47 protein-coding genes, 2 tRNA genes, 1 other RNA gene and 1 pseudogene (2 of these 51 only partly in view) are annotated in these 57,671 nt (G+C 63.4%); 24 read left to right on the top strand and 27 right to left on the bottom strand.

Translation table 11 applies throughout. The annotated features are described in order from the left end of the window. A protein-coding gene (locus C793_RS0107070) for a hypothetical protein (protein ID WP_245550201.1) crosses the window boundary here: on the top strand, nt 1-581 show its 3' portion. It extends 16 nt beyond the left edge of the window; only the last 581 of its 597 coding nucleotides appear in the window; its start codon lies beyond the left edge, outside the window; it ends in the stop codon at nt 579-581. Nucleotides 582-626: 45 nt separating this feature from the next. Here the strand turns inward: C793_RS0107070 and C793_RS0107065 are convergent, their stop codons facing one another. Both C793_RS0107065 and C793_RS0107060 read right to left on the bottom strand, forming a co-directional pair. Then, complete coding sequence (locus C793_RS0107065; protein ID WP_017430241.1) at nt 627-1,601, bottom strand: serine/threonine protein kinase; 975 nt, start codon at nt 1,599-1,601, stop codon at nt 627-629. Nucleotides 1,602-1,635: 34 nt separating this feature from the next. Continuing rightward, nucleotides 1,636-2,346, bottom strand: a complete 711-nt coding sequence (locus tag C793_RS0107060) for a ComF family protein (protein WP_017430240.1) — start codon at nt 2,344-2,346, stop codon at nt 1,636-1,638. Between the two features lie 95 nt (nt 2,347-2,441). On the opposite strand from C793_RS0107060, the gene C793_RS0107055 reads away from it, so the two are divergent. The 6 genes from C793_RS0107055 (at nt 2,442) to C793_RS0107030 (ending at nt 7,587) form a co-directional block, all read left to right on the top strand. Beyond that, nucleotides 2,442-2,526, top strand: a tRNA-Leu gene (locus C793_RS0107055). A 216-nt stretch (nt 2,527-2,742) separates the two neighbouring features. Beyond that, the gene (locus tag C793_RS0107050; RefSeq protein ID WP_245550200.1) at nt 2,743-3,783 is read left to right on the top strand and encodes a hypothetical protein; all 1,041 of its coding nucleotides are present in this window, start codon (nt 2,743-2,745) and stop codon (nt 3,781-3,783) included. A gap of 153 nt (nt 3,784-3,936) precedes the next feature. Then, complete coding sequence (locus tag C793_RS0107045; RefSeq protein ID WP_017430238.1) at nt 3,937-4,467, top strand: FxsA family protein; 531 nt, start codon at nt 3,937-3,939, stop codon at nt 4,465-4,467. A 229-nt stretch (nt 4,468-4,696) separates the two neighbouring features. Continuing rightward, nucleotides 4,697-4,990, top strand: a complete 294-nt coding sequence (locus tag C793_RS0107040; protein WP_017430237.1) for a co-chaperone GroES — start codon at nt 4,697-4,699, stop codon at nt 4,988-4,990. A 57-nt stretch (nt 4,991-5,047) separates the two neighbouring features. Next, a complete protein-coding gene (groL, locus tag C793_RS0107035) occupies nt 5,048-6,694 on the top strand; it encodes a chaperonin GroEL (RefSeq protein ID WP_017430236.1) in 1,647 nt (548 codons plus the stop codon). 131 nt (nt 6,695-6,825) lie between these two features. Continuing rightward, on the top strand, nt 6,826-7,587 hold the full coding sequence (locus C793_RS0107030) for an RNA methyltransferase (RefSeq protein WP_017430235.1): 762 nt from the start codon (nt 6,826-6,828) through the stop codon (nt 7,585-7,587). Between the two features lie 5 nt (nt 7,588-7,592). On the opposite strand, the gene C793_RS0107025 is transcribed toward C793_RS0107030, so the two are convergent. Further along, nucleotides 7,593-8,939 carry a Na+/H+ antiporter family protein gene (locus tag C793_RS0107025; RefSeq protein WP_017430234.1) on the bottom strand — a complete coding sequence of 449 codons (1,347 nt, stop codon included), beginning with the start codon at nt 8,937-8,939 and terminating at the stop codon, nt 7,593-7,595. Between the two features lie 233 nt (nt 8,940-9,172). Between C793_RS0107025 and C793_RS0107020 the strand changes: the two genes are divergently transcribed. After that, complete coding sequence (locus C793_RS0107020) at nt 9,173-10,717, top strand: cation:proton antiporter domain-containing protein (protein ID WP_017430233.1); 1,545 nt, start codon at nt 9,173-9,175, stop codon at nt 10,715-10,717. Nucleotides 10,718-10,845: 128 nt separating this feature from the next. On the opposite strand, the gene C793_RS0107015 is transcribed toward C793_RS0107020, so the two are convergent. The 8 genes and pseudogenes from C793_RS0107015 to C793_RS13630 form a co-directional block, all read right to left on the bottom strand. Further along, the gene (locus C793_RS0107015) at nt 10,846-11,664 is read right to left on the bottom strand and encodes a peptidylprolyl isomerase (protein WP_026106165.1); all 819 of its coding nucleotides are present in this window, start codon (nt 11,662-11,664) and stop codon (nt 10,846-10,848) included. 38 nt (nt 11,665-11,702) lie between these two features. Then, complete coding sequence (narI, locus tag C793_RS0107010; RefSeq protein ID WP_017430231.1) at nt 11,703-12,386, bottom strand: respiratory nitrate reductase subunit gamma; 684 nt, start codon at nt 12,384-12,386, stop codon at nt 11,703-11,705. Between the two features lie 12 nt (nt 12,387-12,398). Further along, nucleotides 12,399-13,190, bottom strand: a complete 792-nt coding sequence (gene narJ / locus C793_RS0107005) for a nitrate reductase molybdenum cofactor assembly chaperone (protein WP_017430230.1) — start codon at nt 13,188-13,190, stop codon at nt 12,399-12,401. Beyond that, complete coding sequence (narH, locus tag C793_RS0107000; RefSeq protein WP_017430229.1) at nt 13,183-14,760, bottom strand: nitrate reductase subunit beta; 1,578 nt, start codon at nt 14,758-14,760, stop codon at nt 13,183-13,185. The genes narJ and narH overlap by 8 nt, the downstream gene beginning before the upstream one ends. Further along, nucleotides 14,757-18,533, bottom strand: coding sequence for a nitrate reductase subunit alpha (locus tag C793_RS0106995; RefSeq protein ID WP_017430228.1), 3,777 nt, complete (start codon nt 18,531-18,533; stop codon nt 14,757-14,759). Before C793_RS0106995 ends, narH begins: the two co-directional genes overlap by 4 nt. A gap of 191 nt (nt 18,534-18,724) precedes the next feature. Next, the gene (locus C793_RS0106990) at nt 18,725-19,138 is read right to left on the bottom strand and encodes a ferredoxin reductase domain-containing protein (RefSeq protein WP_083871905.1); all 414 of its coding nucleotides are present in this window, start codon (nt 19,136-19,138) and stop codon (nt 18,725-18,727) included. Beyond that, nucleotides 19,139-20,492, bottom strand: a protein-coding gene (locus tag C793_RS14305; RefSeq protein ID WP_156804829.1) for an IS3 family transposase whose coding sequence is annotated in 2 segments (ribosomal slippage) — nt 19,139-20,039 and nt 20,038-20,492 — 1,356 coding nt in all. Because the reading frame shifts where the segments join, the coding sequence is not laid out codon by codon here. A gap of 96 nt (nt 20,493-20,588) precedes the next feature. Beyond that, nucleotides 20,589-21,332: pseudogene (locus C793_RS13630) on the bottom strand (globin domain-containing protein); the annotation flags it as partial. Nucleotides 21,333-21,521: 189 nt separating this feature from the next. Between C793_RS13630 and C793_RS0106970 the strand changes: the two are divergent. From C793_RS0106970 to C793_RS0106940, 6 genes are all read left to right on the top strand, one after another. Beyond that, nucleotides 21,522-21,968 carry an RrF2 family transcriptional regulator gene (locus C793_RS0106970; RefSeq protein ID WP_017430225.1) on the top strand — a complete coding sequence of 149 codons (447 nt, stop codon included), beginning with the start codon at nt 21,522-21,524 and terminating at the stop codon, nt 21,966-21,968. 394 nt (nt 21,969-22,362) lie between these two features. Further along, nucleotides 22,363-24,210 (top strand): histidine kinase, encoded by a 1,848-nt coding sequence (locus C793_RS0106960; protein ID WP_017430223.1) that lies wholly within the window; start codon nt 22,363-22,365, stop codon nt 24,208-24,210. Next, nucleotides 24,207-24,884, top strand: a complete 678-nt coding sequence (gene narL, locus C793_RS0106955; protein WP_017430222.1) for a two-component system response regulator NarL — start codon at nt 24,207-24,209, stop codon at nt 24,882-24,884. The genes C793_RS0106960 and narL overlap by 4 nt, the downstream gene beginning before the upstream one ends. A gap of 239 nt (nt 24,885-25,123) precedes the next feature. Continuing rightward, nucleotides 25,124-26,716, top strand: coding sequence for an MFS transporter (locus C793_RS0106950; protein ID WP_017430221.1), 1,593 nt, complete (start codon nt 25,124-25,126; stop codon nt 26,714-26,716). Nucleotides 26,717-26,796: 80 nt separating this feature from the next. Beyond that, nucleotides 26,797-28,122, top strand: coding sequence for an MFS transporter (locus tag C793_RS0106945; protein WP_017430220.1), 1,326 nt, complete (start codon nt 26,797-26,799; stop codon nt 28,120-28,122). Between the two features lie 61 nt (nt 28,123-28,183). Continuing rightward, the gene (locus C793_RS0106940) at nt 28,184-28,450 is read left to right on the top strand and encodes a DksA/TraR family C4-type zinc finger protein (protein ID WP_017430219.1); all 267 of its coding nucleotides are present in this window, start codon (nt 28,184-28,186) and stop codon (nt 28,448-28,450) included. Here C793_RS0106940 and C793_RS0106935 read toward each other — a convergent pair. After that, a complete protein-coding gene (locus tag C793_RS0106935) occupies nt 28,447-28,896 on the bottom strand; it encodes an NUDIX hydrolase (RefSeq protein WP_017430218.1) in 450 nt (149 codons plus the stop codon). The genes C793_RS0106940 and C793_RS0106935 overlap by 4 nt on opposite strands. 24 nt (nt 28,897-28,920) lie before the next feature. Beyond that, a complete protein-coding gene (locus tag C793_RS0106930) occupies nt 28,921-29,805 on the bottom strand; it encodes a LysR substrate-binding domain-containing protein (RefSeq protein ID WP_026106163.1) in 885 nt (294 codons plus the stop codon). A gap of 113 nt (nt 29,806-29,918) precedes the next feature. Between C793_RS0106930 and C793_RS0106925 the strand changes: the two genes are divergently transcribed. Both C793_RS0106925 and C793_RS0106920 read left to right on the top strand, forming a co-directional pair. Then, entirely contained in the window at nt 29,919-31,085 is a 1,167-nt protein-coding gene (locus tag C793_RS0106925) for a TauD/TfdA family dioxygenase (RefSeq protein WP_017430216.1), read from the top strand. A gap of 158 nt (nt 31,086-31,243) precedes the next feature. Beyond that, on the top strand, nt 31,244-32,122 hold the full coding sequence (locus C793_RS0106920) for an ABC transporter substrate-binding protein (protein WP_017430215.1): 879 nt from the start codon (nt 31,244-31,246) through the stop codon (nt 32,120-32,122). A 132-nt stretch (nt 32,123-32,254) separates the two neighbouring features. Here the strand turns inward: C793_RS0106920 and C793_RS0106915 are convergent, their stop codons facing one another. Next, on the bottom strand, nt 32,255-33,121 hold the full coding sequence (locus C793_RS0106915) for a fructosamine kinase family protein (RefSeq protein ID WP_017430214.1): 867 nt from the start codon (nt 33,119-33,121) through the stop codon (nt 32,255-32,257). Nucleotides 33,122-33,318: 197 nt separating this feature from the next. On the opposite strand from C793_RS0106915, the gene C793_RS0106910 reads away from it, so the two are divergent. Genes C793_RS0106910 through C793_RS0106900 form a run of 3 tightly spaced genes read left to right on the top strand, consistent with a single transcriptional unit; the run spans nt 33,319 to nt 37,516 of the window. Further along, the gene (locus C793_RS0106910; RefSeq protein ID WP_017430213.1) at nt 33,319-34,311 is read left to right on the top strand and encodes an ABC transporter substrate-binding protein; all 993 of its coding nucleotides are present in this window, start codon (nt 33,319-33,321) and stop codon (nt 34,309-34,311) included. A 19-nt stretch (nt 34,312-34,330) separates the two neighbouring features. Next, nucleotides 34,331-35,491 (top strand): MFS transporter, encoded by a 1,161-nt coding sequence (locus tag C793_RS0106905; protein ID WP_017430212.1) that lies wholly within the window; start codon nt 34,331-34,333, stop codon nt 35,489-35,491. A gap of 51 nt (nt 35,492-35,542) precedes the next feature. Beyond that, nucleotides 35,543-37,516 carry an acetoacetate--CoA ligase gene (locus C793_RS0106900; RefSeq protein WP_017430211.1) on the top strand — a complete coding sequence of 658 codons (1,974 nt, stop codon included), beginning with the start codon at nt 35,543-35,545 and terminating at the stop codon, nt 37,514-37,516. Nucleotides 37,517-37,936: 420 nt separating this feature from the next. On the opposite strand, the gene ffs is transcribed toward C793_RS0106900, so the two are convergent. The 3 genes from ffs to C793_RS0106890 all read right to left on the bottom strand — a co-directional run bounded on the left by ffs (nt 37,937) and on the right by C793_RS0106890 (nt 39,193). Further along, an RNA gene (gene ffs, locus C793_RS14300) (signal recognition particle sRNA small type) lies at nt 37,937-38,033 on the bottom strand. Nucleotides 38,034-38,075: 42 nt separating this feature from the next. Next, nucleotides 38,076-38,152 (bottom strand) — tRNA-Met (locus C793_RS0106895). A gap of 96 nt (nt 38,153-38,248) precedes the next feature. Continuing rightward, entirely contained in the window at nt 38,249-39,193 is a 945-nt protein-coding gene (locus C793_RS0106890; RefSeq protein WP_017430210.1) for a choline ABC transporter substrate-binding protein, read from the bottom strand. Nucleotides 39,194-39,508: 315 nt separating this feature from the next. Between C793_RS0106890 and betI the strand changes: the two genes are divergently transcribed. From betI to C793_RS0106870, 4 genes are all read left to right on the top strand, one after another. After that, nucleotides 39,509-40,147, top strand: coding sequence for a transcriptional regulator BetI (gene betI / locus C793_RS0106885; protein ID WP_176563058.1), 639 nt, complete (start codon nt 39,509-39,511; stop codon nt 40,145-40,147). Further along, nucleotides 40,137-41,606: a betaine-aldehyde dehydrogenase gene (gene betB / locus C793_RS0106880; protein ID WP_017430208.1), complete on the top strand. Its 1,470-nt coding sequence runs from the start codon at nt 40,137-40,139 to the stop codon at nt 41,604-41,606. The genes betI and betB overlap by 11 nt, the downstream gene beginning before the upstream one ends. Before the next feature lie 97 nt (nt 41,607-41,703). Then, nucleotides 41,704-43,362 carry a choline dehydrogenase gene (gene betA, locus C793_RS0106875; protein ID WP_017430207.1) on the top strand — a complete coding sequence of 553 codons (1,659 nt, stop codon included), beginning with the start codon at nt 41,704-41,706 and terminating at the stop codon, nt 43,360-43,362. Nucleotides 43,363-43,582: 220 nt separating this feature from the next. Continuing rightward, nucleotides 43,583-46,042 carry an acyl-CoA dehydrogenase gene (locus C793_RS0106870; protein ID WP_017430206.1) on the top strand — a complete coding sequence of 820 codons (2,460 nt, stop codon included), beginning with the start codon at nt 43,583-43,585 and terminating at the stop codon, nt 46,040-46,042. A 168-nt stretch (nt 46,043-46,210) separates the two neighbouring features. On the opposite strand, the gene C793_RS13625 is transcribed toward C793_RS0106870, so the two are convergent. Both C793_RS13625 and cobA read right to left on the bottom strand, forming a co-directional pair. Next, on the bottom strand, nt 46,211-47,674 hold the full coding sequence (locus C793_RS13625) for a coiled-coil domain-containing protein (protein WP_017430205.1): 1,464 nt from the start codon (nt 47,672-47,674) through the stop codon (nt 46,211-46,213). A 145-nt stretch (nt 47,675-47,819) separates the two neighbouring features. After that, nucleotides 47,820-48,653 carry a uroporphyrinogen-III C-methyltransferase gene (cobA, locus tag C793_RS13620; protein ID WP_017430204.1) on the bottom strand — a complete coding sequence of 278 codons (834 nt, stop codon included), beginning with the start codon at nt 48,651-48,653 and terminating at the stop codon, nt 47,820-47,822. Between the two features lie 306 nt (nt 48,654-48,959). On the opposite strand from cobA, the gene C793_RS0106850 reads away from it, so the two are divergent. Then, a complete protein-coding gene (locus tag C793_RS0106850) occupies nt 48,960-50,165 on the top strand; it encodes an amino acid aminotransferase (protein WP_017430202.1) in 1,206 nt (401 codons plus the stop codon). Nucleotides 50,166-50,322: 157 nt separating this feature from the next. Here C793_RS0106850 and C793_RS0106845 read toward each other — a convergent pair whose 3' ends face one another. The 8 genes from C793_RS0106845 to folC all read right to left on the bottom strand — a co-directional run. Next, nucleotides 50,323-51,684 carry an MATE family efflux transporter gene (locus C793_RS0106845; protein WP_017430201.1) on the bottom strand — a complete coding sequence of 454 codons (1,362 nt, stop codon included), beginning with the start codon at nt 51,682-51,684 and terminating at the stop codon, nt 50,323-50,325. An 87-nt stretch (nt 51,685-51,771) separates the two neighbouring features. Next, a complete protein-coding gene (locus C793_RS0106840; protein ID WP_017430200.1) occupies nt 51,772-52,368 on the bottom strand; it encodes a YceI family protein in 597 nt (198 codons plus the stop codon). A 29-nt stretch (nt 52,369-52,397) separates the two neighbouring features. Beyond that, entirely contained in the window at nt 52,398-52,967 is a 570-nt protein-coding gene (locus C793_RS0106835; protein WP_017430199.1) for a cytochrome b, read from the bottom strand. A 96-nt stretch (nt 52,968-53,063) separates the two neighbouring features. Then, complete coding sequence (locus tag C793_RS0106830; protein ID WP_017430198.1) at nt 53,064-54,269, bottom strand: O-succinylhomoserine sulfhydrylase; 1,206 nt, start codon at nt 54,267-54,269, stop codon at nt 53,064-53,066. Between the two features lie 23 nt (nt 54,270-54,292). After that, nucleotides 54,293-55,816, bottom strand: coding sequence for an amidophosphoribosyltransferase (gene purF / locus C793_RS0106825; protein ID WP_026106160.1), 1,524 nt, complete (start codon nt 55,814-55,816; stop codon nt 54,293-54,295). 165 nt (nt 55,817-55,981) lie between these two features. Further along, nucleotides 55,982-56,530 carry a CvpA family protein gene (locus tag C793_RS0106820; protein WP_017430196.1) on the bottom strand — a complete coding sequence of 183 codons (549 nt, stop codon included), beginning with the start codon at nt 56,528-56,530 and terminating at the stop codon, nt 55,982-55,984. A gap of 69 nt (nt 56,531-56,599) precedes the next feature. Continuing rightward, nucleotides 56,600-57,376, bottom strand: a complete 777-nt coding sequence (locus tag C793_RS0106815; RefSeq protein WP_017430195.1) for an SPOR domain-containing protein — start codon at nt 57,374-57,376, stop codon at nt 56,600-56,602. A gap of 62 nt (nt 57,377-57,438) precedes the next feature. Then, nucleotides 57,439-57,671: the 3' portion of a bifunctional tetrahydrofolate synthase/dihydrofolate synthase gene (gene folC / locus C793_RS0106810; protein WP_017430194.1), read on the bottom strand. Its footprint extends 1,072 nt past the window's final position; 233 of the gene's 1,305 nt are visible here — the last part of the coding sequence; the start codon falls outside the window, past its right edge; its stop codon occupies nt 57,439-57,441.

The following is a 57,671-nucleotide window of genomic DNA, read 5'->3' as shown; positions in this document are numbered from 1 at the left end:
CGCCCACGACACCGACCTCTTTGCTCACCGGCGCAACGGGCCGAACGGCCGCACTGGCCGCGGCGCTGCTGATGGCACCGCTGGCGCAAGCCGCTGATACGCTATCGCTGCCGGCCGATACGTCCGTCGGCGTCGAGCTGGTCGATACCCTGAGCCTGGCCGGCGATGATGCCCGCCAGGAAGGGATTCTCCTGCGACCCGCGGATCTCAACCAGGCGTCGCATACCCTGCCCGAATACTGCGTGATCGTCGGCGACGCCCAGCGCCATGATGCACGTATCCGGATTCAGCCCCACGACGTCACCTGCATCGAAACCGATGCGGCCGACAGCTCGATCTTTTCCGGCGAGCTTGACGCCTCGGTATACGGGGATGACGGCAATTACGGCATCGGCTGCGACACCGGCGCCTGCAAGCTGGATTCAGGCCATACCTTTACGCTGACTCTGGAATCGCCGCTGGATATTACCGAGCAGCGCAACCCCTCGGCGGAAATCAACAAGGAGCGCCGGCAGGCCAACGGCGACGGCGTGGCCAACCCGATCCCCGAGGAGCGCCCCGATCCCGAAGCCGGCAACTGAAGCTGTCGGCCCGCCGCCCTTCAGCCCCTGACCTGTCAGCCCCGGTCAGCCAAGCCAGCGCGACGAATCCAGCCACATTCGCTGCTGCTCCAGCTCGCGGATGTGGCTGTCCACGTAGCCGCTTTCGGCCAGCCACGGAAAGGCCGCCGGGAAGGCGGGGTCCTGCCAGCGGGCAACCAGCCAGGCGCTGTAGCGCATCAGGCGATAGCTGCGCAGCGGCTCGATCAGCGAAAGCTCGTCGCCGGGGAACTCGCGGTGCTCTTCGTATCCCTCGCGAATTTCGCTCAGACGGGCCTGCCAGGATGCCGGGTCGTTAATCGACAGCAGCATCCAGATATCCTGCATCGCCGGCGCCATCAGGCAGTCGTCGAAATCCACCAGGGTAAACACCTCGTCGCGCCCCAGGATATTGCCCAAATGGCAGTCGCCGTGGCAGCGGATCATGTCAGCCGGCGGCGTAGCGTAACCTTCCAGCTTTTCGACCAGATGCCCCGCCACGCGCTCATAGGCTCGCCGCTGATCGGCGTTCAACCAGCCGCTCGCGAGCACCTCATCGCTGGCCCGGGCCGCCCCCGAGGCCAGCTCAAGCGTCGGGCGATGAACAAAGGCCCGGCGGTCGGCTACTCCGTGCAAATGCCCCAGCACCTCGCCCAGGGCAAACAGATGGGCAGGCTCCTCGAGCTCGGGGGCCTGCCCCGGCTGCTGGGAAAACAGCGCAAAATCAAAGCCGCCGAAATGATGCAGCGTTTGCCCGCCTGCCAGGCGCAGCGGCGCGGCCACGCCAACGCCCGCCGCCGCCAGTTCCAGCAAGTAGTCATGTTCTTCCTGAATGACCGCCGTCGACCAGCGTTCGGGCCGGTAAAACTTGGCCACCCAGCCGCAGCGATCATCATCGCGGAACAGCAGCACGCGGTTTTCGTAGCTGTTCAAGGCAAAGGGTTCGCCCGCCGGCGCCATCCCGACGGATTCCAGCGCCGCCACAATCGTCGTCGGCGATAGCGCGGCAAATACATGAGTCATGGGCGCCTCGGCAATGGATAAAAGGCCCAGTTTATCAAGACAAGGCCAGCGATGTACGCGCCAGGGCATAAATTGTCACACGGCGAGCCCCGGCCCGGCGTGCGGCCCGCGCCAGGGCGTTGACCGTCGCCCCGGTGGTCACCACGTCATCCACGATGGCGACCCGGGCGGGAAGCGCCCCAAGCAGCGTAAAGGCCTCGTCCATGTTGGCAAACCGCGCCGGGCGTGACAGCGCACGCTGGCTGGGCGTATCCACCCGGCGCAGCGCCTGCGCGACCGGCAGTTGCAAACGCGACCCCAGCCGCTCGGCCAGCCACTGCGACTGGTTGAAGCCGCGCTCACGCGCTCGGTCGGGATGCAGCGGCACCGGCAACAGCGCCTGGGCGTCGCAAGGCCCCAGCGCTGAAACAAACAGCTCGCACAGCAGGATACCGGCTCGGGGTGAGGCCTGAAACTTGAAGTCCTGTACCAGACGGGTCACGGCACCGCGATACAGCAGCGGCGCCTGAACACGGTCAAACGCCGGCGGGTGCTCGCGGCAATGCCGGCATATTGCCGTCCGGCCGCCCAGGGGCTCAGCGCAGACGCGACAGCCACCCAAATGCCAGGCAAGCTCCCGGTAGCAGGGCAGACACCAGCTTTTCCCCGGCGCCGTTTTACCCAGGCAAAACGCGCAGTAGCCGGGCATGGCGCGATGCAGCGCCCGCTCCAGTGCTGCCAGCGGTCCGGCTACGTTAAACTGCATTTGCCTTCCTCCCTGTGAAGCGACTGCCAACGGCCTTCCATGCCCGACGTCACATTGACTTTAGCCGAATAACGCGTACGATGTGCAGCCATTCTGCGGATGTGGTGGAATTGGTAGACACGCTAGATTTAGGTTCTAGTGCCGCTAGGCGTGGGAGTTCAAGTCTCCCCATCCGCACCATATTTTCATGCTTTTCAGCATATTACGTCTTCGCAAAGCCGCTTTTGATTCGGCTTTTTTCGTAGATTTTCCTGTCATACGGACGTCCGAAGACAGCCCCTCGAAGCAGACCCACGCAAACGCCAGCCTCCCGACGGCTGTTGATTGATGACTCGCTCGCCTCCGACGCAGCGACCGCGCCGGCACCGTACCGCTCCAATGGCCGATAACTACCGCATGAGATTACGCGCTGCTGCATTACGCCTCGACACCTGGCTTACAGGCGCCCTACTGCTGGGCAGCCTGGCGCTGACCTCGCCCGGCTATGCCGACGATGCAGCCGGCACGGACGCCGACGCGCCGGATACCGACCTGCCCCAATGGGCCGGAGAAAACATCGACCCTGCCCGTCAGCGAGTCGGCAACTGGGTCGATAACACCTCGCGGAGTATCGACAACTTTTTCAGCACGCAAGGCAGCCACGAGGTCGATAACGAGTCCTACATTCGGGTGGGTCAGGAACTCGACTGGATGGAAGGCGAGGGCTTCAACAACGACTTCAACCTGCGCTATCGGATCGACCTGCCGACGGCAGAAGAGCGCTTGCGCCTGATCATTGAAAGCGATCCCGAGGAATCACAGGGCACGCTTGCCGAGCAGGGCTCGGGCCGGCTGGCCAACGACCAGCGCGACCGCCGCACTTCTACCCTGGGTCTTGGCTGGCTGGAAAAACACGACAAGCGCAAGCGCTGGAACCATCACCTTGGCGCGGGTGTGCGTCTGCATCTGCCGCTGGACCCCTACGTGCGCCTCACCAGCAAGCGCCTGTGGCGGCTGAACGACGGCCCCTGGCAGCTGGAATCCAACAACCGTGTTTCCTGGTTCAACAACGATGGCTATTCCGCCCGCACGCGCTGGGATGTCGGACGCTCGTTGAGCAAACGGCGCCACCTGCGATTCGTCACCAACGTGCAGTGGCGTGAAACGGAAGACACCCTGGAGTACAGCGAAACCGCCGAGCTTAATCACCGGCTCAACGATCGCAGTGCGCTGCGCTATTCCGCCCTGGCCATCGGCGAAAGCGCCTCGAACCCGCGCATGACCGACTACTATCTGCAAACCCGCTACCGGCGCGACCTGCACAAGGGCGTTCTCTTTGCCGACGTGATTCCCGAGCTGCACTTCCAGCGCGACACCCACTATCACCCGCGCTGGGCCATGACGCTGCGCATCGAGATGTACTTCCAGAAAAAGCGCGCCGAGGATTATTTCGACTGAGCCCGGCTCCCTGGCCATATAACGGCGAGAATCCCGGTCTACTCACGGGATGTAATGGCCGGAATAACGAAAATCCCCCCCCCGGACGCTTGTGTTCGCCGTGTCGCGTCACCATGTACCCCGCAGGCTTTTACAGCGAGTCGGAGCAAGCCCATGCCAATTCTGGTGTTCATTTCCCTGTTTACCCTGCTGGACTTTGTCGTGCTGTTCAGCGTCGGCGGCCAGATCGGGCTGCTGGCAACCCTGCTGCTGGTCATGGTGACCGGTATCGGCGGGCTGCACCTGATACGCCGCGAAGGCGCCTATACCTTTGCCCGGGCGCGGGAACGCTTCAACGCCGGCGAAGTGCCCTCTACCGAGCTGCTGACCGGCGCCGCGCTGATTTTTGGCGGCGCGCTTCTCATGGCGCCGGGCTTTTTGTCCGATGCCATCGGCCTCGCCTGCCTGATCCCCGACGCCCGGCGCCTGCTGCTCAAACTGCTGGTCTGGCTGGGCTTCCGGGCGCGCTTCAGCGCCACAGACGCGTCAGGCAGCTATACCTCCGGCGGCCGCACATCGCAGGGAGCCCACGAGTGGAACGCCGCGTCAGGGCGCCGCGCCCGCAACCCGGGACAGCGTCAATCCGCCGACGAACCCCTGGAAGGCGACTTTATTGCCCGGGACGAAGCGTTTCGTCGGCGCTGACCGGAGAGACGGCCAACGGGATGAAAAAAGCCGATTTTTTTTTGCTGTCTCCCCCTTGAAAGGATAGTGCCAGCCCCCATTTTTTGAAGCAGCGCGAAAAGGCGGCCAAGGCCCGAAGACAGCGGTCTTCCAGGGCCTCCGAGTCAACCTGCTATATTCAACAAAACTGAATCGCCAACAAACCTGAATCACCAACGAACATGTATCGCCAACAATCAGGAGAACGTGAATGAATATCCGTCCCTTGCACGATCGCGTCGTGATCCGTCGCGTTGAAGAAGAGCAGACCACCGCCGGCGGCATCGTTCTTCCGGGCAGCGCCCAGGAAAAGCCCACACGCGGCGAAGTGCTGGCCGTGGGCAACGGCCGTATCCTGGATAACGGCGACGTTCGCGGGCTGGACGTCAAGGTCGGCGATACCGTTATTTTCAAGGATGGCTTCGGCGTCGAGAAAGAGGAAATCAACGGCGAAGAAGTCCTGATCATGAGCGAAGCTGACGTTCTGGCCGTTGTCGAAGGTTGAATCCGCGACAGCTGACGTTTCACGTTGACCCCTTTAACCCTTCAGGAATAAATCAACATGGCAGCCAAACAAGTTAAGTTTTCCGATGATGCCCGCAAGCGCATGACCCACGGCGTTGACGTTCTCGCCAATGCCGTCAAGGCCACCCTGGGCCCGAAAGGCCGCAACGTGGTACTCGACAAGTCCTTCGGCGCTCCCACCGTGACCAAGGACGGCGTTTCCGTGGCCAAGGAAATCGAGCTCAAGGACAAGTTCGAAAACATGGGCGCGCAGATGGTCAAGGAAGTGGCCTCGCAAACGTCCGACGCCGCCGGCGACGGCACCACTACCGCCACCGTACTGGCCCAGGCGATCGTTGCCGAAGGCCTTAAGGGCGTCACCGCGGGCATGAACCCCATGGACCTCAAGCGCGGCATTGATCACGCCGTGACCGCCGCGGTCAAGGAAATCCATGCGCTGTCGGTTCCCTGCACCGAAACCAGCTCGGTCGCCCAGGTCGGCACCATTTCCGCCAACGGCGACAAGGACATCGGCGCCATCATTGCCGATGCCATGCAGAAAGTCGGTCAGGAAGGCGTGATCACCGTCGACGAAGGTCGCGGCTTCGACAACGAGCTGGAAGTGGTCGAGGGCATGCAGTTCGATCGCGGCTACCTCTCGCCCTACTTTGTCACCAACCAGGAAGCCATGACGGTCGAGCTGGAAGACCCCTACATCCTGCTGGTGGACAAGAAAGTCTCCAACATCCGCGAGCTGCTGCCGACGCTGGAAGCCGTGGCCAAATCCGGCAAGCCGCTGGCGATTATCGCCGAGGACATCGAAGGCGAAGCGCTGGCCACGCTGGTGGTCAACAACATGCGCGGTATCGTCAAGGTCGCCGCGGCCAAGGCGCCCGGCTTCGGCGATCGCCGCAAGTCCATGCTGCAGGATATCGCCATCCTCACCGACGGCACGGTGATTTCCGAGGAAGTTGGCCTGTCGCTGGAGCAGGTGACTCTGGACCACCTGGGCACCGCCAAGCGCATGACCATGTCCAAGGAAAACACCACCATCATCGACGGTAACGGCAACGATGGAGACATCGAAGCCCGCGTTACCCAGATCCGCGCGCAGATCGAGGAAACTTCCTCCGATTACGACAAGGAAAAGCTCCAGGAACGCGTGGCCAAGCTGGCCGGCGGCGTGGCTGTCATCCGTGTCGGCGCCGGTTCTGAAGTCGAAATGAAGGAAAAGAAAGCCCGCGTGGAAGATGCCCTGCACTCTACCCGTGCAGCGGTCGAGGAAGGCGTGGTACCCGGCGGCGGCACCGCGCTGGTCCGTGCGCTGAACAAGGTAGACGGCCTGACCGGCGACAACGAAGACCAGAACCACGGCATCAGCATGGCCCTGCGCGCCATGGAATCGCCGCTGCGTCAGATTGTGACCAACGCCGGCGAAGAGCCCGCGGTCATCATCAACCGCATCAAGGACGGCGAAGGCAACTTCGGCTACAACGCCCAGACCAGCGAGTTCGGTGACCTCTTCGACATGGGCGTGATCGACCCGGCCAAGGTAACTCGCAGCGCGCTGCAGTCCGCCGGCTCGGTTGCCGGCCTGATGATCACCACCGAATGCATGATCGCCGACGATCCCGACGAGCAGGAAGCTGCCGCGCCGGACATGGGCGGCATGGGTGGAATGGGCGGTATGGGCGGCATGATGTAAGACAGCATCGGCCTTGCGCCTGCCCCGGGAGCCGGATTCACGGCTCCCGACCCGACAAACCCCGCTGCGGCGGGGTTTTCTGTTGTCATGCGCCGCGTTTCGTTTCCATCCCGTGCCCAGGAGCCGCCATCGTGCTATCCCGACTTCGCATCGTGCTGGTGCAGACCTTTCATCCCGGCAACATCGGCGCCGCCGCGCGCGCCATGAAAACCATGGGCCTCACCGAGCTGGTGCTGGTCAACCCCCGAGCCTTTCCCGATGACGAGGCCACCCGGCTCGCAGCGGGCGCCGCCGACGTGGTGGAAAATGCCCGCGTGGTCGGCTCGCTCACCGAAGCCGTGAACGACTGCGTACAGGTTGTGGGCGCCAGCGCCCGGCTACGCAGCCTGCCGCTGCCCCACTTCGAAGAACCCGATGCCATGGCAGAGAGCGCGCTGGACTGTCTACAAAGTGCGTCAAACAACGGCCAGGACGCGCCGGTAGCGCTGGTTTTCGGCCGCGAGCGCTCGGGGCTGACCACCGACGAGATCCGCTGCTGCACCCACCAGGTCAGCATTCCCGCCAACCCCGACTACGGCATCCTGAATCTTTCGCAGGCGGTGCAGATACTCGCCTACGAGCTGCACCGGGCCTGGCGCAGCCGCGAAGACAGCGGCTTTGTCTACCCCACGCCCGGAGAAACCACGCCGCCCACCCGGGAGCAGTTCGGCCACTTTCAGCGCCACCTCCACGAGGTCATGGCAAAAAGCGGCTTTCTGACTCAGCCCCACGCCCGCACCGAAGAGCAGCTGCAGGCGCTGTTTTCCCGAGCCGAGCCCAGCCGCAAGGAGCTTTCGCTACTGCGCGGGCTGCTGAGCGCGCTGGAGCCCGATACGCCGCCACGGGATCGCTGAACGCCTTAAAGCAGCATCGACGCGGTCCAGCCGAAGGCGATCATCGGCAGGTTATAGTGCAAAAACGTCGGCACCACGCTGCCCATGATGTGGTCGTGCTGGCCGTCGATATTGAGCCCCGAGGTCGGCCCCAGCGTCGAATCCGAGGCCGGCGAGCCGGCATCGCCCAGCGCCGCCGCTGTGCCCACCAGCACCGTGGTGGCCAGCGGCGAAAAGCCGAACTGCACCGCCAGCGGCACGAATATCGCCGCAATAATGGGAATCGTGGAAAACGACGAGCCGATACCCAGAGTAATGAACAGCCCCACCAGCAGCATGGCAATCGCCGCCAGGCCGCGGTTGTCGCCAAACAGCGCAAAGGCGCCCTGAACCAGGGCGTCGATCTCGCCGGTGGTTTTCATCACCTCGGCAAAGCCGGCGGCGGAAATCATGATAAAGCCGATCAGTGCCATCATCCGCATGCCGCTGGTAAAGAGGTCGTCGGCCTCACGCCACTTGAAAATGCCGCCCAGCGAGAGCAGCGCAATGCCGACCAGCCCGCCGAGAATCATCGAGCCACTATAAAGCTGCAGCCCCAGCGCCGCCAGAATCGACAGCCCGGACATGATCAGCCCCAGCGCATGGGGCGCCGGCGGGGTATGGCCCTCACCGGCGGTGGCACCGGCCACGGCGCGGGTTTCATAGTCCCGCGGGCGACGATAGCTGATAAACACGGCCACCAGCATGCCCACGGCCATGCCGCCCACCGGCACCGCCATGGCCAGCGGCAGCATCCCCCGGGTAATCTCCAGCCCCAGCGGCTCGCCGGCGCTGTTGATGTTGGCGAGCAGAATATCGTTGAGAAAAATCGCGCCAAACCCGACCGGCAACATCATGTACGGCGCGGTCAACCCGAACGTCAGCACGCAGGCAATCGCCCGGCGGTCGAGCCGCAGCTGATTCATCACCTTGAGCAGCGGCGGAATCAGGATGGGAATAAAGGCGATATGCACGGGAATCAGATTCTGGGAAGAAATCGACACCAGCAGGACGGCCACCAGCAGCAGATATTTGACGCGCGCCTGACGCGCCGCGTCGGTTTCCTGGCCGAGCATGTTGATCAGCCGGCGGGCGAGCATGTCCGGCAGGCCCGAGCGTGAAATCGCCACCGCAAAGGCCCCGAGAGTCGCGTACGCCAGCGCGACCTGGGCACCGCCGCCCACGCCTTCGTTGAAGGCATCCAGCGTTTGCTCCAGGCTCAGCCCGCCGGCGAGGCCACCCACCAGCGCCCCCAGCACCAGGGCAAAAACCACGGAGACCCGCGCCAGCGCGAGGGCGACCATCACCAGCACGGCAAGAATGACTGCGTTCATCGGCACTATCCAGATACGTCGGAGAAGAAGATCAAGCGAAGGATTCTAGCAGATAAAAGCGGCCAGGCCGCTGGCGTTAACGTCAGGAGAGGGTAAAATGCCGGCAAAAATCATTGCTCTGCCATGCCCCTCGGTGTGGCTCGCTTCCAGGGAGATAGCTGTCACCATGCGCCACGCCACCCCGCCCACCGTCGTTCGACGCTGCCTGATCACCGGCGCGGCACCCCGCCTCCATGCTTGAAGTCGTTACGCTGTCATTTGCCTTCATCTTCGGCATTCTGGTGCGTCAGATCGGGCTGCCGCCGCTGGTGGGTTTTCTCGCCGCCGGGTTCGCGCTCAACGCCTATGGCCCCGCCGTCGGCCTGCCCACCGATGCCGGTCCGATTCTTGAACATACCGCGCACATGGGCGTGCTGCTGCTGCTGTTTACCATCGGGCTAAAGCTCAATATCAAAAACCTGATCGAGCCGGTGGTGCTGGGCAGCGCCTTTGTCCATTTGTTGATCAGCGGCTCGGTGTTCACCGTCGGCTTTATCTGGCTGGCCGGTCTGCCGTTGGAAACCGCCATTCTGCTCTCCATTGCGCTGTCGTTTTCCAGCACGGTGCTCGCCGCCAAGGTGCTGGAAAGCAAGGGTGAGCTGCGCGCCTTTCACGGCCGCATTGCCATCGGCATCCTGGTTATGCAGGACCTGGTGGCGCTTGCCGTGCTGAGCGTTTACAGCGGCCAGACGCCGTCCATCTGGGCGCTGTGGGTGCTCGTGCTGCCGCTGTTGCGGCCGCTGCTCTACTGGCTGATGCGCGTCGCCGCCCACGACGAGCTGCTGGTGCTCATGGGCGTGGTGCTGGCCGTCGCCGCCGGGGGCATGGGCTTTCAGGCGGTGGGCCTGAGCTCCGAGGTCGGGGCGCTGGCCATGGGGCTGATTCTATCCCAGCATCCCCGCGCCCAGGAGCTTTCCCACGCGCTCTGGGGCATCAAGGAAATCCTGCTGATCAGCTTTTTCCTGCAAATCGGCATGTCCGGCCTGCCCGATGCCAATGCGCTGATGTTTGCCGCGGTGTTTGCCCTGCTGCTGCCGCTGAAGGGCCTGCTGTTTTCCGCCTTGCTGATTGTTTTCCGGGTGCGCGCGCGCAACGCCTTTCTCGGCGGCCTCAGCCTGTCGGCCTATAGCGAGTTCGGCCTGATTGTCGCCGCCAGCGTTCTGCCCGGCTGGCTGGTGCCGCTGGCGGTGACCGTGGCGCTATCCTTTGTCATCAGCGCGCCGCTGAACCGCTTTGCGCATCCGCTGTTTGACCGCCTGGAAACGTATCTTGTCCGCTTTGAAGCCGACACTCAGCACCCCGATGAACAGCCCGCTGACCTGGGCGACGCCCACGTCATGGTGCTGGGCATGGGGCGTACGGGCAGCGCCGCCTACGACTTTTTTGTCGAGCAGGGAGTCAGCGTCATCGGCCTGGACTCGGACCCCAACAAGGGCCGGCAAAAGGCACGCCATGTCCTCTACGCCGACGTGGAAGACGTGGGATTCTGGGAACACCTGGACATGACCCGGCTACAGGCCGTCACGCTGGCCATGCCCCATATTGAAAGCAAACTGATGGCGGCCCGCCAGCTGAGAAAGGGCGACTTTCGCGGTCGCATTATCGCCGGGCTGCATTTTCAGGACGAAGAGCAGGCCCTCAAGGCCGCCGGCGTCGACCATACCTACCTGCTGATGTCCGGCGCGGGCATCGGCATCGCCGAGAAAACCTGCGAATGCCTCCAGGAAGCCTCCGCGTAGTCGTCCTGGCGTCCAACCGGCCAACGCTCGCCTCACAGCCAACCACGCCGCCACCCAGCCAGCAAAAGCCCCGGCGCGCCGTTGGCGGGCCGGGGCTGTCCTGCGTTATACCTACGCACCGCTGACGCCTAGCGCATCAGGCTACCGCCGCTATCGTCGTCAAGCGCCACGCCGGCCACGCCGATATCGCTTTCCAGCGCCAGCAGGTAGTGGCGCAGGCCGCGCCGGGTGGCCTGCTCGTGGAGGCTCAACCGCACCTGCTCGGTTACCGCCTCGTAGGGCAGCCGGCGACTTTCTTCCCGATGATCGACCATGAGCAGGTGCCAGCCGTAGCGCGACGCCAGCGGCCGGTCGTGCAGGCCTTCCGGCAGGTGCTTGAGCGCGCGGTCCAGCTCGGCCACGGTTTGCCCGGGGCCGAGGCGACCGAGCTCGCCCCCGTCATCCCGGGACGGGCAGTCGGAATAGCGCTGGGCCAGCTCGGCCATGCGCTCGGGCGATTCGGCCAGCTTGTCGAGCAGCGCCATGCCCTTGTGGTACTGGGCGTCCCGGGCTTCGGCGTCGTCCGGCGGCGCAGCCAGCAGAATATGGCGCACATCCATCTGTACCGGCTGGCTGAAGCGCTCGGGGTGAGCAGCATGAAAGCGCCGACAGTCATCTGCCGACGGCTCGGGCACGGCCAGCTCGGCCTCCAGCAACTCGGCGATGGCGTCATCGACCACGTCGGCTTCGCTATCCGGCGCGGCCAGCCCGAGCGCCTGGGCGCGCTGGTGCAAAAGCTCGCGCACCACCAGCGCCCGGGCGGCTTTCAGCTGGGCGCTACCGGCGCTGTCCGCGGGGTGATACTGCATTTCGGCGGCGATATCGGCCTCGCTGATTTCGCGCCCGCCGACGCTCACCGGCGGGGGCACGGTGGCCCCCGGCAGCTGTTCAACATCAATCATCTGCATCGACATACGTTTTCCCCCTCTGTCTGCACTGGCGACTCCTAGCCGCGTTTACGCACCAGCTGATAGCGCCGCGTGACGTAGCCGAACGGAACGCTCCAGACGTGGACCAGCCGCGTAAACGGAAACAGCAGGATGATTGTCAGGCCGAGGAAAACGTGGAGCTTGTAGATCCAGGCCACGTCGGCCATGTAATCTGCCGCGCCGCCGCTGAAAAACACGATGGACTGCGCCCAGGACGCCAGCGTCAGCATCATGGCGCCGTCCAGATGGCCCAGCGAGAAGAACACGGTGGTAACGCCCAGCGCCCCCTGCACCACCAGAATCGCCAGGATCAGGGTATCCATGACGCTGGAAGATGCCTTGACGCGCGGGTTGGTCAGGCGGCGGTAAAGCAGCATGCCGCCGCCGATCAGCACCATGACCCCGGCAATGCCGCCGATGACAATCGCCACGACCTGCTTGGCGCCGGCGCTGATAAAGGGCGCGTAGGCCCAGTGCGGCGTGAGCATGCCGAACAGGTGACCGAAAAAGATCACCAGAATGCCGATGTGGAAGACGTTGCTCGCCAGGCGCATGTTCTTCGACGAGAGCATCTGGCTGGAGCCGGTCTTCCAGGTGTACTGCCCCTGGTCATAGCGCAGCAGGCTGCCGACCAGAAACACCGTACCCGCCAGATACGGATAGTAGCCATAAATCAGATGTTGCAGGTATTCCATAAACATGGCGAATCTCCTTTAGCCAGCGGACGGGCCTGACGGCATGATGGTCACGGGATCGCTGGGCGTCTCGCGCTTGCGCTCGGCCAGCCGGCGGCCCTCCGCCGACTGCAGCGCGCAATCCTGGTCGGAGTCGGCGGTAAAGCTCACCGCTTCTTCTTCCCAGACCGCATCCAGCGCATCGGGCGTATCGTCGGGTTCCTCGGTGCGCGCCGTATCGCGATGAGCTTCGACGTCCCCCTCGGCGCCGATCAGCGCCAGCAGCCCCAGCGGCACCAGCGCATGGTCGGCTTCGCGCTCTTCCATGCGCGCCGCCAGCAGCGCGAGGATATGGCGGATTTCGCCCAGCCAGCGGCCGATGGCGTCTTCGTCGCGGGTCGAGAGGTACTCCAGAAACAGCGGCAGGTAGTCGGGCAGCTCCCGGGCATCCAGCTCAAAGCCGGCGTTTTCGTACTCGTTCATCAGATCGACCATCGCCTGGCCGCGATCCCGGGATTCGCCGTGAACGTGCTCGAACAGCAGCAGCGACGTCGCCTTGCCCTTGTCGAACAGCTCGACGTATTCGGCCTGCAGCTCCAGCAGCTCGGCATCGGCGATGCGCTGGCACCAGTCCATCAGCGTGCGCCGCCGCGCTACCGGCCAGCGGCGCTCGGCGTGGATGATCTCGATCATCTCGCCGGCAGCTTCCTGCAGTTCGGCGGTGGGATAGTCCAGCAGCCGGGCCAGCACCCGCAGGCTGAGCATATCGGCGCCGGCCCCCGGCCCCGCAGCGCCAGCGGCATCGGGGCTATAGGCAGCGGCATTACTCATGGGGCACCTCCAGCTTGGTTTCCGACGGCGGATTCTCCTGCGGGTCGTAGACATCCACCGGCTTGACCAGCGTTGAGGTGGTCGAGCTGCCGTTGAACAGGCTGGGTTCGCTCTCGCCGTGGCAGCCGTCGCCGAAGCTGAAGCCGCAGCCGCCGCGCTCGGGGAAGGCATCGGTGGCCAGTTCCCGGTGGCTGGTGGGAATCACGAAGCGGTCTTCGTAGTTGGCAATCGCCAGATAGCGGTACATATCCTCGACCTGGGCTTCGGTAAGCCCCACGTCTTTCAGCACCTCGACGTCGGGGTTGCCTTCCACGTGCTTGCCGCGCATATACAGGCGCATCGCCATCAGCCGCTTGAGCGCCAGCACCACGGGGGCTTCTTCGCCCGCCGTGAGCATATTGGCCAGATACTTCACCGGAATACGCAGCGACTCGATCCGCGGCATGATGCCATCAAACGCCACGTCGCCGGCCTCGGCGGCGGACTGAATCGGCGACAGCGGCGGCACGTACCACACCATGGGCAGGGTGCGGTATTCGGGGTGCAGCGGCAGCGCCAGGCCCCAGTCCATCGCCAGCTTGTACACCGGCGACGCCTGGGCGGCGTGGATGACGTTGTCCTTGATGCCGTCCTGCTTCGCCTGGGCGATAACCTCGGGATCGTTCGGATCGAGAAAGATCTCGCGCTGGCGGTGGTAAAGGTCCTGCTCGTCGGGGGTGCTGGCGACCTCTTCGATGCGGTCGGCGTCGTAGAGCAGCACGCCCAGATAGCGGATGCGACCCACGCAGGTTTCCGAGCACACCGTGGGCTGGCCGGCCTCGATGCGCGGGTAGCAGAAGATGCACTTCTCGGACTTGCCCGACTTCCAATTGTAGTAGATTTTCTTGTACGGGCAGCCGGAAATACACATCCGCCAGCCGCGGCATTTGTCCTGGTCGATCAGCACGATGCCATCTTCTTCGCGCTTGTAGATCGCCCCGCTGGGGCAGGAAGCCACGCAGGTGGGGTTCAGGCAGTGCTCGCACAGCCGGGGCAGATACATCATGAAGGTGTTTTCAAACTGGCCGTAGATATCGGCCTGCACCTTCTCGAAGTTCATGTCCTTGCGGCGTTTGGCAAACTCGGTGCCGAGGATTTCCTCCCAGTTGGGGCCCCACTCCACCTTGTTCATGCGCTGGCCGGAAATCAGCGAGCGCGGCCGCGCGGTGGGCTGGTGCTCACCCTGTCTGGCGTTGTGCAGGTGCTGGTAGTCGAAGGTGAACGGCTCGTAGTAGTCGTCGATCTCGGGCAGATCGGGGTTGGCGAAGATATTCGCCAGCACCCGCCATTTGCCGCCGATGCGCGGCTTGATCCTGCCGTCCTGGCCGCGCATCCAGCCGCCCTTCCACTTGGCCTGGTTTTCCCACTCTTTCGGGTAGCCGATGCCGGGCTTGGTTTCGACGTTGTTGAACCAGGCGTATTCCACGCCTTCACGACTGGTCCAGACGTTCTTGCACGTCACCGAGCAGGTATGACAGCCGATGCACTTGTCGAGATTCAAGACCATGCCGACCTGGGAACGAATCTTCATTTCACGGCCTCCTGAACGTAGTCGTTGTTTTCACCGTCGAGCCAGTCGATGCGGTGCATGCGGCGCACCAGCACAAATTCATCGCGGTTGGAGCCCACGGTGCCGTAGTAGTTGAAGCTGTACGACAGCTGGGCGTAGCCGCCGATCATGTGGGTAGGTTTGGGGCACACTCGGGTGACCGAGTTGTGAATACCGCCCCGGGTGCCGGTCACTTCGGAGCCGGGGATGTTCACGATGCGTTCCTGGGCGTGATACATCATCACCATGCCGCTCTTGACCCGCTGGCTGACCACCGCCCGAGCGGCAATCGCGCCGTTGGCGTTGTAGGCCTCGATCCAGTCGTTGTCTTCCACGCCGATGGACTGGGCGTCGTCTTCCGACATCCAGATAATCGGCCCGCCGCGGGACAGCGTCTGCATCAGCAGGTTGTCCGAGTAGGTGGAGTGAATCCCCCATTTCTGGTGCGGCGTCAGGAAGTTGAGCGCGATTTCCGGGTTGCCGTTGCTCTGAGGCTCGGAAACGCTCACCGCCGCCTTGGTGTCGATGGGCGGACGATAGACCAGCAGGCTTTCGCCGAAAGCGCGCATCCACGGATGGTCCTGGTAGAGCTGCTGGCGGCCGCTCAGCGTGCGCCACGGAATCAGCTCGTGGACGTTGGTGTAGCCGGCGTTGTAGGAGACGTGCTCGTCTTCGAGGCCCGACCAGGTGGGGCTGGAAATGATCTTGCGCGGCTGCGCCACCACGTCGCGGAAGCGGATCTTCTCGTCTTCCTTGGGCCTGGCCAGATGGGTATGGTCGCGGCCGGTCATTTTCGACATTTCACCCCAGGCCTTGACCGCTACCTGGCCGTTGGTTTCCGGCGCCAGCGTCAGGATCATCTCGGCGGCGTCGATGGCGCTGTCCAGACGCGGCTGGCCTTTCGCTGGACCGTCGAGCTTGCGGTGGTTCAGCTTGCCCAACAGATCGACTTCGGACTCGGTTTGCCAGTTGATGCCCTTGCCGCCATTGCCCACGTTTTCCAGCAGCGGACCGATCGAGGTGAAACGCTCGTAGGTTTCCGGGTAGTTGCGCTTGACCTCCACCAGCTTGGGCATGGTCTTGCCGGGCATGGGCTCGCACTCGCCCTTCTTCCAGTCGAGCACGGCGGTTTGCGCCAGCTCCCCCGGGGAGTCGTGCTGCATGGGCAGCGTCACCAGGTCGGTTTCTTCGCCCAGATGGCCCACGCAGGCTTTGGAAAACGCCCGGGCGATACCCTTGTAGATTTCCCAGTCGCTGCGCGACTCCCACGCCGGGTCGGTGGCCGCGGTGAGCGGGTGGATGAAGGGGTGCATATCCGAGGTGTTGAGGTCGTTTTTCTCGTACCAGGTCGCCGTGGGCAGCACGATGTCGGAATACAGGCAGGTGGTAGACATGCGGAAGTCCAGCGTCACCAGCAGATCGACCTTGCCTTCCGGCGCTTCATCATGCCACTTGACCTCTTCGGGCTTGTGCGCGCCGGCCTCGCCCAGGTTCTTGCCCTGGATACCGTGGCGGGTGCCCAGCAGATACTTGAGCATGTACTCGTGGCCCTTGCCCGAGCTGCCCAGCAGGTTCGAGCGCCAGACAAAGAGGTTACGCGGGAAGTTCTGCTCGTTGTCCGGGTCTTCCGCGGCAAACTGCAGCGCACCGGTTTTCAACTGGTTGACCACGTAGTCCGACGTGCTCATGCCGGCCTTTTCCGCCTCGCCGGCGAGATGCAGCGGGTTGGTATTGAGCTGGGGCGCGGACGGCAGCCAGCCCATGCGCTCGGCGCGGACGTTGTAGTCGATCAGATTGCCGGCGTAGTCCTCGGCCTTGGCCAGCGGCGAGAGCAGCTCCTTGATTTCCAGCTTTTCGTAACGCCACTGGCTGGAATGGTTGTAGAAAAACGAGGTGCCGTTCATGTGGCGTGGCGGGCGCTGCCAGTCGAGACCGAAGGCCAACGGCAGCCAGCCGGTCTGCGGGCGCAATTTTTCCTGACCCACGTAGTGCGACCAGCCGCCGCCGCTCTGCCCCACGCAGCCGCACATGATCAGCATGTTGATCAGGCCGCGGTAGTTCATGTCCATGTGGTACCAGTGGTTCATGCCGGCCCCGACGATGATCATCGAGCGGCCGCTGGTCTTGTGCGCGTTATCGGCAAACTCCCGGGCAATGCGGATCGCCTGGTCGGCGGCTACGCCGGTGATCTTTTCCTGCCACGCCGGGGTATAGGGGCGAATCTGGGCGTAGTCGGTGGCGCCGTCGTCTTCACCTTCAGGGCCAAAGCCGCGGTCGATGCCGTAGTTGGCGCACATCAGGTCAAAAACGGTGGTGGTCAATACCTCGGTGCCGTCGGCTTTCTTCAGCCGCTTGACCGGCAGGCTGTGGTAGAGAATCTCGTCGTGAGTGCCTTCGTTTCTGACGCTTTCAAAGTGCTTGCGCTCGATGCCGCCGAAGTACGGGAACGCTACCCGGGCCACGTCATCGCGACGCTCGCCCAGGCTCAGCAGCGGCGCCAGCTCAACGCCGTCGGCGTCCAGCGACTCCAGGTTCCACTTGCCGCGCTGCTCTTCGTCCTCGCCCCAGCGGAAGCCGATGGACCCCTGCGGTACCACCAGCTGGTCGCGCTTTTCGTCCCAGACCAGGGTTTTCCACTCGGGATTGTTGTCCTGGCCCAGGCTGTTATCGAAGTCGCTGGCGCGCATCTGCCGACCGGCGGCGTAGCTGCCGTCTTCGCGCGCTTCCAGCTCGACCAGGCAGGGCATATCGGTATAGCGACGCACATAGTCGGTGAAATAGGCGCTGGGGTTATCGAGGTGAAATTCCTTGAGAATCACATGGCCCATGGCCAGCGCCAGCGCGGCGTCGGTGCCCTGCTTGGCCGACATCCACTCGTCGGTGAGCTTGGAGACTTCGGAATAATCCGGGCAGATGGAAACCGTCTTGGTGCCCTTGTAGCGCACCTCGGTAAAAAAGTGGGCATCCGGCGTGCGGGTCTGGGGCACGTTGGAGCCCCAGGCGATGAGGTAGCCGGAGTTGTACCAGTCGGCGGATTCCGGCACGTCGGTCTGCTCGCCCCAGGTTTGCGGGCTGGCGGGCGGCAGGTCGCAGTACCAGTCGTAGAACGACAGGCAGACGCCGCCGATCAGCGATAGATAGCGCGCGCCGGAGGCGTAGGAGATCATCGACATCGCCGGAATCGGCGAAAAGCCGATAATGCGGTCCGGCCCGTACTGCTTGGCGGTGTAGACGTTGGACGCGGCGATGATTTCGTTGAGCTCGTCCCAGTCGGCACGTACAAGGCCACCCATGCCCCGGGCGCGCTTGTATTCCCGCGTGCGCGCCGGGTCTTCGACAATCGCCGCCCAGGCGTCCACCGGGTCCTGCTTCTCGGCCAGCACCTCGCGCCAGAGCTTGAGCAGCGGCTTGCGGATCAGCGGATACTTGAGGCGGTTGGCGCTGTACATGTACCAGGAATAGCTCGCCCCGCGCGGGCAGCCGCGAGGTTCGTGGTTGGGCAGGTCGGGGCGAGTCCGGGGATAGTCGGTCTGCTGGGTTTCCCAGGTCACCAGGCCGTTCTTGACGTAGATCTTCCAGCTGCACGAGCCGGTGCAGTTGACGCCGTGGGTCGAGCGCACGATCTTGTCGTGCTGCCAGCGGCGGCGATAGCCATCTTCCCACTCGCGGGATTCCCGGCGCAGCTCGCCGTGGTCATCGGCAAACGGCTCGCGTGTCTTGCGAAAAAAATTCAGCCGGTCAATGAAATGACTCATGGTCGATCTCCCTGGCTTTTAATGAACAGCTTTCGTCAAAAAGCTGGAGTCAAAGCAATTACCTGGTTGCAGGTACCTTGAGATCGATTTTGCCGGATCAAACGGGTGATTTCTGCCCGGTTACCTCCATATAATCGCCCCCTACCACTTAGGGGATAGGGGCCGGTAAAAAAGCCTGCCAAGAGGCGTTATCAGGCTGCGGTCAGGGTCCTGGCGGGACCAAAGTATTCGTAGTGGCGATGGGTGTCGGGCACGCCCAGCTGTGACAGCTCTCGGTTGACCGTCTCCATGAAACCGTGGGGGCCGACAAAGTAACAGCGCGCGCTGGCGGGCAGGCAGGTTGCCAACAGTGCATGATCGATCCAGCCACGGTGATCGGCGCCATCATCGTTTTCGTACACGGTCAGCGTCCTGAGGGCGTCGGGGTACGTCGCCTCAAGGGTATCCAGCGCATCGGCGAAGGCGTGGTGCTCGGCATCCAGCGCCGCATGCACGTAGGTCACCTGGCGGCCTTCGGCCAGCGCCTGACGCGCCATGGGCAACAGCGGCGTCTGCCCTACTCCGCCGCTGACCATGAACTGACCCCATAAAGTTGGACGGTTCATTTAGCTGGCACCCAAGGCCTGAGTCCTGTACTGCACAGGGCTCAGGCCTTTTAGCGTCAACTTAATGCGTTCGTGATTATAGTAGTGGATGTAGTGGTCGAGTCCTCGCTGCAGTTGCTCAAGCGTCTCGAACCGATTCAGATAAAAGTACTCGGCCTTGAGGGTGCCAAAAAAGCTCTCCATCGCTGCATTGTCCAGGCAGTTGCCTTTACGTGACATGCTTTGAATCAGGGATCGCTCCTTCAGCAAGCGCCGGTAAGCCGGGTGCTGATAATGCCAGCCTTGATCGGAGTGCAGCTGCGGCTTGTCCGCTGGCTCCAACCGAGTCAACGCCTTGTGCATCATATCGATCACCAGGGAGAGCACGGGGCGCTTGCCGGTCTGGTAGGCCACGATTTCGCCGTTATAGAGATCCATGACCGGCGATAGATAGAGCTTCTGGCCGTTGACGCTGAACTCCGTGATATCGGTGACCCACTTCTGGTTCGGACGTTGTGCCTGGAACTGACGATCGAGCAGATTGGGCGCGATTCGTCCTGCGCTTCCTCGATAGGATCGGTATCGTTTTCGGCGTACCAGTGACCTCAGGCCCAGACTCTTCATCAGTCGCTGCACGGTCTTGTGGTTGACTGTCTCGCCCGCCTGTTTCAAGGCCGCGGTGATGCGACGGTAACCGTAACGCCCCCGATGGTGGTCGTAGATTTGGCGTATACGCGTTTTCAGAGCCGCGTATTTGTCACCGGTGTTCTGGGCCTTGCGTTGATAGTAAAACGTGCTGCGCGAGAGACCGGCCGCTCGCAGCAGCAAGGCGAGGGTGTGCTCATGCCTTAATCCCTGGACGACTTGCGCTTTTTGCCTCGCGCCACGTCCTGCTCTGCCTGGATCAAGGCATCGAGCTTTTTAGATAGGCGTTCTCGGCACGCAGGTAGGCGAGTTCTTTCAGCAACGCCTCTTGAGAGCGCTCTTTATCAGGTAGGGGCGGTGAAGGAGGCTTCTTTGACATCGGGCGGCGTCCTTTGCGCTGAGGTTCCAGGGCAGTCAGACCCCCACTATGGTACTGACGCTCCCATCTGCCAATAGCGCTGCGCTCACGGATATCGAACAGGGCCGCAGCCTGGCGTTGTGACAAGCCATCCCGCCACATTCGCTCAAGCACCTCCCGCTTGAAGGCCGCACTGTGGTGACTGTACTTCTTGCGCAGGCCCGACACGCCATGCTGTCGATAGGTTGCCAGCCATTGCCGGATGGTGGACACATCCACGCCATACTGGCGAGCCACTTCCCCCTGGCTGATGTCCTCGCGTAAACACTGCTGAATAACCCGCAGCTTGAAGCTCTCGTCATATTTCGCCATCAAAAACACCCCGAAGGTTGGATGATGTCCAACTTTCGGGGTGCAGTTCACCAGCAGCAGTGGCTCTTCTCCCTGAGCCAGCGTCAGCTCGCCCGCCGGGGGCAGCAGCTCGACCGTATCGCCCACGTCCAGGCGGTCGTGGAAATAACCGCTGGCAACGCCTCCGGGCTCGCGCTTGATCGACACGCGATAGCTGCGCCCGTTGGGCACGTCGGACAGGCTGTAGTGGCGATAGACCGGCTTGCCGTCGATCTCGAGCTTGACGCCAATAAACTGCCCCGGAGCATGCTCGGCGACCGCGCCGCCGTCTTCCGGTTCGAGAATAAACGAACGGATGACACGGCTTTCCTGGCGGGTATCGGCAATGCGAAAGCGACGGGTGCCGCGCCAGCCGCCGTGACGATCGGCAAACGCCTGATAACGCTGCTCTTCCAGCTCGATCAAAAGCCCGGCGAGCTCGTTGTACAGCGCCGTCCAGGCGTCGGCGACATCGGGCGTTACCGCCTCGCCCAGCACCTCGCCGATCGCCGCCATCAGGCACTCGCCGACAATCGGATACTGATCGGGCTGAATATCCAGCGACACATGCTTGTTGACCACGGTTTCCAGCGTTTGCCGGGCCGTTTCCGGCGTCTGACGGAGCTTGACGTAAGCCAGAATGGCTCCGGCCAACGCCCGAGGCTGCCCGCCGTCCTGCTGATGCGCCTGGTTGAACAGCGACGCTACTTCGGGATAGCGTTCGAACATGAGCGGGTAAAAGCGCTGGGTAATAGCGTCAAGATGTTCGGCGACCACCGGTGCGGTGGTTTCGATAATCTGTTCCTGTGCCTGGGTAAGCATGTTGCCTCGTTAATCTGTCTTTTAAGATGCATATAAAATGCACCTTAAAGATACCAGGCCGCGATCCCGCAAGCAAGACTCCGCGACAATTTACCACCACAGATGCCGGCGTGCGTCTCCGGTCGATCGTTAGCAAAATACGCCAAAGGCCGTACAATGGGCGCTGACGATTTTTTCAGGCGATGTGCTATGCATTTGACGCGCTTTACCGACTACTCCGTTCGCGTGCTGCTCTACCTGGCCACCAAAGGGGAAGAGCGCTCGACCATCAGCGAAATCGCCGAGACCTTTCACATATCGCGTAACCACCTGATGAAAATCGTTCAGGACCTGAACCAGAAAGGCTACCTCAAGGCCATGCGCGGCAAAAACGGCGGGCTGCTACTCGACCGGTCGCCGGAAAGCATCAACCTGGGCGAGGTCGTGCGCGCGACCGAACAGGAAATGGCGCTGGTCGAATGCTTCCGCGACGATAATGCCTGCGTCATCACGCCTTTCTGCCGGCTGCAGCCGATACTTGCCGAAGCGCTCGACGCCTTCCTCGGCGTGCTCGATGGCTATACCCTGGCCGACCTCCTCGACGGCCGCAGCGCCGAGCTGGCAAAACTGATGAAAATTCCAGCGGTCAATATCTGATCCCCGGTACCCCAGGGCTATCGCAGATGGCATAAGCGTGTCTGAATATCGTGGTCAAACATTGCTAAGTACTTGATGATTGGTTGACGCAAAAAACTCAGCAAGCCCTGATTTTTTAACTGCGATAGCCCTGCCCGGTACCCCCTTCGGCCTTCAACATCATGATCATGCCGTGAAGCAAAATGGTTATCTCACACAAGTCATCCATCCCGGGCTTCCTGGCCTAAAGCGATAGCCTTGATACTTCTTCTACTTCCTCGGACGTAATACACTACGCCGGTGACCCCGTTAAGGACGGGTTAAAACCGCGCTACACCAACGCGCCATTGGCGGGTCCTGCATATCGGTGGCAGGTCTTTCATATCGACGGGTATTGCATATCGACAGGAGCTTCATGAACGCCTTACGGCATTCGCTGGTTGCACGCATTATCGCTTTTCTGGTGCTGATCAGCAGCCTGGCGCTGGCCAGCATCGGCCTCACGGTGGTCATGGCGCAAAGCACCCAGGGCCACGCCGAAGCCATCAACGATGCCGGTGCGCTGCGGCTGGCGAGTGCCCGCGTCATCACCGCCGTACAAAGCGCCAGGACCGACCCTGTACGCCTGACCCGGGCGCTGGAGGTCAAGCTGGCAAGCGCTACCCTGGAAGCGCAACCCCACTACGGCCTGATCGGCCGTGAGGCTGCCCAGAGCGCCAATGCCGCGCTGGCCAAGCTGCGCGAACGCTTCAGCGAGGAGATCGTGCCCGCCGTCAACGCCGCGCGCGACCATCAACCGCAGCCGGTCGCCCGGGCCAGGGCCAGGCTCAACGCCTTTATCGCGCAGATTGATCACTTTGTCGGCCTGCGCGAACGCGCCACCGAAAAACGCATCAGCCTGATGAGCCGGATTCAGGGACTCTTTCTGGGCCTGATTGCCCTCTTTCTACTGGTGGCGCTGGTGGATATGCGCCGCAATCTGGCCCGGCCACTGCACCGGCTGACGGCTCTCAGCCGAGCCTTCGGCCAGCGCCGCTTTGACCAGCGCAGCCGCTTTACCAGCGCCAACGAGCTGGGTCAGCTGGGGCGCACGCTGGATCACATGGCCGGCGAGCTGGATATCAGCTACCAGGCGCTGGAAGACCGGGTGGCACAAAAAACCGCCGAGCTGGAACGCCACAACCACGCCCTGCAGATTATCCACGACAGCAGCCACGCGCTTTACGGCGGCGGCAACGACCTTTGCGCCAGCGCCGCGCCGCTGCTGCGCCAGCTGGAAGAAGTGCTGGATATCGGCCCCATGGTGCTGTCGCTGCACAATGCCCACGACGGTAGCGACATGGATATCCTGGCGACCCACTCTCCCGAGCGCCCGCTCTACTGCCGCGACCTGGCCTGCTTTGCCTGCCTGACGCCGGACGGCCGGGAGCCCGATGCCGCAACGGACGACGCCCGGGCGCTGGTGCTCCCGGTAAAAGCCGGCCGCCTGAATCTGGGCTATCTGACCGTCCGCTATACCCGCGAGCCGGCGCCGTCCACCCGCCAGCTGCTTAAAACGCTGGCCGACCAGCTGGCCAACGCCATCTATCTCGAACAGCGCATCGAAGAGCAGCAGCAGCTGTCGCTGATCCGAGAGCGCACCATCATCGCCCGGGAGCTCCACGATTCCCTGGCGCAGTCGCTGTCGTATCTCAAGATGCAGGTGGCGCGGCTGGAACGCATGCAGGCGAAGGACCTGCCCGCCGAACGTCAGGCCGAGGTGATCGGCGATCTGCGCGAAGGCCTCAGCAGCGCCTATCGCCAGCTACGCGAGCTGTTGACCACCTTTCGCCTGTCGCTGGATAAAGCCGGCCTGCAGCCGGCACTGGAGCAGACCGTTGACGAGTTCAGCCAGCGGCTGGGCTTTGCTATCGAGCTCAGGTATCAGGTGCCGCCCTACCTGCTGAGCGCCAACGAGGAAGTCCATCTGCTGCAGATTACCCGGGAAGCGCTGGCCAACACGGTCAAACACGCCCGACCCCACTGGGTTGGCGTCAGCCTGACGTTCCGCCAGGCGCGACTGCATCTCAGCATCGAAGACGACGGTATCGGCCTGCCCGATGACGGCTCTCCACCCATGCACTACGGGTTGATCATCATGCGCGACCGGGCTCGCCACATCGACGCCCGGCTGACCGCACGCAACCGGCCGCAGGGCGGTACCGGTATCTATCTTGACATGACCCCACAGGCCGACCGACTGATCAAGGAAGGAGGCGAATGAATACCCCTGCTGACGTCACCGATTCCCCGGCGACTCTCATGGTCATCGACGACCATCCCCTGCTGCGGCGTGGCGTACGCCAGCTGCTGGAGGTCGAAGACGACCTGACGCTGGTATCGGATACCGGCTCCCCGCATGAGGGCCTGGCGCAGGCGCTCGAACAGGAACCGGACATGCTGCTGCTGGACCTCAACATGCCCGACCTCGACGGCCTGGCGCTACTCAGCCGACTGCGCGCCGGCGGCTATGCCGGGCGCATCATCATGTACACGGTATCCGACCAGGAAGACAACGTGGTGGATGCCCTGCGCAACGGCGCCGACGGCTACCTGCTCAAGGACATGGAGCCCGAGGACCTGGTGCACCAGCTGCGCCAGGCCGCCCGAGGGCAAATGGCTATCAGCGACGACCTTACCGGCCTGCTGGCGCGCGCGCTGCGTAACCAGCGTCCTGCCGGCGCGCCGGCAGGCCTGGATGCCCTGACCAGGCGTGAACGGGAAATCCTCCGCGAACTCGCCGAGGGCATGTCCAACAAGTTGATCGCCCGAGAGTTGGCAATCACCGAGGGAACGGTCAAGGTCCACGTCAAACACCTGCTGAAAAAACTCGGGCTGCGTTCCCGGGTAGAAGCGGCGGTCTGGGCTGTCCAGCAGGGACTTGCGCCAGATCATTAAATGCCCCTGTCAGGCGGGTTACCTCCAAAGAGCCGCAGGGTAGTCCGCCATCGCTGACCGAACGACGACTTTCGTCTATAAGTCAATAAAAACAAAAACCTGGGAAACAATCACAACTACCACCAAAGAGATATCAGGCTGAATAACGGCCTCGATCCCCCCGTTTTTTCCCTCCCCGGCAGTGCGTATCTTGCCTTGTAACGCGGCTTTTCGCGTACTTGTGTCCAGGGAGATACGCCATGACCAGAAAGAACGCCGACATTACCCAGTGGGATATTGAAACGCCCGACTTCTGGGAAAGCGACGGCAAGCGGGTTGCCACCCGCAACCTGTGGATCTCGATTCCCAGCCTGCTGCTGGGCTTTGCCGTCTGGCTGATGTGGGGCATGATCACCACCCAGATGCAAAACCTGGGGTTTGCCTTCACGGTCAACGAGCTTTTTACCCTGACCGCGCTGGCCGGCCTTTCCGGCGCCACCCTGCGCATTCCCGCCTCGTTCATGATTCGCATCGCCGGCGGGCGCAATACCATCTTCCTGACCACGGCGATGCTGATTATTCCGGCGCTGGGCACCGGCATGGCGCTGATGAACCCGGGCACGCCGCTGTGGGTATTCCAGCTGCTGGCGCTGCTATCGGGGATCGGCGGCGGCAACTTTGCCTGCTCCATGAGCAACATCTCCAGCTTTTTCCCCAAAAAGCAGCAGGGTTACGCGCTGGGCATGAACGCCGGGCTGGGTAACTTCGGCGTCACCACCATGCAGATTCTGATTCCGCTGGTGATGACCACGGGGCTATTCGGCGCCGTGGCGGGCGGTCCCATGGCGCTGGAAAGCGCCAGCGGCACGCTGATCGGACGCATTGACGCCGGCACCGACACCTGGATTCAGAACGCCGGACTCGTCTGGCTGGTATTTCTGATCCCGCTGGCCTTTGCCGGCTGGTTCGGCATGAACAACCTGCGCTCGATCACGCCGTCTCCGGGCACGCCGCTGTCCGCCTTCGGCAAGATTTTCGGGCTCTACATGCTCGGCCTCATTGCCTCGGTGGTCGGCATGGTGGCGCTTGACTGGGTCAGCATGTGGGTCGCGCTGCCGGTTACTATCCTGCTCACGCTGGGGCTGATGCTGCTGCTTCCCGGCGGCATCAAGTCGAGCATCAAAACGCAGTACCGCATCTTCCGCGACAAGCACACCTGGGCGATGACGGTCATCTACACCGCCACCTTCGGCTCCTTTATCGGCTTTTCCGCCGCCCTGCCGCTCTCGATTACCGTGATTTTCGGCAACATGATGGAAGTGGCCGCCGACGGCACGGTCACGCGTGTGGCCAACCCGGATGCCCCCAGCGCGCTGACCTGGGCGTGGATGGGGCCGTTCGTCGGCGCGCTGATTCGCCCGGTGGGCGGCTGGATTGCCGACAAGACCGGCGGCGCCCTGGTCACTCAGATCATTTCGGTAATCATGGTCGTGGCATCCGCCGCGGTGGGCTACGTGATGATGCTGGCCTACAACGCGACCAACCCCAACCCCTATTTCTGGATGTTTCTGCTGCTGTTTATCGTGCTGTTTGCCGCCAGCGGCATCGGCAACGGTTCGACGTTCCGCAGCATCGGGGTGATCTTCAACATCCAGCAAAAGGGGCCGGTGCTGGGCTGGACCTCCGCCGTGGCGGCCTACGGTGCCTTCATTGCTCCCCGGGTCATGGGCGAGCAGATCAAGGCGGGCACGCCTGAGCTGGCGATGTACGGTTTTGCGGTCTTTTACGCCGCCTGCCTGGTCATCAACTGGTGGTTCTATCTGCGCCGCGAGGCCTACGTCAAAAACCCCTGATACCACAGCAGCCAACCCGGGGATGCCCAGCCGCAACCGGCACATCCCCTTTTTTTCAGAGATCTTTCGAAGGTGACATCATGGAACATCTCAAGGGCGTGACTCGCTCTCAACAATACCGGGCGCTGTCGTTCAGTACCCTGGCCTTCACGACCTGTTTCGCGGTCTGGACGATCTTTTCCATCATCGGTGTGAAGATCAAGCAGGATCTCGGCCTCAACGAAACCCAGTTCGGCACTCTGGTCGCCACGCCGGTGCTGACCGGCTCCATCAGCCGTATCTTTCTGGGTATCTGGACCGAACAGCTGGGCGGACGGCGCGTTTTCAGCCTGCTGATGCTGGTCACCGCGGCCTGTATTTTTCTGCTGTCCTACGTGGAATCCTATGCGATGTTTCTCATCGCGGCGCTGGGCGTAGGCCTGGCCGGCGGCTCGTTTATCGTCGGCATCGCCTACACCTCCTACTGGTTTGAAAAGGAAAAGCAGGGCACGGCGCTGGGCATCTTCGGTGCCGGCAACGCCGGCGCCGCCGTGACCAACTTCGGCGCGCCCTTCCTGCTGCTGGCGCTGGGCTGGGAGCAAACTGCCGTGGTCTACGCCGTGATACTCACGGTGGTGGCACTGATTTTCTGGTTCGGCACCCAGGAAGATCCGCTGACCCGCGCTCGGCACGGCCAGGGCGGCAAGGCCGTATCGCTCCGCCAACAGCTGGAACCGCTCAAGCAGCTGCGGGTATGGCGCTTTTCGCTGTACTACTTTTTCGTTTTCGGCGCCTTTGTCGCGCTGGCTTCCTACCTGCCGCGCTATTACGTCGGCGCCTACGACATCAGCATCGCGCTGGCCGGCACCCTGACGGCCCTGTATGCCCTGCCCGCCAGCGTTTTTCGCGCCTTTGGCGGCTGGCTATCCGACCGCTATGGCGCCCGCGTTATCATGTACCTGACGTTTTTTGCCTCGCTGGTCTGCCTGTTCCTGCTGGCCTACCCGGAAACCCGCTACGTGGTCCAGGGCAAGGAAGGTGAAATTGCCTTTTCCATGGCCATGCCGCTCTGGGGTGTGGTGATCATCACCATGCTGCTGGGCTTTTTCATGTCGCTGGGCAAGGCGGCGGTCTACAAGCATATTCCGGTCTACTACCCCAACAACGTCGGCTCGGTCGGCGGGCTGGTCGGCATGATCGGCGGGCTCGGTGGCTTTGTCCTGCCCATCCTGTTTGGCGTCATGCTGGACCTTAGCGGCATCTGGACGAGCTCCTACATGGTGCTGTTCGTGCTGGTGGCGATTTCCCTGATCTGGATGCACGCTGCCATTCGTCGCATGGAGCGCCGGCAGCTACCCGAGCTCAACGACGAGCGCTATCGCTACCTGCCCGAAGTGCAGGACACGACACCCACCACGCCACGTTAACGAACACCGTGATCGCGGGTATACTGATAGCCGTGACACTCACGGCTATCAGGAGCGGATCATGGCAGGCGGCTGGGCGCGCGACGGCGCCGTACAGGATCAGATTGACGCCAGCGTGGAAGACGCCGTGGAACGCGCCAGAAGCGACTTGCACGCCGGCGACTCGGCGGAACACTGCGAGGAATGCGACGCGCCGATTCCTCCGGCGCGGCGCAACGCCATCCCCGGCGTGCAGCTGTGCATTGACTGCCAGGCCGAGGCGGAAAAGCATCAGGCTGCCTCAAGCGGCATCAATCGGCGGGCGAGCAAGGACAGCCAGCTGCGCTAACCTGCTACGGCCTGCTCGGCCAGCTCCAGTACCCGCGGGCTAGTGGCAAGAGCGGGGTTGTCGATCTCGTCGAGCCCAAACCAGCGGGCGTCCAGGGCATCGCTGGCGGCGGCAAGGGTGCCGACCGGATCGCGGCAGACCACGGCCACGAGCACGAAATGATGCCTGAGCACTGACTGCGCATCACGGTCGAGCACGTCGATGGCGGTGAGCACGCGTTCGGCGGCAGCGTTTAGTCCGGTTTCTTCTTCCAGCTCGCGCACGGCGGCCTCGTACACCGTCTCTCCCGGCTCGATCCTGACGCCGGGAAATCCCCAGCAGCCGGCGTCCGGCGGCTTGGATCGCTGCACCAGCAGCACATTTTCACCGTTGACCACCACCGCGATGACAGCCGGCACCGGCTGTACGTCATCGCCCTGCCGAGCCTGTTGTGGCCTCTCCGCCATTGTTTTCTCCGGTTTGCCTGGCGTTTATCGATCCGGGCCCGCTGACCCGAGACGGTCCTTCAGCCAGTCCCAGAGCAGTGCTGCCTCCGGCCGTGGCTGTGGCCGCGCCGGACGCACCAGCCAAAAGCCCTCGTGGCTGTCTACTGGCCGATCGAGCGCAATCGTCAGGTCGCGGCGATGCTCTACCAGCCGGCGATGGGTCAAGGCAACGCCTTCGCCCTGGGCCGCAAGCGCTAGCGTCATTGTCTGAGTATCACAAATCAGCGGCGCGCAGCGCGAAACCAGCGCCGGCACGCCGGCGGCATCCAGCCAGGTAGGCCAGCCAACGGCAAACCCCGCCGCGTGCAGCAGGGTATGCGCTGCCAGATCCTGCGGCCGGGCAATCGTTTGCGCCAGCACCGGAGAACACACCGGCAGCATGGTTTCGCCGCCAAGCGACAACGCCTCCATGCCGGGCCAGGTGCCCTCGCCATAGCGTATCTCCAGATCAGCGCCCTCGGGGCCGAAGTCGTTCGGCCAGATAGCGCTGACAAGCCGCAGCGCCACATTGGGATGCTGTCGCCTGAAGGCGGGCAGCCGCGGTGCCAGCCAGTTCTGCTGCACTACCGGGGTAGTACGCAGGGTGATCGGCGCGTCGCTGGCGTCGCCGAACACTTCACGAGTGCCTTCGGTCAACCGATTGAATCCGTCCTGAAGACTCGGCAGCCACGCCTGTCCCGCCGGTGTGAGCGTCAGGCTGCGCGGATGGCGGACAAAAAGCCGCTGCCCCAGGCGATCCTCAAGCAGGCGTATACGCTGACTGATCGCCGCCTGGGTAACGGCCAGCTCCTGGCCGGCGGCGGTAAAGCTCAATGTCCGGGCGGCGGATTCAAAAGCCTGAAGCCAGATCAGCGGCGGCAACGCACTCATGATAAAGCCCGGCATAAGTTATATGGGGTCATAGCGGTCAGATTAATCGTTTGTGGCCAGGCCGGACAACCATCATCCTTGCGTGCCGTTCAAGACGACACCCAGGAGCCAACATGACCGCAACCGCCGAACGGCGCCCCGTCCTGCCCATGAGCGAGCTGAGCGATTACGCCGGAGGGCCCGCTCTGGTGCGCGCCGAGCCCGCCAGCGATCGCCTCATCCTGAGCTGGGAAAGCGGCGAGCAGGCGGCTTTTTCCCTGAACTGGCTGCGCGATCACTGCCCCTGCGACGAGTGCCGACACGTCAGAACCCGCGAGCGCCTGTATATTCCTCTCGAGCCTCCCGAGCATGCGCCGCGGATGCAGCTGATCGAGGGCAATCTGGAGTTGGAATGGGCAGACGGCCACCAGAGCCGCTTCGACGCCGGCTGGCTATACCAGCGCCGCCCCGGCCAGACGTCGAATGGCACTATTCCCGCACGCCGCCCCTGGGTCGAAGGCTTTCGCCCGGTCAGCGTTGACCACGCCGACTTTACCGGCAGCGCCGAAGGCGAACGTGCCTGGCTTGACGCCCTGCTACGCGACGGTCTGGTACTGCTGGACAACGGCCCACTGGCCGACGAAGAGGTTAGCCGTCTGGCCGAACGCATTGGCCCGCTGCGCCCGACCAACTTCGGCGCGCGGTTCGACGTACGCTCCAAACCCAACCCCAACAACGCCGCCTACACGGCGATCGGCCTGGCGCCGCACACCGACCTGCCCAACTGGCGCCAGCCGCCCGACATCCAGCTGCTCTACTGCCTGGAAAACGGCGCCGACGGCGGCGAGTCCACCTTCCGCGACGGCTTTGCCGCCGCACAAATGCTTCGCGAACGCTCGCCGGAAGCATTCCGCCTGCTCAGCGAAACGGCCATCGACTTTCGCTTCCAGGACGAACATCACGACATTGTCTGGCGTGCGCCCATTCTTACCCTGGGCGCCGATGGCGAGCTTGTGGAAGTGCGCTTCAACAACTGGATACGCGACACTCTGCACCTGCCGCCGGAACAGGCCGATGCCTGGTACCGGGCCTATCGCGAATTCTGGCGTCTGGTACACGAACCCCACCAGCAGCTCGAGTTTTCCCTGGCGCCCGGGCAAATGGTCGCCTTCGACAACCGCCGCATGCTCCACGGACGCAAGGCCTTCAACCCCGAAAGCGGCCGGCGGCATCTACAGGGCACCTATCTGGACCTTGACCTGCTGGAGTCGCGTTTACGGGTGCTGGCTCGCCAGGCTTGAGGCCAGAACTCGCCTCGCCAATACATAACAGCCTGTACCGCGGTAATGTTGAATTGCCAATATTGAACCGTTGAAGTTAACCGCCAATACTGAAAAAAGGTATGTGAATGCGTATTCCCCTGACCGCTGCGTTAATAACCCTCCCCCTGACGCTAAGCATGGCAGGCCCGGCTCAAAGCGATGACGACACCGTCAATATCGGCGTGCCCGCTTGGCCCGGCATCACCGTCAAGACGGAGATAGCCAGCCAACTTCTCGCGCCGATGGGCTACACCGTCAACACCCGCGAAGTGGGTATCCAGATTATCTATGAGGGACTCGAAACCGGCGACCTCGACGTATTCCCGGGTGGCTGGCTGCCCGCCCAGGAGCCGCTTTATACGCCGCTCGACGAAAGCGGCGCGATCACTACGGTGGCCAATAACGTCGACGGCGCACAAATGACCCTGGTTGTCCCCGACTACCTCTATGAACAAGGTATTCGGAGCTTTGCCGACCTGGACGATAATCGTGATCTCTTCGACAGCAAAATTTACAGCTTTGGCGCCGGCTCGGCGGCCAGCCAGGTGCTTGACAAGGCCATCGACAATGACGCTTGGGGGCTTGGCAATTGGCAGCTGGCCGACACTAGCGTGGTCGCCATGCTCAGCGCAGCGCGCAACGCCATCGAACGCGAAGAGCCCATTGTCTGGGTCGGCTGGCGCCCCCACTGGATGAACCTTGAGTTTGATATGCGCTACCTCGACGACCCAAAAAACCTGTTCGGCGAGAACAACGGCGAAAGCCAGGTCCTGACGCTGATGGGCACGCCCTACGCCGACAGCCACGCCAACCTCGTCAGCTTCTTTGAAAACTTTACCTTCTCCGCCGAAGAGCAAAGCTGGATGATCAACGAGTTCGGGCAAAAGGAACGCGCCCCGGATATCGTCGCCCGTGAATGGCTGGAGGACCATCCGGAGCGCGTTCAGGCCATGTTGGAAGGCGTGACAACTCGCGGCGGTGATCCGGCCTGGCCAGCGTTCGAAGCCAGCCTGTAAACGCTGGTCTTCCCGCGTCGTTTTAGCTGCTAAGCAACGGTAGTTGGCGATGACTGATCCACCCGAACTGCGCATATCGGGCGATCTGTCACCCCATTACTGAGTGTTCTGGTGGCCGGGATATGACTGTCGCTATCCGTGTTCCAGCCGCTCTACAGTGCGCTCCACGGCGCTGCGGTAACCGCCGCCGAACAGCAGCAGGTGGTTGAGCAGTGGATACAGCTGGAATAGCGTTTCCCGGCGTGGCCAGTCGTTGGGCGCCGCGCCGTTCCAGTAGGCGTCAAAAAAGGCTGCGCCCGGCGCGCCAAACAGCGTGAGCATGGCCAGGTCGACTTCCGGGTAGTGGCGATACACCGCGGGGTCGATAATCCCCGGCCCTTGCGGGGTAAACACCACGTTGCCCGACCAGAGGTCGCCGTGCACCAGGCTCGCCGGTGTGTTCGGCAGCCAGGTCTCCAGGCCGTCGGCGATGTCGTTAATGCGCCGGCGCAGGCTGTCACTCAACAGCCCGTCGGCATGGCAGGCTTCGGCCAGCGGTGCCAGACGGCGTTCACGCTGAAAGGCGCGGCCGTCATCCAGCGGGGCATTGGGCTGCGGGGTATGCCCGCAGGCGTTGTCCCGGGGCCAGCCGTGTGGCGTGGCAGTATCGCCATGCAGCTGGCGCAGCCCTTCTCCCAGCGTTTCCGCCAGGCGCGGCGTGCGGCCCTGTTCCAGAGCTTCCATGATCAGCCAGCCGTTGGCCTCTCCCAGCACCTCGGGCACGACCAGGCAGGTGCCGGCCCGGCGCAACGCGCGCAGGCCATCGGCCTCGCCGGCCAACCGCGCGGGGTCGTCCTGTTTGGCCACCACGTCGCCCTGTTCGGTCGCCAGGCGGTAAACGCCGGCCATATCACCGCCGCTCAGGCCTTGCAGGCGACCCTGTGGCGTCAGCCCCGCCTCGCTCAGCAGCGCTGCCAGCGCGTTGTCGCTGCGGTCTTTTCCCGTGGCTTTCGATGTCATTGCCTTCATCTCCCGGCTGTTTTGCTCCTGTTTTCTCCATTTTGCCTCCCGCTGCTGCTCCGGTTCCGAGTCCTTTTGCAGGCATTACCGATGCACCGGGCAGCGGCGACAGCAGCGTGGGAAGCGTGCTCGATCATGGCATTTTTCGACAATCTGTTGCAGGCTATGAGGTTGTTTTCGCAATGGGAGAATCCGCTATGACACTGTTATCCAGCACGTTATCCAGCACACGGCTATCCACCACATATCGCCCGCTGGTAAGCGCTATCGTGTCAGCGGGGCTGCTGACCCTGACCGGCATCTCCGCGGCGCAGGCGGCATCCGCGCAGGATACGCTGGACGAAGTGCGCTTTGGCGTTCCGCCCTGGCCGGGCATTACCGTCAAGAGTGAAGTGGCCAGCCAGCTGCTGGAAACCCTCGGCTACGAGACCCGCCAGCGCGAGCTGGCCGTCAGCGTCATCCTCAACGGTCTGTCCCAGGGCGACCTCGAAGCCTACCTCGCGGGCTGGTACCCCCAGGAACGCGATATGCTGGCACCGCTGCTGGAAGATGAGTCGGTAGTGGAAATCGTCGACAACATCCCCTCGGCCATTACCGGCATTGCCGTAACCGACAACGCCTGGCAGGCGGGTGTCCGCAGCATTACCGACCTGGACGACCACGCGGAGCGCTTCGGCAACCGCATCTACGGTATTGAAGCCGGCTCGGGCATCAACGATGCCGTTCTCAAGGTCATCGACGAAGAGCGGTTCGGGCTCGGCGACTGGCAGCTGCAGGAATCCAGCGCCTCGGCCATGCTCGCCCAGGTGGGCCAGAAGGTCGAAAAGGACGAATGGGCCGCCTTTATCGGCTGGCAGCCGCACTGGATGAACGTGACCTATGACATGCACTATCTCGAAGACGCCGACAACTCCGGCGCAGCCGAGCTGGAAGGCCACGTTGCCACGGTGGTGCGCTCCGATATTGAAGACAAGGACGCCAACCTGACGCGCTTTTTCGAGCAGTTTGTGGTTGGCAGCAGCGTCCAGAGCGAATGGGTCAACGCCTACTCCCGCGAAGAGCGCGACGCCGATAATGTTGCCCGGGAATGGATCACCAATCATCAGGATACCGTCGCCGAGTGGCTCGACGGTGTTGAAACCCGCGACGGCGAGCCCGCCATGCAGGCAGTACGCGACCAGCTGCAATAAACGCCACCGGAGATAGCGCATGGCATTCACTCCGCCCCGAGCCGCCGAACCCCAGCCCCGACGCCTGGCGGGGATGAGCTGGGCGCACTTTCTTAACGACGGTGCGGCCAACTACCTGCCGGGGGTGCTGCCGGCCATTCTGATCTCGATGAACCTGTCGGTAGCGCTGGCGGGCACCATCATGGCCGCCCTGCTGATGGGGCAGGCGCTACAGCCGCTGGTGGGCCTGCTGGCCGACCGCGTGGGCGGGCGCATCATGGTCGTGCTGGGCCTCACCGGTTCGTCGCTGGGCGGAGCGCTTATCGGCTTCGTCCCGGATTTCTGGTCACTGCTGGCAGTGCTGGCGCTGATCGGTATCGCCAACTCGTTTTTCCACCCCCAGGCGCTGGCCGGCATACGGCAGCTGGGCGGCAACCGGCCGGGCATGGCCATGTCGGTTTTCATGGTCGGCGGCGAAGTCGGCCGCGGGGTGTGGCCGGCCATTGCCAGCTGGGTCGTGGTTCAGTGGGGGCTCGCATACCTGTGGGTGCTCACCCTGCCGGCGCTGTTTACCCTGCCGCTGCTGTTCCGCTTTGCCCCGCGGCTGCCGGCGCGCACGACCAATGCCACGCCCATCGAGTGGCGCCGTCACGCCCGGCCGATTACCCGGCTGATTGCCTTTTCCACGCTGCGGTCGCTGATGATGTTTTCCGTCATCACCTTTGTTCCCGTGGCATGGGCACAGACCGGCGGCTCGCTGACTACCGGCGCCAGCTTTATTACGGTGATGCTGGTCGTGGGCGTGATCGGTAATGTGGGCGGCGGTCATCTGTCCGACAAGGTGGGACGCCGGCCGCTGATGGTCTCGGCCATGATCCTGTCGACCCTGATGCTGGCCGCTTTCATGCTCACCAGCGGTGGCTGGGTATGGTTGGTGCTCGGCGTGCTGGGCATCAGCCTCTTTGCCACGCTGCCGCTGGGCGTGCTGATGGCCCAGGATATTCTCCCCGAAAACCGCTCGCTGGGATCCGGGCTGGCGCTGGGACTATCCAACGGCCTGGCCGCACTGGGTATCATGCTGCTGGGGCCGGTAGCGGCCCATTGGGGGCCCGAAGCGCCGCTATGGGTCGCCCTGGTCGGCGGCGCCGCGACCATCCCCTTGGCGGCCGGCCTGCCGGAGCACGACACCGCGGAAGGCTGAGCGCCGCATCTCTTCCTTGCGCTGAAACCACCATCAATGGGTGACACAACAATGAGCTACGCCAATATTGCCCCGTCGCGTTGCTGGACGCCTACCGACAGCCAGCGTCAGGCCACACAGATGATGCAGTTTGCCCGGCAGGCGGGGCTGGAAAACGCCAGCTATGCCGGCCTGCACCGTTATTCGGTGGCCTGCCTGGAAGATTTCTGGGCCGAGTTCTGGCAGTTTTCCGGGATTAAAGCCAGCGCCTACGACCGGGTATTAACGCCGCAAAACGACAAACGCATGATGGAGGCACGCTTTTTTGACGGGGCCACCATCAACTTTGCCGAAAACATGCTGGCCGGCGACCCGAACAGCATCGCCATCATCGAAACCGGCGAAGGCGGCGTCGGCAGAGAGGTAACGCTTGCCGAGCTGCGCGCCCGTGTGGCCGGCGCTCAACAGGCGCTGCGCCAGCTGGGTGTGGGCGAAAACGACCGCGTTGCGGGGCTGCTGCCCAACACCCTGGATACGCTGGTCATGGTGCTGGCCACGGCCTCGATCGGCGCCATCTGGTCCGTATGCGCACCGGAGTTCGGCGTCTCGGGGGTTCTCGACCGCTTTGGCCAGATCGAGCCGAAAGTGCTGATATCGGTCTCCCGATACCGCTATAACGGCAAAATCCACGAGCTCGACGAGCGCATCGGCGAGATCGCCCGGTCGCTCGACGTGGAACAGGTGCTGATGCTCGACGACACCGAACCCGAGGCCTCGCCGATCGGGGTCAGCCGGTTAAGCGACCTGGCGGCCAACAGCGCTGACGAGCCGGACTACCCGCGCTTTGATTTCAACCATCCGCTCTACATCATCTATACCTCGGGCACCACGGGGCTGCCCAAGTGTATCGTCCACAGCACCGGCGGTACGCTGATCGAGCATCGCAAGGAGCACATGCTGCATTGTGATATCGGCCCGGGGGATCGCGTGCTGTATTACACCACCACCGCCTGGATGATGTACAACTGGATGATCACCACCCTGGCCAGCGGTGCCACCCTAGTGCTCTACGACGGCGCGCCGGTGCCCCGAATCGACGCCGAAGGCAACAAGGATACCGACCTGCTCTGGCGCCTGGCAGCCGAGACCGGCGCCACCCATTTCGGCACCAGCCCGCAGTACCTCAAGCTGATCATGCAGGGCGGCTACCGCCCGGGAGAGACGCTGGACCTGTCCGCGCTGCGTATGATCCTGACCTCCGGCGCACCGCTGACCGCCGACCTCTTTGACTGGGTATACGACGCGGTAGGCAGCGATCTTTGCCTGGCGTCGATTTCCGGCGGTACCGAGATCCTCGGCTGCTTCGTCATGGGCAACCCGGCCGAGCCGGTGCACCGCGGCGAAATCCAGGGGCCGGGGCTGGGCATGGCCGTCGCGGTGCTGGACGACCGCGACATTCCCGTCACCGGCCGCGAAGGCGAGCTGATCTGCACCGAGCCCTTCCCGTCCATGCCGCTGGCTTTCTGGGGCGACGATGGCCGCCAGCGCTATCTGGATACCTACTTCAGCGACCGCGACGATATCTGGACCCACGGCGACATGGCCGAACTGCGGCCGTCCGGCGGCGTGGTGATTACCGGGCGCAGCGACACCATGCTCAAGCCCGGCGGCGTGCGCATGGGACCGTCGGAAATCTACCGCGTGGTCGAGGCGCTGGACGACATCGAGGATTCGGTTGTAGTGGGCTACCCCACCGGCGACGGCAACATGGATCTCTGGCTGTTCGTCGTGACCCGCGACGGCCAGGCATTGGACGACGCCATGCAGGACCGTATACGCAAGCGCCTGCGCGCTGAAGCCTCGCCGCGCCACGTGCCCAAAAGGATTTTCCCGGTCGCGGAAGTGCCCTACACCTTCAACGGCAAGAAGGTGGAAAAAGCCGTGCTGCAGCTGGTAACCGGCAAGCCGGTGAAAAACCGCGGCTCGCTGCTCAATCCCGACTGCCTGGACGAATACGCCCGCATCGCCGACAACACGACGGCGTAACCCCGCCGGCGTCAACACAGGCCAGTATCAACACAAGCCAGTAACCGGGGGCGTTCAGCGCCCCCTTTTTTCAACAGCTTTTCGGCATCTTTCAGTACCCTTCCGGCGCCTTTTCAGCATCGGCTCCCTCCCACCCTTTAAGCACCTTTTCCAAGCGCCAGTCTTTATCAGACCTTTTTATTAGCAATAGTTTATATGTTATGCGTTTATTTGCTGCGATGATATCGCGGCATCGAGCAACTAACGCGGCTCCAGGGGTCGTTCAGGGATCGGAGATTCAAGAGGTAAAAATGCAGGTATAAGGACAGGGATGCGGGGACAGAAGCAGCAGAGAAAAAAGATGCAGCGGCGAGGAGTCGAGAGGCAAGGAGAGAAAAATACAGGGGATGGAAATGCTACAGAGGGCAGAAATGGAGGCGGCCCCAAAAGCCGCATCCCGGCACACGCATCCATCACTACCGTTGCTCCCTTCCGGGCCTGGCGGGGTTCGCGATTTAGCGTTGCGGGAGGACCTGAGGGGCCACCATCGCAGCAGGCCGACGCCCGCGTTTTCTCGCTGTGGTGGCTACGCCCTGATTCGAACAGGGGACCCCATCATTATGAGTGATGTGCTCTAACCAACTGAGCTACGTAGCCTTTTCGCCATCAGCGGGCACGCATTATGCCCGCTGATAACGGCAAAGGCAAGTCATTTTTCCTGCCCTTGCCGCGTATGGCGCGATTCGGATGCAATCAGTTCAGCGCGGAACGCACGGCCGGCGCGCCGGGCTCGCCGTCAGCGGTGGTAACGCCGTCCAGCCAGTCGTCGAGCACTTCGTCGTTGGCCTTGAGGTAGGCGTGAGCGGCATCGCGGGGATTTTCCCCGTCGTCCATGATGTTGCCCATCAGCTGGTTTTCCATTTCCAGCGTGAACGTCAGGTTATTGAGCAGCGTGCCGACGTTGGAGCATTCCTGGGTATAGCCACTGCGGACGTTGGTATACACCGTGGCGCCGCCGAGATTGGGGCCAAAGTAGTCGTCGGCGCCGGACAGATAGGCCATGTCAAAGTTGGTGTTCATCGGGTGCGGCTCCCAGCCCAGAAACACCATCCACTTTTCCTTGGGCGTGCGCGCCTTGAGCTCGGAGAGCATGCCCGCTTCGCTGGAATCCACCAGCTGCCAGTCGTCCAGGCCGTAGGCACCGTTGTCGATCATGTCCTGAATCAGCTGGTTGCCGTCGTTGCCGGCTTCGATGCCGTGAATGCGGGATTCAAACTTTTCCGCATGCTCGGCCAGGTCGGTTACCGAAGTCACGCCGGCGTCGTACACGTACTGGGGCACGGCCAGGGTGTACTTGGCGCCTTCCAGATTGGCTTCCAGGCGCTCGACGCTGCCGCCATCCACATAGCGGTCGCTGATGGTGGCCATGGTCGGCATCCAGTTGCCGAGGAAGACGTCGAAGTCGTTGTTTTTCATGCCCGAGTAGGCAATCGGCACGGAAACGGTATCCACCCGCGTGTTGTACCCCAGTCCTTCCAGCACTTCGGTAGTGAGCGCGGTGGTCGCGGTAATGTCGGTCCAGCCGACCTCGGCAAAACGGACGGTATCGCACTGCTGCGCCAGGGCGGTAGCGGGAACACCGGCGGCGAGGGTCAGGGCAGCAACCCAGCGCAGCGATGACGGAGCGGAAAAGCTCATGTGAAATCCTCCAGTCGTTGATTGATCCAGCGTTGCGCAACGGGCGTTGCGGAAAACGAGCTGTTTGAACCCGTTAACGCCAGGAATCGCTATTGAACAAATCATTGATTGAACGTTCAATAAAAAAATATTACGCTACACAGGTAATCACGCATGCACGCCGGTTTCAAGTGCATAGCGTCATTCGGTTCCGAGGCAGGCGCGGCCAAGGCTGACGCCATCGGCGCCACAACGCCTCCGCCGAGCGGCTTCCGGGCCGCTTCGGCGACTTTTTTCAACGCCGCGTCCAGACGCGCGACACCGGGAGAATACGCCGTGCCCAAGGTGGGAGTAGAGTCCATGCGCCGCCAGCAGCTGATCAATGCCACGATGAACGCCATCGACGACATTGGTCTGGCCGACGCGACCATCGTGCAGATTGCCCGCCGGGCGGGCGTATCGGCGGGTATTATCAGCCATTACTTTGGCGGCAAGGATGGCCTGCTGGAAGCCACCATGCGCCAGATTCTGACCGATCTGGGCAACGCCGTGGGCGAACGCCGACGCGAGCTTGCCGACGACGCTCCCCGGGCGCGCATCGGCGCCGTCATCGAAGGCAACTTTGATCGCACCCAGGTCACCGGCCCCGCCGCCAAGACCTGGCTGGCCTTCTGGACGAGCAGCATGCACCAGCCCGAACTGGCACGGCTGCAAAACGTCAACGACCGCCGGCTGTACGCCAACCTGTGCTTTCATTTTTCCCGGGTGATGCCCCGCATTGAAGCGCGCGACGCGGCTCGGGGGCTGGCGGCGATGATCGACGGCCTCTGGCTGCGCGGCGCGCTTACCCCCGACGGGCTGGATGCCGACGGCGCGCGACGCCTGGCGTTCGACTGCCTCGACCAACTGCTTGCTCACCACTGCGGCACCGCTGACCCCCGGCCAGCCGCCGAAGGAGACTCCCATGACACATGATATTCATCCGCTTTACATCGACGGCCGCGCCGTTGCGGCAACCTCGGGCGAGACCTTTAGCGTCACCAACCCGTTTGATGCCGGCCTGCTCGCCACCGTCGGCCAGGCCAGCAGCGCCGACGTCGACACGGCCGTTGCCAGCGCCGCCCGGGGTCAGCAAGCCTGGGCCGCGATGACCGGCATGCAGCGCGGCGAAGTGCTCAACCGCGCCGCCGCCATGCTGCGCGAGCAGAACGCGACCCTGGCCGAGCTGGAAACCCGCAACACCGGCAAGCCGCTGAGCGAAACCACCGAGGTGGATATTCACACCGGCGCCGATGCCCTGGCGTATTACGCCGGCCAGGCCGCCGCCATTGAGGGGCGCCAGATTCCGCTGCGTCAGGACTCTTTCGTCTATACCCGCCGTGAGCCGCTGGGAGTAGTCGGCGCTATCGGCGCCTGGAACTATCCGCTGCAGATCGCCTGCTGGAAAGCCGCTCCAGCGCTGGCTGCAGGCAACGCCGTGGTGTTCAAGCCCAGCGAGGTAACCCCGCTGACGGCAATGAAACTGGCCGATATCTTCACCGAAGCCGGCCTGCCCGACGGCGTGTTCAACGTGGTGCAGGGCGATGGCCGCGTGGGTGAAATGCTCACCCGGCACCCGGATATCGCCAAGATCACCTTCACCGGCGAAGCCGGCACCGGCCGCCAGGTCATGGCAACCGCCGGCGGCTCGACGCTGAAGGACGTCACCATGGAGCTCGGCGGCAAATCGCCCATGCTGGTGTTTGCCGATGCCGACCTGGACCGCGCGGCCGATGCGGCGATGATGGCCAACTTCTATTCCAGCGGTCAGGTCTGCACCAACGGCACCCGGGTTCTGGTCGAGGAGTCGATCAACGAGGCCTTTGAAGAGAAGCTGTTGGCCCGCGTGGCGCGTATCCGTGCCGGCGACCCCCTCGATCCCGAGGTCAACTTCGGCCCCCTGGTGAGCTTTGAGCATCAGCAAAAGGTACTGGACTATATCGCCCTGGGCAGGGAAGAAGGTGCCCGCGTGCTGACCGGCGACGACGCGGCGTTTACTCATGGCGCCTTCGCGCAGGGTGCCTGGGCGGCGCCGACCATTTTCGCCGACTGCCGCGACGATATGCGCATCGTCCGCGAGGAAATTTTCGGCCCGGTGATGTCGCTGCTGACCTTCAGCGATGAAGACGAAGCCATCCGGCGCGCCAACGCCACCGACTACGGCCTCGCCGCCGGGGTATTCAGCGAAAGCCTGAACCGTGCCCACCGCGTCATCCACCGGCTCGAAGCGGGCATCTGCTGGATCAACACCTGGGGCGACTCCCCGGCCGAGATGCCGGTCGGCGGCTATAAGCAGTCCGGCATCGGGCGGGAAAACGGCCTGGAAGCCCTGGACCACTACACCCGGACCAAATCCGTCCAGGTGGAAATGGGCCCGTTTGAGTCCGCGTTTTAACGCGCCTGTATTGACCCCACACCACATGACCTGCATCAACATGACCTGACCCGGCTACGGCCCCTGCCCCAGCGGCGGGGGCTCCAAGGAGAGCTCCATGTCCCGGACCCGCGAATTCGACTACATCATCATCGGTGCCGGCTCTGCCGGCAATGTGCTGGCCACCCGCCTGACCGAAGACAGCGACGTCAGCATCCTGCTGCTCGAAGCCGGCGGCCCCGATTATCGCCTGGATTTTCGCACCCAGATGCCCGCCGCGCTGGCCTATCCGCTGCAGGGCACGCGCAACAACTGGGCCTTTCATACCGACCCGGAGCCGCACATGGGCGGCCGGCGCATGGAATGCGGACGCGGCAAGGGCCTCGGCGGCTCATCGCTGATCAACGGCATGTGCTACATCCGCGGCAATGCTCTCGACTACGACGGCTGGGCGCAAAATCCGGGGCTGGAAGATTGGGACTACCCCAGCTGCCTGCCCTACTTCAAAAAGGCCGAACGTCGGGACGTCGGCGCCAACGACTACCACGGCGGCGACGGGCCGGTGGATGTGGCTACGCCCAAACCGGGCAACAACCCGCTGTACCGCACCTTCATCGACGCCGGCGTGCAGGCGGGCTACGCCGAAACCGAGGACGTCAACGGCTATCGTCAGGAAGGCTTTGGCCCCATGGACCGCTTCGTCACTCCCAACGGCCGGCGTGCCTCCACCGCCCGGGGCTATCTCGATACCGCCAAACAGCGCGACAACCTGACCGTGGAAACCCACGCGCTGACCGACGTTATCGAGTTTGACGGCAAGTGCGCCACCGGCGTGCGCTACTCGCGCAAGGGCCAGCCGCGGACGGCACACGCCCGGCGCGAGGTGCTGCTGTGCGCCGGCGCCATTGCCTCGCCGCAGATTCTGCAACGCTCCGGCGTAGGCGATGCCAACCTGCTTGAACGTCTGGGCATCACGCCGGTTCACACGCTGCCCGGCGTGGGCGAAAACCTCCAGGATCACCTGGAAATGTACCTGCAGTACGAGTGCAAGGAACCGATTTCGCTCTACCCCGCGCTCAAGTGGTATAACCAGCCCAAAATCGGCGCCCAGTGGCTGTTCGGCGGCACCGGTGTCGGTGCCAGCAACCAGTTCGAGGCCTGCGCCTTTATTCGCTCGAACGACGCGGAAGCCTGGCCCAATCTGCAGTACCACTTTCTGCCCATCGCCATCAGCTACAACGGCAAGAGCGCGGTGCAGGCCCACGGCTTTCAGGCCCATGTCGGCTCCATGCGTTCGGAAAGCCGCGGCCGGGTACAGCTGACGTCGAAGGATCCAAGCGTCGCGCCCAGCATCCTGTTCAACTACATGGCCACCGAAAAGGACTGGCAGGAATTCCGCGACGGCATCCGGCTGACGCGCGACATCATCGACCAGCCGGCGTTTGACGCCTACCGGGGTCGGGAAATTGCCCCGGGCCGCGATGCCCAAAGCGATGCCGAGCTGGATACCTTCATCCGCAACAACGCCGAAACCGCCTACCACCCCTGCGGTACCTGCCGCATGGGCGAAGACGACCTGGCGGTCACCGACGGCGAAGGACGAGTGCACGGGGTGGAAGCGCTGCGCGTGGTGGACGCCTCGCTGTTCCCGCTGATTCCCGCCGGCAACCTCAACGCGCCGACGATCATGCTCGCGGAGAAAATGGCCGACCGGATTCGCGGCCGCGAGCCCCTGCCGCGCGCCGACGTGCCCTATTACGTGGCGGAAAGCGCCTGAGCGAACAAGGCAAAACATTCGGGTACGGCCTCGGCCATTGCCGACAACACCAGGCGCTGCGGATCATCCGCAGCGCCTTTTTTTGCGGGGGTTGCCGGCGGCGCCGTCTCTCCTGGGCCAGAGTTGACTTGCGGACCGGGGGTAGAGTCTGCGAGTATTCAAACGAGTGTTCGAATAGATCGTCTGACACTACCGTTCTGACGCTACCTGGAGAGAGTCTATGCTCACCTTACTGTTAATCGTGCTGGCCGTCGTCGGCCTGGTCATCGTGCTGCGGCGCGAGGCCGGTGCTGTGGCGGGGCTGCTGGTACCCGGCGTACTCGGCCTTGTCGGCCTGGGGCTGGGAGCACCGGTGATCGGCGTTGTGCTGCTGATCGGGGCCGCCGTGATTGCCATTACCAGCCTTCCGCTGGTGCGCCGGGCATGGCTGACCCCGCGCCTTTTTGCCATGTTCAAGAAGATAGCCCCCAAGGTATCCGATACCGAGCGCACGGCGCTTGACGCGGGTACCGTTTCCTGGGACGGCGAGCTGTTTTCCGGCAGGCCGCAGTGGAAAAGCCTGCTGGCCTATAACGATAACGGCCTGACCGACGCCGAGCAGTCGTTTCTTGACGTGCAGTGCTCAAAAGCCGCCGGCATGTGCAACGCCTGGGACATTGCCCGGGAACGCGCCGACCTGCCCCTGGAGCTCTGGGATTACCTGAAAAAGCAAGGCTTTTTCGGCATGATCATCCCGGAAGCCTATGGCGGTCTGGGCTTTTCGGCCAAGGCGCAGTCGATGGTGCTGCAAAAGATCTCGGTCAATGAAACCCTGATGAGCACCGTCGGCGTACCCAACTCGCTGGGGCCGGGTGAGCTGCTGCTGAAATACGGCACCGAAACACAGAAAGACCACTATCTGCCGCGCCTGGCCGATGGCCGCGAAATCCCCTGCTTTGGCCTCACCGGCCCGCGCGCAGGGTCCGATGCCACCTCGCTGCCCGATACCGGCATTGTCTGTCAGCAGACCATCGACGGCGAAGACGTGCTCGGCGTGCGCCTGAACTTTGAAAAACGCTGGATTACCCTGGCCCCCATCGCCACGGTCGTGGGCCTGGCCTTCCGGCTGTTTGACCCGGACAACCTGCTCGGCGACGACGAGGATCGCGGCATTACCCTGGCGCTGATCCCCCGTGATACCGACGGCATGGACATCGGCCGGCGTCACGCGCCTATCGGCAGCCCCTTCCTGAACGGCCCGATCCGGGGGGAAGACGTCTTCGTGCCGCTTTCCACCATCATCGGCGGCGAGGCCATGATCGGCGAAGGCTGGCGCATGCTGGTCGAGTGCCTGTCCATCGGCCGCTGCATCACCCTGCCCTCGGGCGCCACCGGTACCGCGCGCTACGCGCTGGGCTGGAGCGGCGGCTTTACCCGCATCCGCCGCCAGTTCAACGTACCGGTCGCGGAGATGGAAGGCGTGCAGGAGCCGCTCTCGCGCATGGCCTCCATGGCCTACATTACCCAGGCCACGGTGTACCAGACCGCCAACCTGATCGACCACGGCGAAAAACCCGCGGTGCCGTCGGCGATTCTCAAAAGCCAGCTGACCGAGTACCAGCGCGTACTGCTGGGTGATGCGATGGACGTCCACGGCGGCAAGACCGTCACGCTGGGTCCGCGCAACTATCTGGGCATCGGCTACAGCGCCAACCCGGTGGCCATCACCGTGGAAGGCGCCAACATCATGACCCGCAACCTGATGATCTTCGGCCAGGGGGCGATTCGCTGCCACCCGTACGTGCTCGCCGAGCTGGCGGCCAAGGACACCGATGACGCTAGGGCGTTTGACAAGGCGTTTTTCGGCCACATCGGGCTGATTTTCGGCAACGCCGCCCGCGCCTTCACCATGGGGCTCGGGATGGGCAAACCCGACGTGCCCTTTGACGAGCCGGCGAAAACCTACGCCCGGGATATCGCGCGCCTCTCCGCCGGCTTCGGCCTCTGCGCCGACGCCGCCATGGCCAGCCTGGGATCGGCGTTGAAGAAACGCGAGATGCTCTCGGCGCGGCTGGGCGATGTGCTGTCCAACCTGTATCTGGCTTCCATGGTGCTCAAGCAGTGGGAAGCCGGCAACAAGGTCGAAGGCGAAGAAACGCTGATGCACTTCAGCTGCCGCTTTTTGCTCCAGCGGGCCGAACAGGCGTTTATTGAAACTTTCGATAACCTGCCCAACCGGGCACTGGGCAAAACGCTCAAGCTGCTGGTCATGCCCACCGGGCGTCGCTGGAACAAGCCCCACGACGACCTGGCGCGGGATATCGCCAAGCGCGTCTCCACGGATTCGGCGCTGCGTTCGCGTCTACTGCAGAACACCTGGGACCAAAACGACGGCGACCAGCCCAACCCGCTGGCCACGTACAACGCCCTGCTGGCGGAGTACGACCGCGCCGAAACGCTCTATCGCACGCTCAACAAGGCCTATGCCAAAGGCGAGCTGCCCGGAACGGCGCTGCACCCCGAGCAGCGTGTAGAAGCCGGCCTGGAAGCCGGTCTGATCAGCCGGGAAGACGCGCTGTTCATGGAAGAGTTCGAGGCTCAGGTGCTGGAGCTGCTCACCGTGGACGATTTTGCCTTTGACGAGCTGGCGAGCAACAAGTCGGAGGTGATTTATCACACCGACGACCTGAAGCCATCCTGACGTCGCGGCGCATGCCGTTGACGGCCCTTTCGGCCATTCTGCCCCGGCGCCATGCCGGGGTTTTTTATGGCCGGTGGCCGCCGTTTTCCTGTACCAACCAAAAAACGGGCACCTGCCGTGGCAGGTGCCCGTTTTCGCTTTTGGCTTCATCGCCCTGGGGGCATTGCCTTAGCTATCGTTGTCGTTGGCCTCGGCATCATCGCTTTCAGCGTTATGGCTGTTGGCATCACTGCTTTCAGCCGCATCGCTGTTGGCATCATCGTCTTCGGCATCGGCGTCGGCCTCGTCACCGGCGGCTTCAAACTCGACGCTCTTGCCCGAATCGGATTTTTCCGCTTCCCGGTCGTCCGATGTGGACTCATCGGGCTTGTTCTCATCGGGCTTGTTCTCACCGGACGCCTGCTCGCTCGGCGTGGACGTAGCCGCGTTCTCTTTATCCAGCTTCTCTTCATCCGACTTCTGGGCGTCGTTTTCATCGGCGTCATCGGCGGCAGACGATGCCGGCTGGTCAGCCGCGTCGGCGCTGTCGTTATCGGCGGCCAGCTGTTCTTCCAGCGAGCTCATGTCGCCGCGCCACTGATCGAGCTGAGTCTGCAGGCTTTCAAGCTGGGTCTGGCGCTCACCCAGGCCGTTATTGACCTTGTCCAGCTCGCCGCGTCCGCTTTCCAGCATGGACATCAGCTTGTTCAGCCTGGTGCTGGTTGCCTCAAGCTCCTGCGCGCGTGACGCACGCTTTTCGTCCAGCGCGTCCACTTCGTCCTGGAGGACATCGCGCTGCGCGCGAACATCGTCGCGCTCCTGCGCCAGGGCGTCGCGTTTTTGCTCCACGCTTTTGATCTCGTCTTTCGCCGCTTTCAGGCGCTCTTCGGCAGTGTCGATGTCCTGTTCAAGCGTGCTTAGCGTGTCTTCCGCCTGCTGCCGTTCCTTGACCGCCTGCTGGCGCTGTTCTTCGGCTTTCTGGCGGTCGGCCTCGGCGCTTTGGCGGGCCTCTTCAGCCTGCTGGCGGGCGTCTTCGGCTTCCTTGCGCGCCTCGGTTGCTTCCTGGCGCGCGGCTTGCACTTCATCAGCCTTGTCTTCCAGCTGAGTCAGCTCTTCCCGGGTGTCGCTGACCTGCTGCTGCAGCTCGTCGAGTTTTTGCTGCTGTGCATCCCGCCTGGCCTGGCGGTCTTCCAGGGTGCTTTCCGCCTCGCTGATGCTGTTGCGGGTGTCTTCCAGCGACGCTTCCGCTTGCTGCTGATCTTTCTCGAGCGCAGTGATCTGCTTCTTCAGCGCGGCCACGTTCTGTTTGGCTTCCTTCTGATCGGCGAGCTCTTCGCCCAGCTGGCGATTTTCCTGCTGGGTATCCGCCAGCTGGCCTTCGAGGCTCTCGATATGCTCGCCGCGGGAGCCGGCGCTGGATTGAGCAATGATCGCCCACACCACGGCGATGGCGGCAATACCGGCAATCGCCTTGACGCGGTTGTCCTTCATCAGCGCGCCGGCCGACGGCTTGCCGCCGCCGTTTGCCGAGGCCTGCGGCTCGTCGTGGCCGGTTTCCGGCCGGTTTTCCTTCGAGCCAGTATCCTGCGAATCCGTGTCTTGCGCCTCCGTATCTTCCGGGCGGTTATCTTCGGGACGATGATCGTCTGCCATGATGGATTCCCCTTCGCGTTGACGCGGTCAAGAAAGCGTTAATAAATGTATTGATACGGTCGATTAAGCTATACCGTCTGTTGCGCAACAGTACACGCTACCAGCATACACACCGATTCGTGTCTGACTACCCGCAGCGCCGTTGCTACGTCACACAGCGCAGCGGCGACAGCCGGCGATCGTCGATGAAGCCCCCGGCCCGGCCGCCGGGGGCGTCAAACCAGGCAAGCGAGCGGTGAAGTCTGACCACTTCTCCGACAATCAGCAGCGTCGGCGACGGAATCTCGTCGGCCAGATAGCTGGCCGGCAGAGCATCCAGCCGCCCCTCGTGTACCTGCTGATCCCGGGTCGTCCCCTGTGACACCAGCGCCAGCGGCGTGTTCGCCGCGAGTCCGTGTTCCCTCAGCGCAGCACAGATGCTCGCCAGACGGGCCAGCCCCATGTAAAACACCAGGGTTTGTCCGGGCCGGGCCAGCGACTGCCAGTCGGGGTCGCAGTCACCGTCCTGTAAATGCCCGGTGACCAGCCGCACCGACTGGGCATGGTCGCGATGCGTCAGTGGAATGCCCGCATAGCTGGCGCAACCCGAGGCGGCGGTAATGCCGGGAATTACCTCTACCGGAATCTGCTGCGCGACCAGGGTTTCCAGCTCCTCGCCGCCACGGCCGAAAATAAACGGGTCGCCGCCTTTCAGGCGCACCACGGCGTAGCCTTCGCGCGCCCAGTCGACCAGCGCCTGGTTGATGCCTTGCTGGGGCACGCTGTGGCGCGAGCGCGCCTTGCCCACGTAACACCGGTGCGCGGCGGCGGGAACCACGGCCAGCACCTCGGGGCTGACCAGACGGTCGTGCAGCACGATGTCCGCCTGTTGCAGGCGTTTGTAGGCTTTCATGGTCAGCAGCTCCGGGTCACCGGGACCCGCGCCCACCAGGCTGACGCTGCCTTTCGGCTGGGAAGAAATACGCTCTAGCAATGCCACAGGGCACCTCGGGGAAAGTTCATCGGCTATCAGCGCAGCATAGCGAACCCCGTGAAGACCCAAAAGTAATAAATAATAAGACCAATAACGCAAAAATGAATAACAAAAAGCCGCCGCCGGCTCGGCAGTAGCAGATTACCCGGCACAATGGCATTATACAGTGACACGAAGCCGGCCTGTGGTGTATCCGCTTTCATCTCACATCCGGAGCCACTTCGCATCCAGAGCCACTTCTTATTATTCGAAGCCACTTCTCATTTGAAGCCACTTCACATACCGCCGCCAGATAACGAGGTAGCCCAATTCATGTTTGAACCTGTTGAACGAGTGCCCGGCGATGCCATTCTCGGGCTGATCGAAGCGTTCAAGAACGACACCAATCCGCAGAAGGTTGATCTGGGGGTCGGTGTCTACCGCGATGACAAAGGCAATACGCCGGTCATGCGGGCGGTCAAGGAGGCCGAAACCCGCCTGCTCAAAAACGAAACCACCAAGACCTACATCGGCTCTCACGGCGCGCCGGCCTACGGTAACGCGATACTCCCGCTGGTTCTCGGGGCGGAGTCTCCGGTGCTGGAAGCCGGCCGCGCCAGCGCGACCCAGTCTCCCGGCGGCACCGGCGCGCTGCGCCTGGCGGCCGACTTCATCGCCAAACAGCTGCCCGGCAGGGACATCTGGGTCAGCGACCCGACCTGGCCCAACCACCACGGCATCTTCACCGCGGCGGGTATCGAGCTGCATAAATACCCCTACGTGGATGCCGACAACCGCCTCGACTTCGACGGTATGCTCGCGGCCATTCGGCAGATTCCCGAGGGCGATGTGGTCGTGCTCCACGCCTGCTGCCACAACCCCACCGGCTTCGATCTCTCCGCCGAGCAGTGGCAGGCTGTGCTCGAGGTCGTACGCGAACGCAAGCTGCTGCCGCTAATCGACTTTGCCTACCAGGGCTTCGGCCAGGGGCTGGACGAGGACGCCCACGGCGTGCGCCTATTCGCCGAGCAGCTGGATGAAGTCATCATCACCAGCTCCTGCTCCAAGAACTTCGGTATCTACAACGAGCGCACCGGCTGCCTGATTGCCGTGGCCAAAAACGCCGAGCAGATGGAAAACGTACGCTCGCAGTTTGCCATTGTCGCCCGGGAGAACTACTCCAACCCGCCGGCCCACGGCAGCTCGATTGTCGGCGAGATTCTCCACGATCCCGAGCTTGCCGCCGCCTGGCGCGAGGAACTGACCGAAATGCGCGACCGCGTCAACGGTCTGCGGCAGGCATTCGTCAAGGCGCTCGAACCCTACGGTCTGGCCGACAAGTACGCCTGCGTGGGCGAGCAGCGCGGCATGTTCTCCTACACCGGCCTGACGCCGGATCAGGTTGACCGCCTGCGCGAAGAGTTCGGCATCTACATGGTGCGCTCGGGTCGCGCCAACGTCGCCGGCTTCTCGCAGGAGAACCTGCCCTACATTGCCAAAGCCATCGCTGTGGTCAACGGCGTCAGCGTCGACGACTAACGCGCCCCCGCAATCGCGTCTCGGTAACAAAGCGCCCGGCTACGCTCAGGTAGTCGGGCGCTCTTTTGCATCTGTTTTTCCCCGAGCATGTTGACTGCAGGGTTCCACCCGCCAGGGTATGATTCGCGCCTTCGCCGCCGGAGCCCGGGGCGCCGGATCAGGCGTTATCTGCGCTTGCGTCTCTCGAGGACCGAGCGCCGACCATACGCCGCAGCAGCCGCCACGCCGTCAGACCGGCCAGCAGGTTACCCAGCGCCGCACCTGCGGCAAGCCCGGTCCAGCCGCCCAGCTGCATCCCCACCCACAGACACGGCAGGTAGCAGACGAACAGCCGCACCCCGGACATCACCATCGACCAGAGCGGAAAGCCCAGCGCATTGCCCGCGGACACGACCAGCATGCAGACCCCCAGCGCGGCATAGCTGGGCAACAAAAAGCGGATCAGTAGTGCCAGTTCATGCTGCACCTCGGGCTCGCCGGCCAGCACCAGCGCCACCCAGCGGGACGCCAGCACCATGACCAGCCCCAGCGCCAGCTGCCAGAGCACGGCCACCTGGAGTGCCAGGCGCAGCAGACGCCGAATCTGATCCCAGTCGCCGGCCCCGTAGCAGCGGCCCAGCCAGGGCGGCAGCGACATGGTCATGGCCAGAATCGCCATCAGCGATAGCGTCTCCAGCCGGCTGCCCAGCCCCCAGGCGGCCACCAGGGTCTCGCCCAGCGAGGACACCACCGCGATCGCCAGCATGGCCGACAGCGGCGGCATCAGCTGGCTGATCATGGCCGGGCCGGCAATACCGGCAAAGGGCCCGGCCGAATACCGCGCTTCGGCGCCCAGCCCCCGCCGCGTCAGCCAGCGATGACGCCCCAGCTGGCGCGCGGTAATCCCCAGCCCCACGCCGAAAGCAATAACGCTGGCCCAGGCGGCGCCCGGCAGCCCCAGGCCGCCGACGGGCCCGGCACCGAAAATCAGCAGCGGGTCCAGCGCCAGGTTGACCAGGCTGGTGACCAGCATCATATTGCCCGGCAGGCGGGTATTGCCGTGGGCGCGGAACACGCTGTAGGAAAAATACGCCAGCGCCCCGAACCAGGCCGCGAGCAGCTGTACCGGCCAATAGCGGGCAATATAGTCAAACGCGGATTGATCCGCGCCCAGCGCGGTGAAAAGCGGCTGCTGGCCGACCCACAGCCCCAGCGCCAAAACGCCAATGAGCGTACTGCCGACCATCATCACCAGGCTGCTCAGGCGCCGGGCCCGGGCCGTTTCTCCGGCGCCCAGCGCTCGAGAGATCAGCGCGGCGATGGCGATACCGATACCCACCTGGGTCCCGATAATCAGAAACGACAGCGGAAAGGTAAACGACTGCGCCGCCAGCGGCGCGGTGCCCAGCCGGGCGATAAAGGCGCTGTCCACCAGCTGGAAGCCCAGCAGCGACAGGGCGCCAATGGCCATGGGCCAGGTTTGCTGCCACAGCTGCTTGCCCAGCGGGCCGGCCGCTGTAGTCTGCGATGCGTATGCCAAGAATCTCTCCCGGTGGAAAACCGTGGCCCCAACGTAAAAGCGCCACCGCCCTGGGCAAGGCGGTGGCGCTTTCGCTGGCAGACCCTGTTACTGACGAATGCCTTCGAAGGTGACGTAAAGCTCCAGCTCGCGCATGGGCTCGGGGAAATCCTGCATATCCACGCCAAAATCGCCCGGCGCCAGCGTAGTGCTACCTTCAAAGCCGGCGCGGTAGCCACCCCAGGGATCATCGCCCTCGCCGATCAGGGTAACCGGCATGTCAATCGTCCGGGTTTCGCCGTGCAGCGTCAGCTCGCCGGTGACGATGCCCTGATCCTCGCCGGTCGACTCAAAGCCGGTGGATGCAAACGTCGCCGCGGGATAGGCGTCGGCATCGAGAAAGTCGTCGCTGAGGATGTGGCGGTCGCGCTCGGCGTGGTTGGAGTTGAGGCTGGCAACGTCAACCTCGAACTCAACCGATGACGCCCCGGGATTTTCCGGATCGTAGTCGAATTCGCCGCTGAAGTCTTCAAAGTTGCCGAGAATATAGGAATAGCCCAGATGGCTGATTCTGAACTGCACAAACGCGTGCTGCCCCTCGGTATCGACCGTATAGGTAGCGGCCTGGGCCTGGGTGAACGGCAGCAGCGCTGCGGCAACGGCCGCCGCGGTGGCGGTCTTCCTGAGCGTATTGACTGTCGACATCCTGTTTCTCCTTGAAGAGGTAACCCGTTTTAATGGGGTCCGGCGTCATGGTGTGCGGCGTCGCCGGCGCGAAGCATGCGTAACAGCGTCCGGCGCTTGTCGAGCCAGTGATGCTTCAATGCTATCAGGCCGTGACCGCCCGCCAGCACCAGTAGCATGAGAGCGCTATACCAGTGAATGGTTCCGGCAATCTCCGCCTGATTGTCGTAGCCGGATAGCGTCGCCGGCAGCTCAAACCAGCCAAAAACGCTGACGCCGCTGCCCCTGGCGGTTGTGATCAGGTAGCCGCTGACCAGCGCCACCAAAAGCAATACATACAGCAGCAGATGCCCGGCATGCGCCGCAGCGGCTTCAAAGCGGCTGCCTTCGGCACGGGGCGCGGGCTGGAAAAACCGCCACAGCAGCCGGGCCACGGTGGCCAACAGCAGTATGGCGCCCGCCGAGCGGTGTACCCAGGGCCCCTGATTATACCAGGCGTCGTAGTAACCCAGCCCGGTCATCCACCAGCCCAGGACAAAGAGGCCAACCACGGCCAGCGCGCTCAACCAGTGCAGCGCAATGCTGATCCATCCCCAGCCGCCGGGCGTATTGCGCCACATGAAAGTCTCCTTTACGGCCTGTTGTCGACTACCGTTGATTGTGCCTCAGCCGGGGCGCGTCAACTCGGAGCGCATCAGACTGCTCCGGTCGCCCTTTCAGATCAGGGCATCCAGCCCCCGCGCGAGGTCCGCGCGAATATCCGCCGGCGCTTCAAGCCCCACCGAAACGCGCAGCAGGCCCGGCGTAATACCCGCGGCGGCTTTCTGTTCGTCGGATAGCTTCCCGTGGGTCGTGCTCGCCGGATGGGTAATGGTGGACTTCACATCGCCCAGGTTGCCGGTAATCGAAATCAGCTGCGTAGCGTCGACCACCTGCCAGGCGCCCTGCTGGCCGCCCTTGACGGTAAAGCCCAGCACCGCGCCGAAACCCGCCTGTTGCCGCGCGGCCAGGGCGTGCTGCGGGTGGTTTTCCAGCCCGGTGTAATGGACGCTGGCAACTGCGGAATGGTCAGCCAGCCACACGGCGAGCTGCCGGGCATTCTCGCACTGGGCGCGCATGCGCAACCCCAGCGTCTCCAACCCCTTGGTAAAGATCCAGGCGTTGAACGGGCTCATGCAGGGGCCGGCGGTGCGCACCGCGCCGAACACGCCTTCCAGCAGATCGTGGCCGCCGACCACCGCGCCGCCAACGGCCCGGCCCTGACCGTCGAGATACTTGGTGGCCGAATGGATGACGATATCGGCTCCCAGTTCCAGCGGGCGCTGCAATACCGGCGTCAGAAAGCAGTTGTCGATGGCCAGCCAGGCATCATGACGGCGAGCCATATCGGCCAGCGCCGCAATATCGGCCACTTCGGCCAGCGGATTGGACGGCGTTTCGGCAAACAGCAGCCGGGTGGCCGGCGTGATGGCCGCTTCCCAGGCGTCGAGGTCGGCCAGCTCGACGTAGCGGGTGACGATGCCGAAGCGAGCCAGATACTTGTCCAGCAGGCTTACCGTGGAGCCGAACAGCGAGCGCGAGGCGACGATTTCATCGCCGGCGGACAGCAGCGCCAACGCCGTGCACAGAATCGCCGACATGCCCGAGCTGGTCGCTACGCAGCGCTCGCCCCCCTCCATGGCGGCCAGACGCTTTTCAAAGGTCTGCACCGTGGGGTTGGTAAAGCGCGAATAGATATTGCCCGGCTCGTCGCCGTTGAACTTGCGCGCCGCTTCGGCTGCACTGCCGTAGACAAAGCTCGAGGTCGGAAAAATCGGCTCGGCGTGCTCCTGCTCGGGGCCGCGATCGTGGCCGGCGCGGATGGCCAGCGTCTCCAGCGACCACGCCGCCTGGGCGTTATCCTGGGGTATATCATCGTGCATGACAGGTTTCCGGTAGGATGCGGTTAATCATCGAGATCGTCGTCCTGGTTGTGCATACCCACCAGGGCGTTATCGCCGGCGCTGGTATTGCGGGTATCGTCGTTGCGGCTGGCTTCCAGCGCGTCCAGATAGGCGCTGTCGATATCGCCGGTGACGTATTCGCCGTCGAATACCGAGCAGTCGAAGCCGTCAAACGCCGGATTCACCTCGCGGCAGGCGGCCTTGAGATCTTCCAGATCCTGATAGAAGATGCGATCAGCGCCGATCAGCTCGCCCACTTCGGCCTCACTGCGCCCGTGGGCAATCAGCTCGCTGGCCGCCGGCATATCGATGCCGTAGACGTTGGGATAGCGCACCGGCGGCGCGGCCGATGCAAAGTAGACGTTGCGCGCGCCGGCATCCCGGGCCATCTGGATGATCTGGTGACAGGTAGTGCCGCGCACGATGGAATCATCCACCAGCATGACGTTTTTATCCTGAAACTCGATGTTGATGGCGTTGAGCTTCTGACGCACGGATTTCTTGCGCTGGGTCTGGCCGGGCATGATGAAGGTGCGGCCGATATAGCGGTTCTTCATGAAGCCTTCGCGGTAGGTCACCCCCAGGTGCTGGGCCATTTCCAGCGCCGAGGTGCGCGAGGTATCGGGAATCGGAATCACCACATCGATATCGTGATCGGGCCATTCGTTGAGTACGCGATCGCCGAGCTTGCGGCCCATGTGCATGCGCGTGCCGTAGACGTAGGCGCCGTCGAGAATCGAGTCCGGCCGCGCGAGATAAACGTGCTCGAAAATGCACGAGCGCAGCTGCGGACGATCGGCGCAGACCTGAGTATGCACCTGGCCGTCCATGTCGACAAAGACCGCTTCGCCCGGCGCCAGATCGCGCTCCAGCTCGAAACCGCCGACGTCCAGCGCCACGGATTCCGACGCCACCATGACTTCCTGCCGGCCGTCTTCTGCGGTGCGCGTGCCGAACACCACCGGACGAATGCCGTTGGGATCGCGGAACGCCACCATGCCCACGCCGTTGATGATAGCGACCGCCGCGTAGCCGCCGTTGCAGCGGCGATGGACGCGACGTACGGCGTCAAAAACGTCTTCCGGCGCCAGATGCAGGCCCTGCTTGCCCAGCTCGTGGGCGAAGACGTTGAGCAGCACCTCGGAGTCCGAGCTGGTGTTGATGTGGCGCAGATCGGTGGAAAACAGCTCCTGCTTGAGCCGGTCCGAGTTGGTCAGGTTGCCGTTGTGCGCCAGGGTAATGCCGTAGGGCGAGTTGACGTAAAACGGCTGGGACTCGGCCTCGCTGGACGACCCCGCCGTTGGATAGCGCACATGCCCGATGCCCAGTTGACCCTTGAGCCTGGCCATGTGGCGGGTATGGAAGACGTCGCGCACCAGACCATTGCTTTTGCGCAGGAAAAAGCGCCCTTCGCTCCAGGTCATCATCCCGGCGGCGTCCTGGCCCCGATGCTGAAGCACGGTCAGGGCGTCATAAATGGCCTGATTCACCGCCTGCGTGGCCATAAGACCAACGATACCGCACATGCTGTTTACCTCGTTATTTGGCGACGTGGTTTCACGATGTTGTCAGGCGATGCTGCCTGACAATCCGTATGGGATGACGACCGGCCGTAGCGCAGGCCGGCCACTGTTGGCGGTGGCTCGCGGGCCGCTATCCCGCTGCCGGCCCTGGATAAGCCGCCGGGCCGCTCAGGTGGCCTCATCCAGGCGAAAATCCGGCAGGTCCAGCTCTTTCAGCGACTCCGGCGCCGAGGGGAGCTCGTGCTCCCACTGGTCAAGCTGCTTCAGCGCCCAGCCGCGCAGCTGTTCAAAGGTCGGCCGCAGTGTGGCCTGTTGCCAGGCATCCAGCTCTACCAGCGGCGTCAGCGTCAGCAGCACCGTGGCCACCAGCAGAATCGCTGCTCCCCGCGCCAGTCCGAACACCGCGCCGGCGAGACGGTTCAAAAAGCCCATGCCTACCCAGACGATAGCGGCGTGCAGGGCACGAATGACAATGCCGCAAAGCAGAATCACGGCAAAAATGACCAGCGCAAAGCCCAGCACCAGGCGAGCATCGAAGCTGGCGATCCAGTCTTCCATCAGCGCCGCCACGGGCTCGGCCAACACCCGCGCCACCATCAGCGCCACAATCCAGGCGGCGAGGCCCAGCGCTTCGCGCACCAGCCCGCGGACAAACCCCGCCAGCATCGACAGCGCCATGACGGCGAGAAACAGCGTATCAATCCAGGTCAGCGCCACGCCTTGATCCCCCGGGTTGGTGTGTTGGCTCGGTCAAGCGGACAGCTTCCGGGGCCGGCGGTGCATACGTCAGTCGTCCACACGGATCAACAGCCCCTGCTGGTTGGCGCGCTGCTTGATCAGCGACATGGCCGCCTCGCCGTCCTTCGAGCGGGCAAAGGGGCCGACCAGCACGGTGGTCAAATCGTTGTCCCGAGCGCGGGTATAAACGCTGAAGCCCTTGTCCTCGAGTTCCTGTTTCAGCCGCCGGGCGTTATCCGCCTGGCCGAAACTGCCCACCTGGACGGCCCAGTCGCCGCCGTCGACGGCCCGAGGCATGTCGTCGCCCTGCTCCATCAGCGCCGCAATCGGGTCGCTGTCATTTTCCTTTTGTGACTGCTGATCGGCTTGCTGCTGACCGGCGTCCTGTTGATTAGTGGCCTGTTGATTGGCGTCCTGCCGGTCGGCCGTATCGGTGGCCTTCTCGCTGCCCGCCGGCTCGGGCGAGGCGGGCACGGCCTCGGCGGCGTCATCCCCGGCGGTTGCATCGTCTGTTGTATCTGCCGTCCCGGTGGCACTTTCGATCGGCGCGGTGTCGATAACCGTTTCCGCTTCGTCGCCGTCAACATTCACCGCGCTGTCGGCAGTTGCGTCGTCGTCAGCGGCCCGGGTCGCTTTAACCGACTCGGGCTTTTCCGGAACCGCCACGTCGTGGCGCTCGACGTCCACGGGCTCCTCGATGGTGAACGAGGGTTGCGGCGGCTCATCGCGGGGTGCCGGTTCGCTCATCAGCCAGGGAATCAGAATCGCCGCCAGCGCCAGAAGGATGACGACACCGCTGATGCGCTCGGTTTTACCGTACTTCATCTGTGCAATTCCTTTATCCGCTGAAGGCCGTTATCCGCTCGAGGCCGCCATCTGCACGGGGCTCAGACGTCATCGTCGGTGTCCGCCACGCCCAGCAGCGCGCCCACGGTGAAAAACGAGCCGGCCACCAGCACGCGATCCGCCGCCGCCAGCTGCGTTTCCAGCCATTCGGCGCCGGCCCGGGGCGTGGCGGCGCAGTGGCGTACCCGGCCGCTGCGGTCGGCGACGACCTCCGCCAGTGCCCGTGCATCGCACCCCCGGGGACCGTCAAGGCTGACGCACACCCAGTCACTGA

It is taken from the genome of Vreelandella jeotgali Hwa, assembly GCF_000334215.1.
Lineage (GTDB): Bacteria > Pseudomonadota > Gammaproteobacteria > Pseudomonadales > Halomonadaceae > Vreelandella > Vreelandella jeotgali.
The sequence above is the reverse complement of the archived record's forward strand: the minus strand, read 5'-3'. Positions and strand labels throughout refer to the sequence as shown.

Bases quoted from the DNA above. Each gene is read 5' to 3' on its own strand.
- C793_RS0107025 (WP_017430234.1), bottom strand. From the start codon at position 8,939: ATGAACGCAGTCATTCTTGCCGTGCTGGTGATGGTCGCCCTCGCGCTG.
- C793_RS0106960 (WP_017430223.1), top strand. From the start codon at position 22,363: ATGAACGCCTTACGGCATTCGCTGGTTGCACGCATTATCGCTTTTCTG.
- narJ (WP_017430230.1), bottom strand. From the start codon at position 13,190: ATGAGTAATGCCGCTGCCTATAGCCCCGATGCCGCTGGCGCTGCGGGG.
- C793_RS0106970 (WP_017430225.1), top strand. From the start codon at position 21,522: ATGCATTTGACGCGCTTTACCGACTACTCCGTTCGCGTGCTGCTCTAC.
- C793_RS0106910 (WP_017430213.1), top strand. From the start codon at position 33,319: ATGACACTGTTATCCAGCACGTTATCCAGCACACGGCTATCCACCACA.
- C793_RS0107045 (WP_017430238.1), top strand. From the start codon at position 3,937: ATGCCAATTCTGGTGTTCATTTCCCTGTTTACCCTGCTGGACTTTGTC.
- C793_RS0106935 (WP_017430218.1), bottom strand. From the start codon at position 28,896: ATGGCGGAGAGGCCACAACAGGCTCGGCAGGGCGATGACGTACAGCCG.
- C793_RS0106835 (WP_017430199.1), bottom strand. From the start codon at position 52,967: ATGTGGCGCAATACGCCCGGCGGCTGGGGATGGATCAGCATTGCGCTG.
- C793_RS0106950 (WP_017430221.1), top strand. From the start codon at position 25,124: ATGACCAGAAAGAACGCCGACATTACCCAGTGGGATATTGAAACGCCC.
- C793_RS0106995 (WP_017430228.1), bottom strand. From the start codon at position 18,533: ATGAGTCATTTCATTGACCGGCTGAATTTTTTTCGCAAGACACGCGAG.
- C793_RS0106815 (WP_017430195.1), bottom strand. From the start codon at position 57,376: ATGAAGTACGGTAAAACCGAGCGCATCAGCGGTGTCGTCATCCTTCTG.
- C793_RS0106940 (WP_017430219.1), top strand. From the start codon at position 28,184: ATGGCAGGCGGCTGGGCGCGCGACGGCGCCGTACAGGATCAGATTGAC.
- C793_RS0106915 (WP_017430214.1), bottom strand. From the start codon at position 33,121: ATGACATCGAAAGCCACGGGAAAAGACCGCAGCGACAACGCGCTGGCA.
- C793_RS0106990 (WP_083871905.1), bottom strand. From the start codon at position 19,138: ATGAACCGTCCAACTTTATGGGGTCAGTTCATGGTCAGCGGCGGAGTA.
- C793_RS0107060 (WP_017430240.1), bottom strand. From the start codon at position 2,346: ATGCAGTTTAACGTAGCCGGACCGCTGGCAGCACTGGAGCGGGCGCTG.
- groL (WP_017430236.1), top strand. From the start codon at position 5,048: ATGGCAGCCAAACAAGTTAAGTTTTCCGATGATGCCCGCAAGCGCATG.
- C793_RS0106945 (WP_017430220.1), top strand. From the start codon at position 26,797: ATGGAACATCTCAAGGGCGTGACTCGCTCTCAACAATACCGGGCGCTG.
- C793_RS0106840 (WP_017430200.1), bottom strand. From the start codon at position 52,368: ATGTCGACAGTCAATACGCTCAGGAAGACCGCCACCGCGGCGGCCGTT.
- C793_RS0107040 (WP_017430237.1), top strand. From the start codon at position 4,697: ATGAATATCCGTCCCTTGCACGATCGCGTCGTGATCCGTCGCGTTGAA.
- C793_RS0106900 (WP_017430211.1), top strand. From the start codon at position 35,543: ATGAGCTACGCCAATATTGCCCCGTCGCGTTGCTGGACGCCTACCGAC.
- C793_RS0106930 (WP_026106163.1), bottom strand. From the start codon at position 29,805: ATGAGTGCGTTGCCGCCGCTGATCTGGCTTCAGGCTTTTGAATCCGCC.
- C793_RS0106890 (WP_017430210.1), bottom strand. From the start codon at position 39,193: ATGAGCTTTTCCGCTCCGTCATCGCTGCGCTGGGTTGCTGCCCTGACC.
- betB (WP_017430208.1), top strand. From the start codon at position 40,137: ATGACACATGATATTCATCCGCTTTACATCGACGGCCGCGCCGTTGCG.
- narL (WP_017430222.1), top strand. From the start codon at position 24,207: ATGAATACCCCTGCTGACGTCACCGATTCCCCGGCGACTCTCATGGTC.
- C793_RS0106870 (WP_017430206.1), top strand. From the start codon at position 43,583: ATGCTCACCTTACTGTTAATCGTGCTGGCCGTCGTCGGCCTGGTCATC.
- C793_RS0107050 (WP_245550200.1), top strand. From the start codon at position 2,743: ATGAGATTACGCGCTGCTGCATTACGCCTCGACACCTGGCTTACAGGC.
- C793_RS0107015 (WP_026106165.1), bottom strand. From the start codon at position 11,664: ATGCAGATGATTGATGTTGAACAGCTGCCGGGGGCCACCGTGCCCCCG.
- C793_RS0107065 (WP_017430241.1), bottom strand. From the start codon at position 1,601: ATGACTCATGTATTTGCCGCGCTATCGCCGACGACGATTGTGGCGGCG.
- betA (WP_017430207.1), top strand. From the start codon at position 41,704: ATGTCCCGGACCCGCGAATTCGACTACATCATCATCGGTGCCGGCTCT.
- C793_RS0106830 (WP_017430198.1), bottom strand. From the start codon at position 54,269: ATGCACGATGATATACCCCAGGATAACGCCCAGGCGGCGTGGTCGCTG.
- narH (WP_017430229.1), bottom strand. From the start codon at position 14,760: ATGAAGATTCGTTCCCAGGTCGGCATGGTCTTGAATCTCGACAAGTGC.
- C793_RS0106920 (WP_017430215.1), top strand. From the start codon at position 31,244: ATGGCAGGCCCGGCTCAAAGCGATGACGACACCGTCAATATCGGCGTG.
- purF (WP_026106160.1), bottom strand. From the start codon at position 55,816: ATGTGCGGTATCGTTGGTCTTATGGCCACGCAGGCGGTGAATCAGGCC.
- C793_RS0106905 (WP_017430212.1), top strand. From the start codon at position 34,331: ATGGCATTCACTCCGCCCCGAGCCGCCGAACCCCAGCCCCGACGCCTG.
- C793_RS13625 (WP_017430205.1), bottom strand. From the start codon at position 47,674: ATGGCAGACGATCATCGTCCCGAAGATAACCGCCCGGAAGATACGGAG.
- narI (WP_017430231.1), bottom strand. From the start codon at position 12,386: ATGTTTATGGAATACCTGCAACATCTGATTTATGGCTACTATCCGTAT.
- C793_RS0106850 (WP_017430202.1), top strand. From the start codon at position 48,960: ATGTTTGAACCTGTTGAACGAGTGCCCGGCGATGCCATTCTCGGGCTG.
- C793_RS0107020 (WP_017430233.1), top strand. From the start codon at position 9,173: ATGCTTGAAGTCGTTACGCTGTCATTTGCCTTCATCTTCGGCATTCTG.
- C793_RS0106925 (WP_017430216.1), top strand. From the start codon at position 29,919: ATGACCGCAACCGCCGAACGGCGCCCCGTCCTGCCCATGAGCGAGCTG.